This window comes from Bacillus aerius (assembly GCF_029894105.1).
Taxonomy (GTDB): Bacteria; Bacillota; Bacilli; order Bacillales; family Bacillaceae; genus Bacillus; species Bacillus altitudinis.
Genome location: NZ_JARYHO010000001.1, coordinates 859,283 through 916,953, shown reverse-complemented (window position 1 = coordinate 916,953; position 57,671 = coordinate 859,283). Strand labels below are relative to the sequence as shown.

Annotated in this window: 51 protein-coding genes, 17 tRNA genes and 3 rRNA genes (2 of these 71 running past the window's edge); 14 read left to right on the top strand and 57 right to left on the bottom strand. The window is 41.3% G+C overall.

The features are described from left to right. The 3 genes from M2353_RS04700 to M2353_RS04690 all read right to left on the bottom strand — a co-directional run. Window positions 1-287 carry the 5' portion of a class D sortase gene (locus tag M2353_RS04700; protein WP_284725039.1) on the bottom strand. The gene continues 280 nt to the left of window position 1, outside the view, so 287 of the gene's 567 nt are visible here — the first part of the coding sequence; the start codon lies at window positions 285-287; the stop codon falls past the left edge of the window. Window positions 288-319: 32 nt separating this feature from the next. Next, on the bottom strand, window positions 320-3,226 hold the full coding sequence (locus tag M2353_RS04695) for a 5'-nucleotidase C-terminal domain-containing protein (RefSeq protein WP_284725038.1): 2,907 nt from the start codon (window positions 3,224-3,226) through the stop codon (window positions 320-322). Between the two features lie 82 nt (window positions 3,227-3,308). Further along, a complete protein-coding gene (locus M2353_RS04690; protein WP_284725037.1) occupies window positions 3,309-6,671 on the bottom strand; it encodes a CheR family methyltransferase in 3,363 nt (1,120 codons plus the stop codon). A 144-nt stretch (window positions 6,672-6,815) separates the two neighbouring features. Between M2353_RS04690 and M2353_RS04685 the strand changes: the two genes are divergently transcribed. Next, entirely contained in the window at window positions 6,816-7,460 is a 645-nt protein-coding gene (locus tag M2353_RS04685; protein ID WP_160758334.1) for a spore coat protein, read from the top strand. A 29-nt stretch (window positions 7,461-7,489) separates the two neighbouring features. On the opposite strand, the gene M2353_RS04680 is transcribed toward M2353_RS04685, so the two are convergent. Together M2353_RS04680 and M2353_RS04675 are read right to left on the bottom strand one after the other, a co-directional pair. Continuing rightward, window positions 7,490-8,365, bottom strand: a complete 876-nt coding sequence (locus M2353_RS04680) for a hypothetical protein (RefSeq protein ID WP_284725036.1) — start codon at window positions 8,363-8,365, stop codon at window positions 7,490-7,492. 156 nt (window positions 8,366-8,521) lie between these two features. Beyond that, the gene (locus tag M2353_RS04675) at window positions 8,522-9,028 is read right to left on the bottom strand and encodes a YhcN/YlaJ family sporulation lipoprotein (protein ID WP_008349054.1); all 507 of its coding nucleotides are present in this window, start codon (window positions 9,026-9,028) and stop codon (window positions 8,522-8,524) included. Between the two features lie 152 nt (window positions 9,029-9,180). Here M2353_RS04675 and M2353_RS04670 point away from each other — a divergent pair, with 152 nt between their 5' ends. After that, on the top strand, window positions 9,181-9,597 hold the full coding sequence (locus M2353_RS04670; protein ID WP_284725035.1) for a spore coat protein: 417 nt from the start codon (window positions 9,181-9,183) through the stop codon (window positions 9,595-9,597). Between the two features lie 34 nt (window positions 9,598-9,631). Here M2353_RS04670 and M2353_RS04665 read toward each other — a convergent pair whose 3' ends face one another. After that, entirely contained in the window at window positions 9,632-10,012 is a 381-nt protein-coding gene (locus M2353_RS04665) for a hypothetical protein (protein WP_024719939.1), read from the bottom strand. Window positions 10,013-10,106: 94 nt separating this feature from the next. Between M2353_RS04665 and M2353_RS04660 the strand changes: the two genes are divergently transcribed. Beyond that, window positions 10,107-11,198 (top strand): GGDEF domain-containing protein, encoded by a 1,092-nt coding sequence (locus M2353_RS04660; RefSeq protein WP_284725034.1) that lies wholly within the window; start codon window positions 10,107-10,109, stop codon window positions 11,196-11,198. 211 nt (window positions 11,199-11,409) lie between these two features. Further along, a complete protein-coding gene (gene cspB, locus M2353_RS04655) occupies window positions 11,410-11,610 on the top strand; it encodes a cold shock-like protein CspB (protein ID WP_008349061.1) in 201 nt (66 codons plus the stop codon). 134 nt (window positions 11,611-11,744) lie between these two features. Here cspB and M2353_RS04650 read toward each other — a convergent pair. From M2353_RS04650 to queG, 10 genes are all read right to left on the bottom strand, one after another. Beyond that, a protein-coding gene (locus M2353_RS04650) for an IS3 family transposase (RefSeq protein WP_096881102.1) occupies window positions 11,745-13,096 on the bottom strand; the annotation gives its coding sequence in 2 pieces (ribosomal slippage) (window positions 11,745-12,652 and window positions 12,652-13,096; 1,353 coding nt in all). Between the two features lie 69 nt (window positions 13,097-13,165). Then, window positions 13,166-13,525: a hypothetical protein gene (locus M2353_RS04645; RefSeq protein ID WP_017360371.1), complete on the bottom strand. Its 360-nt coding sequence runs from the start codon at window positions 13,523-13,525 to the stop codon at window positions 13,166-13,168. A 13-nt stretch (window positions 13,526-13,538) separates the two neighbouring features. Next, entirely contained in the window at window positions 13,539-14,063 is a 525-nt protein-coding gene (locus tag M2353_RS04640; protein WP_041507547.1) for a flavodoxin family protein, read from the bottom strand. A gap of 17 nt (window positions 14,064-14,080) precedes the next feature. Next, window positions 14,081-15,700: a DHA2 family efflux MFS transporter permease subunit gene (locus M2353_RS04635; protein ID WP_284725033.1), complete on the bottom strand. Its 1,620-nt coding sequence runs from the start codon at window positions 15,698-15,700 to the stop codon at window positions 14,081-14,083. 39 nt (window positions 15,701-15,739) lie between these two features. After that, window positions 15,740-16,372 (bottom strand): biotin/lipoyl-containing protein, encoded by a 633-nt coding sequence (locus tag M2353_RS04630; RefSeq protein ID WP_007497037.1) that lies wholly within the window; start codon window positions 16,370-16,372, stop codon window positions 15,740-15,742. 362 nt (window positions 16,373-16,734) lie between these two features. Further along, complete coding sequence (yhbH, locus tag M2353_RS04625; protein ID WP_007497035.1) at window positions 16,735-17,898, bottom strand: sporulation protein YhbH; 1,164 nt, start codon at window positions 17,896-17,898, stop codon at window positions 16,735-16,737. Window positions 17,899-18,038: 140 nt separating this feature from the next. Continuing rightward, entirely contained in the window at window positions 18,039-19,934 is a 1,896-nt protein-coding gene (locus tag M2353_RS04620; RefSeq protein WP_284725032.1) for a PrkA family serine protein kinase, read from the bottom strand. Window positions 19,935-20,376: 442 nt separating this feature from the next. Next, window positions 20,377-20,850, bottom strand: coding sequence for a tRNA (uridine(34)/cytosine(34)/5-carboxymethylaminomethyluridine(34)-2'-O)-methyltransferase TrmL (gene trmL, locus M2353_RS04615; protein WP_003211950.1), 474 nt, complete (start codon window positions 20,848-20,850; stop codon window positions 20,377-20,379). A 43-nt stretch (window positions 20,851-20,893) separates the two neighbouring features. Beyond that, the gene (locus M2353_RS04610) at window positions 20,894-21,796 is read right to left on the bottom strand and encodes an amidase domain-containing protein (RefSeq protein WP_008349082.1); all 903 of its coding nucleotides are present in this window, start codon (window positions 21,794-21,796) and stop codon (window positions 20,894-20,896) included. A 61-nt stretch (window positions 21,797-21,857) separates the two neighbouring features. After that, entirely contained in the window at window positions 21,858-23,006 is a 1,149-nt protein-coding gene (gene queG, locus M2353_RS04605; RefSeq protein ID WP_026050065.1) for a tRNA epoxyqueuosine(34) reductase QueG, read from the bottom strand. 83 nt (window positions 23,007-23,089) lie between these two features. Between queG and M2353_RS04600 the strand changes: the two genes are divergently transcribed. Then, window positions 23,090-23,686: a hypothetical protein gene (locus tag M2353_RS04600; protein WP_008349086.1), complete on the top strand. Its 597-nt coding sequence runs from the start codon at window positions 23,090-23,092 to the stop codon at window positions 23,684-23,686. Between the two features lie 96 nt (window positions 23,687-23,782). Here M2353_RS04600 and M2353_RS04595 read toward each other — a convergent pair. From M2353_RS04595 to M2353_RS04540, 12 genes are all read right to left on the bottom strand, one after another. Then, window positions 23,783-23,856, bottom strand: a tRNA-Gly gene (locus tag M2353_RS04595). Between the two features lie 127 nt (window positions 23,857-23,983). Then, on the bottom strand, window positions 23,984-24,664 hold the full coding sequence (locus M2353_RS04590) for a hypothetical protein (RefSeq protein ID WP_284725031.1): 681 nt from the start codon (window positions 24,662-24,664) through the stop codon (window positions 23,984-23,986). Between the two features lie 79 nt (window positions 24,665-24,743). Beyond that, on the bottom strand, window positions 24,744-25,025 hold the full coding sequence (locus M2353_RS04585; protein WP_008349089.1) for a hypothetical protein: 282 nt from the start codon (window positions 25,023-25,025) through the stop codon (window positions 24,744-24,746). Then, window positions 25,022-25,927, bottom strand: coding sequence for a PqqD family protein (locus M2353_RS04580; protein WP_008349091.1), 906 nt, complete (start codon window positions 25,925-25,927; stop codon window positions 25,022-25,024). The genes M2353_RS04585 and M2353_RS04580 overlap by 4 nt, the downstream gene beginning before the upstream one ends. Beyond that, window positions 25,911-27,377, bottom strand: coding sequence for a hypothetical protein (locus M2353_RS04575; protein ID WP_024719931.1), 1,467 nt, complete (start codon window positions 27,375-27,377; stop codon window positions 25,911-25,913). Before M2353_RS04575 ends, M2353_RS04580 begins: the two co-directional genes overlap by 17 nt. Beyond that, a complete protein-coding gene (locus M2353_RS04570; protein ID WP_008349096.1) occupies window positions 27,355-28,101 on the bottom strand; it encodes an ABC transporter ATP-binding protein in 747 nt (248 codons plus the stop codon). The genes M2353_RS04575 and M2353_RS04570 overlap by 23 nt, the downstream gene beginning before the upstream one ends. A gap of 115 nt (window positions 28,102-28,216) precedes the next feature. Next, window positions 28,217-28,429 carry a hypothetical protein gene (locus tag M2353_RS04565; protein ID WP_003211695.1) on the bottom strand — a complete coding sequence of 71 codons (213 nt, stop codon included), beginning with the start codon at window positions 28,427-28,429 and terminating at the stop codon, window positions 28,217-28,219. 541 nt (window positions 28,430-28,970) lie between these two features. Then, window positions 28,971-30,113, bottom strand: coding sequence for an FMNH2-dependent alkanesulfonate monooxygenase (ssuD, locus tag M2353_RS04560; protein WP_284725030.1), 1,143 nt, complete (start codon window positions 30,111-30,113; stop codon window positions 28,971-28,973). Between the two features lie 14 nt (window positions 30,114-30,127). Beyond that, window positions 30,128-30,916, bottom strand: coding sequence for an ABC transporter permease (locus tag M2353_RS04555; RefSeq protein ID WP_284725987.1), 789 nt, complete (start codon window positions 30,914-30,916; stop codon window positions 30,128-30,130). Between the two features lie 44 nt (window positions 30,917-30,960). Then, window positions 30,961-31,950, bottom strand: coding sequence for an aliphatic sulfonate ABC transporter substrate-binding protein (locus M2353_RS04550; RefSeq protein WP_284725029.1), 990 nt, complete (start codon window positions 31,948-31,950; stop codon window positions 30,961-30,963). A gap of 14 nt (window positions 31,951-31,964) precedes the next feature. Then, a complete protein-coding gene (locus tag M2353_RS04545; protein ID WP_284725028.1) occupies window positions 31,965-32,732 on the bottom strand; it encodes an ABC transporter ATP-binding protein in 768 nt (255 codons plus the stop codon). A 162-nt stretch (window positions 32,733-32,894) separates the two neighbouring features. After that, on the bottom strand, window positions 32,895-33,050 hold the full coding sequence (locus M2353_RS04540) for an FbpB family small basic protein (RefSeq protein WP_034647783.1): 156 nt from the start codon (window positions 33,048-33,050) through the stop codon (window positions 32,895-32,897). A 265-nt stretch (window positions 33,051-33,315) separates the two neighbouring features. Between M2353_RS04540 and M2353_RS04535 the strand changes: the two genes are divergently transcribed. Further along, window positions 33,316-34,608, top strand: coding sequence for a homocysteine synthase (locus M2353_RS04535; RefSeq protein WP_019743963.1), 1,293 nt, complete (start codon window positions 33,316-33,318; stop codon window positions 34,606-34,608). A 124-nt stretch (window positions 34,609-34,732) separates the two neighbouring features. Here M2353_RS04535 and M2353_RS04530 read toward each other — a convergent pair whose 3' ends face one another. The 3 genes from M2353_RS04530 to ltaS form a co-directional block, all read right to left on the bottom strand. Continuing rightward, the gene (locus tag M2353_RS04530; RefSeq protein WP_096880954.1) at window positions 34,733-36,085 is read right to left on the bottom strand and encodes an IS1182 family transposase; all 1,353 of its coding nucleotides are present in this window, start codon (window positions 36,083-36,085) and stop codon (window positions 34,733-34,735) included. A gap of 132 nt (window positions 36,086-36,217) precedes the next feature. Further along, the gene (gene lepB, locus M2353_RS04525) at window positions 36,218-36,784 is read right to left on the bottom strand and encodes a signal peptidase I (protein WP_039170157.1); all 567 of its coding nucleotides are present in this window, start codon (window positions 36,782-36,784) and stop codon (window positions 36,218-36,220) included. A gap of 156 nt (window positions 36,785-36,940) precedes the next feature. Continuing rightward, complete coding sequence (gene ltaS / locus M2353_RS04520) at window positions 36,941-38,884, bottom strand: lipoteichoic acid synthase (RefSeq protein ID WP_007497007.1); 1,944 nt, start codon at window positions 38,882-38,884, stop codon at window positions 36,941-36,943. A 532-nt stretch (window positions 38,885-39,416) separates the two neighbouring features. Between ltaS and M2353_RS04515 the strand changes: the two genes are divergently transcribed. From M2353_RS04515 to M2353_RS04495, 5 genes are all read left to right on the top strand, one after another. Then, window positions 39,417-40,220, top strand: a complete 804-nt coding sequence (locus M2353_RS04515; protein ID WP_284725027.1) for a DUF2262 domain-containing protein — start codon at window positions 39,417-39,419, stop codon at window positions 40,218-40,220. Window positions 40,221-40,238: 18 nt separating this feature from the next. After that, window positions 40,239-40,928 (top strand): DUF1963 domain-containing protein, encoded by a 690-nt coding sequence (locus M2353_RS04510; protein WP_284725026.1) that lies wholly within the window; start codon window positions 40,239-40,241, stop codon window positions 40,926-40,928. 64 nt (window positions 40,929-40,992) lie between these two features. Next, window positions 40,993-41,286, top strand: coding sequence for a hypothetical protein (locus M2353_RS04505; RefSeq protein ID WP_047947339.1), 294 nt, complete (start codon window positions 40,993-40,995; stop codon window positions 41,284-41,286). 116 nt (window positions 41,287-41,402) lie between these two features. After that, entirely contained in the window at window positions 41,403-41,594 is a 192-nt protein-coding gene (locus M2353_RS04500; RefSeq protein ID WP_045035292.1) for a hypothetical protein, read from the top strand. Window positions 41,595-41,664: 70 nt separating this feature from the next. Then, a complete protein-coding gene (locus M2353_RS04495) occupies window positions 41,665-42,210 on the top strand; it encodes a histidine phosphatase family protein (protein ID WP_284725025.1) in 546 nt (181 codons plus the stop codon). A gap of 42 nt (window positions 42,211-42,252) precedes the next feature. Here the strand turns inward: M2353_RS04495 and M2353_RS04490 are convergent, their stop codons facing one another. From M2353_RS04490 to M2353_RS04380, 23 genes are all read right to left on the bottom strand, one after another. Beyond that, a complete protein-coding gene (locus M2353_RS04490) occupies window positions 42,253-42,957 on the bottom strand; it encodes a hypothetical protein (protein ID WP_284725024.1) in 705 nt (234 codons plus the stop codon). A 116-nt stretch (window positions 42,958-43,073) separates the two neighbouring features. Next, window positions 43,074-43,868: a phosphotransferase gene (locus tag M2353_RS04485; RefSeq protein WP_284725023.1), complete on the bottom strand. Its 795-nt coding sequence runs from the start codon at window positions 43,866-43,868 to the stop codon at window positions 43,074-43,076. 413 nt (window positions 43,869-44,281) lie between these two features. Next, complete coding sequence (locus M2353_RS04480; RefSeq protein ID WP_048001794.1) at window positions 44,282-44,707, bottom strand: hypothetical protein; 426 nt, start codon at window positions 44,705-44,707, stop codon at window positions 44,282-44,284. Window positions 44,708-44,985: 278 nt separating this feature from the next. Beyond that, window positions 44,986-45,067, bottom strand: a tRNA-Leu gene (locus M2353_RS04475). 37 nt (window positions 45,068-45,104) lie between these two features. Continuing rightward, a tRNA-Leu gene (locus M2353_RS04470) sits at window positions 45,105-45,193 on the bottom strand. Window positions 45,194-45,206: 13 nt separating this feature from the next. Continuing rightward, a tRNA-Cys gene (locus M2353_RS04465) sits at window positions 45,207-45,277 on the bottom strand. A 5-nt stretch (window positions 45,278-45,282) separates the two neighbouring features. Next, window positions 45,283-45,357 (bottom strand) — tRNA-Gly (locus M2353_RS04460). Window positions 45,358-45,364: 7 nt separating this feature from the next. Then, window positions 45,365-45,436: transfer RNA gene (locus M2353_RS04455), tRNA-Gln, on the bottom strand. Window positions 45,437-45,445: 9 nt separating this feature from the next. After that, window positions 45,446-45,521: transfer RNA gene (locus tag M2353_RS04450), tRNA-His, on the bottom strand. 24 nt (window positions 45,522-45,545) lie between these two features. Beyond that, window positions 45,546-45,619, bottom strand: a tRNA-Trp gene (locus M2353_RS04445). A gap of 13 nt (window positions 45,620-45,632) precedes the next feature. Next, window positions 45,633-45,717: transfer RNA gene (locus M2353_RS04440), tRNA-Tyr, on the bottom strand. 15 nt (window positions 45,718-45,732) lie between these two features. Then, window positions 45,733-45,805: transfer RNA gene (locus M2353_RS04435), tRNA-Thr, on the bottom strand. Window positions 45,806-45,811: 6 nt separating this feature from the next. Next, window positions 45,812-45,887: transfer RNA gene (locus M2353_RS04430), tRNA-Phe, on the bottom strand. Window positions 45,888-45,906: 19 nt separating this feature from the next. Then, window positions 45,907-45,983, bottom strand: a tRNA-Asp gene (locus tag M2353_RS04425). Window positions 45,984-45,997: 14 nt separating this feature from the next. After that, window positions 45,998-46,074 (bottom strand) — tRNA-Met (locus M2353_RS04420). A gap of 15 nt (window positions 46,075-46,089) precedes the next feature. Then, a tRNA-Val gene (locus tag M2353_RS04415) sits at window positions 46,090-46,165 on the bottom strand. 32 nt (window positions 46,166-46,197) lie between these two features. Beyond that, window positions 46,198-46,272: transfer RNA gene (locus tag M2353_RS04410), tRNA-Glu, on the bottom strand. A 17-nt stretch (window positions 46,273-46,289) separates the two neighbouring features. Next, a tRNA-Ser gene (locus tag M2353_RS04405) sits at window positions 46,290-46,380 on the bottom strand. 4 nt (window positions 46,381-46,384) lie between these two features. After that, window positions 46,385-46,459 (bottom strand) — tRNA-Asn (locus tag M2353_RS04400). A 9-nt stretch (window positions 46,460-46,468) separates the two neighbouring features. Next, window positions 46,469-46,584: ribosomal RNA gene (gene rrf, locus M2353_RS04395) — 5S ribosomal RNA — on the bottom strand. A 110-nt stretch (window positions 46,585-46,694) separates the two neighbouring features. Further along, window positions 46,695-49,625 (bottom strand): 23S ribosomal RNA (locus M2353_RS04390). A 182-nt stretch (window positions 49,626-49,807) separates the two neighbouring features. Continuing rightward, window positions 49,808-51,356, bottom strand: a 16S ribosomal RNA gene (locus M2353_RS04385). The 16S, 23S and 5S rRNA genes sit together here with 16 tRNA genes alongside, the layout of an rRNA operon. Window positions 51,357-51,629: 273 nt before the next feature. Next, window positions 51,630-52,508, bottom strand: a complete 879-nt coding sequence (locus M2353_RS04380; RefSeq protein ID WP_073416003.1) for a nucleotidyltransferase-like protein — start codon at window positions 52,506-52,508, stop codon at window positions 51,630-51,632. Between the two features lie 189 nt (window positions 52,509-52,697). Between M2353_RS04380 and M2353_RS04375 the strand changes: the two genes are divergently transcribed. After that, window positions 52,698-53,045 carry a YgzB family protein gene (locus M2353_RS04375; RefSeq protein WP_017366887.1) on the top strand — a complete coding sequence of 116 codons (348 nt, stop codon included), beginning with the start codon at window positions 52,698-52,700 and terminating at the stop codon, window positions 53,043-53,045. Window positions 53,046-53,080: 35 nt separating this feature from the next. Here M2353_RS04375 and perR read toward each other — a convergent pair whose 3' ends face one another. Both perR and bcp read right to left on the bottom strand, forming a co-directional pair. Further along, on the bottom strand, window positions 53,081-53,518 hold the full coding sequence (perR, locus tag M2353_RS04370; protein WP_003217782.1) for a peroxide-responsive transcriptional repressor PerR: 438 nt from the start codon (window positions 53,516-53,518) through the stop codon (window positions 53,081-53,083). 159 nt (window positions 53,519-53,677) lie between these two features. Next, window positions 53,678-54,145, bottom strand: a complete 468-nt coding sequence (gene bcp / locus M2353_RS04365; protein ID WP_007496746.1) for a thioredoxin-dependent thiol peroxidase — start codon at window positions 54,143-54,145, stop codon at window positions 53,678-53,680. Between the two features lie 129 nt (window positions 54,146-54,274). On the opposite strand from bcp, the gene M2353_RS04360 reads away from it, so the two are divergent. Further along, window positions 54,275-55,570: a glutamate-1-semialdehyde 2,1-aminomutase gene (locus M2353_RS04360; RefSeq protein WP_008341922.1), complete on the top strand. Its 1,296-nt coding sequence runs from the start codon at window positions 54,275-54,277 to the stop codon at window positions 55,568-55,570. Window positions 55,571-55,817: 247 nt separating this feature from the next. Further along, window positions 55,818-56,891, top strand: a complete 1,074-nt coding sequence (locus M2353_RS04355) for an FUSC family protein (RefSeq protein ID WP_025206980.1) — start codon at window positions 55,818-55,820, stop codon at window positions 56,889-56,891. Between the two features lie 226 nt (window positions 56,892-57,117). On the opposite strand, the gene M2353_RS04350 is transcribed toward M2353_RS04355, so the two are convergent. Beyond that, on the bottom strand, window positions 57,118-57,671 hold the 3' portion of the coding sequence (locus M2353_RS04350; protein WP_008341942.1) for an ABC transporter permease. Its footprint extends 343 nt past the window's final position; 554 of the gene's 897 nt are visible here — the last part of the coding sequence; its start codon lies beyond the right edge, outside the window; it ends in the stop codon at window positions 57,118-57,120.

Here is a 57,671-nt window from a genome sequence, read left to right as displayed (position 1 = left end):
TAATAACTGCCTTTGTAATGACCGACGCCTTTGGCAAGGTCGTCCGCATCTGTCCCTTCAACAATCGGCAAATCGGCTTTTAATTTCGGAATGGTCAGGATGCCAGAGGCTTTCCCCATTTCAGGTGAAAATTTTTCCTTTGTCATCCCTTGATCAGTTTCTACGACCTTCTTTGCTTCCTCTAACGAATGTGCTGTTTGTAAGTGAGTAGAAGCGATTTGCCAAATTCCCCAGCAAAGCAGCACAATTCCCGCTGACATGACAATCACTGCAAGCCACTTTTTCATGCTTTAACTCCTTCGCCCTTGGTGATGATTCTTTAGCTTGCTGTTGCCTTTTCTTCTTGTTTCGCTTGTTGAATTCGGCCCTCTTTTTGATACACAATAGAAGCTCCCTCGAAGCTCTTTACAAAAGCGACTGTTGCTTCTAAATCTTCTGGGCCTGTTTCCGGATTCTTCCCTAGCCGTCCAATCGGCGCATACTTACTTCCAGTGGCAGTCGCCATGAAATTATTCACTGTGAGTGTATACGTTTTGTCGAAAACAACGGAAGAACCATCAGGCAGTTTTAAGTCGACTACTTTATATGTTAACGGATCGTACGAATAAGAAAAGCCTGAAATACTATAATCTGGTCCAAATTGAGGAGATATTTGAGCTTCAATGATATCAACTAAATCTTTCCCCTTGATGTCCAGCTTCACTAACACATTTCCGAATGGCTGAATATTAAAGAGATCTCCCCAAGTAATCGGCCCTTTTTCGAGATTTTGTCTGATGCCGCCGCCATTCATCATGGCAAAGTCACTTTTCATTGAATATCTCATGCCATCCGCAATGAGGTTGCCAAGTGGTGTATCACCATCATTGGAATAGCCGCCCTCCATCTTGACCCCTGCTTCTCCAACCACCTCACTAATAATCGGCTCCACTTCTTTTCCGTAACGAGCTAAAATGTCCGCTGCCTCCTGATCCTTTTCAATACCAGCCTGGTCTACATACTGGATCTTTGCACTCTTTTTGACAATATCCTTTGTTTTCCGGTCAAGTGTGACATTGACTTCTCCAATTGCCTTTCCGTATTCAAAGGCTTGGACAATTAATTTTCCATTCACTTCTCCATTGACCACTTCGTGATTATGGCCAGCGAAAATGACATCAATTTCGTCATCGCCTTCTTTGGCAAGCCTTGCGCTTTCTCCAGTAATGGTATCACCATTTTGAGAGGCGGTCATATGAGCCAGAACTGCGATCGCTTTAATCCCTTTTTGCTTTAATTCCTTCGCTGCTTCATTGACAGCTTGGACTTCATCAGTAAATTGAATGTCTTTAATTCCTTCTGGCATGACCATACCTGCCGCTGATGTTGTCACAACCCCGATAAAAGCCACAGGAATTCCTTCGACATCCATAATTTCATAGGCCGGTAAAAGTGGTTTGCCAGTATCCTTGTATTCACAGTTTGCACAAACAAGCGGGAAGTTCTGCCCATCGTATCCTTTTGTGCCTTTCGGGTGATCTCCACCTTTTAAGATGCGCCATAATTCATCTACACCTTCATCAAACTCATGGTTTCCAACTGTCCCAACATCAAAGCCGATGTTCTCCATTAGTTCAACGGTTGGTTCATCTTGTAAAAGAGAAGAAACCGGCGAGCTTCCGCCTATCATATCTCCTGCATGAACTGTCAGTGTATTTTTTTGCGCAGCTTGCTTTTGTTTTATATAAGCCGCCACATAATCCATCCGTCCATATGTTCCTTTACTGCCATCACCTTTTACATCCAGCTCATATTGCTGATCAATTTTCCCATGCAGATCATTCATGCTTAAAATGGTTAATGGGACTTCACTGGATGATGCTGACGCCTGATATCCAGCCTGCTCTGCTTCTTCTTTAGAAGCAAAAAAGACACGTTTATCTACATCGATCTCATTCCAGCTGTCAGGTGATACGTAGGTTTTTGCAGATGAATCCCCCACATAACGTGTGAGCCCTTTTTTCTGCTCGCGTGCTCTAAATTCAAACGGCTGTTCTAACAGAGGATCTTCTTCATTCCAAATACCAAGCCCTTTTTCCTTGGCATCTTTCACTGCTTGCTGGAACATCTGATACTCTTTTTCATCTCCAACAGGCCAGATGAAATAAGTAGGGGCATATCCTTTTTTCACAAGCTCTAGGTTCGTATTCAGCCCTTTTTTGGTTTTGACTTGAGCTAAAAGACGTCCATATCCATCCTTTGCTTCCGGGCCAATCTTTAATGTGACTCGATCACCACTTGAAAGAAGCGTTTTTAAATAATCCGTTGCTTTTTGTCCAAAGCGCAGCTGGTTTTGATCTAATTCATTTTTTGGCTTGTGGTAGGTTTCTGGTGTGTCCATATTCACGAAGCGTACCTTTGTTGTGCCGAGCACAGGCTTCTTCAAATGAATGGTATCTCCATCCACAACACGATCTACCGTTGCCTCATATTCTTTTTTGATTTTTGGCGGCTTTGGCTGGTGCTTCATCAATTTGACATCGGTTTTGTGTCTTGGAAGTACTTGCAGCGTATCATATCTGCTTAAAACGCCAGTAAACTCATACCATTTTCCGGTCTTCACTTGATCAATGGCACCCGTATCAACCATGACTCTAAGGACTGTGCTATGATATTTTTTATCGATGATGACCACATTGTATCCACCGCCAGCTGGCTGATCTGGCGTCTGTTCTACATAGCCTTTTACCTTCACTAATCTTCCTTCATATTTGCTTGCCTGATCCGATTCCAATTGTTTAATGGAAACTTTCTTTGGCGAAGGCAATGGCTGATTCACAGACTCTATCTTCAGACGATCTTGATCTGGCACAATTTCAACGAGCCCTTTATAAGTCGTCACCTTGCCAGTCACCGTGACCTTCATGCCTGCTTTCAGTTCTGGAAAATTCTTAGGCTGCGCAGAATAAATATTGAGACCAGCTGTTTTGTCTTGAATATATGTTGATAGTTTCCCATTCCCTATAGCGGATTGATCTGCTGTTACGATTCCGCTCACCGTTACCGTTTCTCCTATCAGTTTTCGGGCTTTTTTTATGTTCATCGGCTTTATTTGTTTCCATAAAGTCTCCTTTTTCTCAGAAGAAGAAAACGCCTCAGCTGTCATGATACTAGGCAGTAAAGATTGCAGACTAAATATCACCAAAATCAAACAACAGACCATTCGAATAGATTGTATACGTTTCATTAGATTTCTCCCCTTTGAACTTCATCTCTTCTAGTGTACAAAGCAATTATTAAGACTGGATGGATTTCATGTAAAACTGATCTCAATTACTTGGAAACGTAATAATCACACGTGTCCCTTCAAAGCTCTTGCTCTCAAAACGAATGGTACCGCCATGGCTTTCAATAATCTTAATCGTCATCATTAATCCAAGACCCGTGCCTTTTTCTTTCGTTGTGTAAAAAGGTTCACCTAATTTCCCAATCTCCTCTTCTGGTATGCCCTTTCCTTGGTCTTCAAATATCAGCATCATTTGGTCGTTTTTCAATAATGAAGTCACTTGGATCACACCTGTTACTCCATCCATCGCTTCAATTCCATTTTTAAGAATGTTAAGGAACACTTGTTTCAATTCATTTGGAATGCCTTGAATATGTGGCAGTGAGGGCGCCAGATTCTTTTGAATCGACACTCCTTTTAAGACCGCCTGAGATTCAACGACCATAATGACTTCTTCGAGGAGAAGATTCACATTCACCGGTTCAAATTTAACAGATTTACTTCTAGAGAGCACAAGGAATTCGTTAATAATAGACTCAAGCCGATTAAACTCTGACATCATCACATCGGCATAATCTTTCTGATACTTTTTACTTTGAATCATTAGCTGTAAAAAGCCTTTTAACGACGTAAGTGGATTCCGTATCTCATGGGCAATACCAGCTGCAAGCTGTCCAACTGCTGACAGCATTTCAGACTTCATCAGCATTTTCTCAGACTGTTTTTGACTTGTAATATCCTCTGAAATTCGCATGACAGTAGACTGCATTTTGTCAGGGTCATCGATTCGGTGTAAAGAGACTCTTTCCCATCGCTCACGCCCTGATAAGTCCTGAAAATACAACTCTCCTGTCCAGCTGCCCTCTCTTAAACACACGTCCCATTGTTTCACTAGATCATCACATTGACACAACGCATAATAGACAGAAAAAATATCTTTTCCGATCAAGTCATATTCATGCTGCTGTACAAACTGACAAAAGCGCTGGTTGACACACTGAATAACGCCTTCTCCCGTTGCAACCACAATATGAATATGGCTGTTATCAAGTGCTGTCACCGCAAGATGAAGAGCCTGCTTCAATTTCGTCATTTCGGTCATTTTGATCCAGGTCATCACTGCTCCCTCGCGATCTTGATCATAGAAAGGCGTCATATGAACCGTGAATTGTTCTCCTTCGTTCGTTTCAATTTCACGTTCGATCACGCGCCTATCTGAAATGACAGATTGAATATCATGATAGAGCATTTCCTTCGATAACTTCTTCACCATCGACTGAAACGTTTGCTGGTGCCGGGTTTGAGCTGAAGTGAATAAAGAGGTAGCTGTAGGAGTGTGATAGCGAATATTCATTTCCCGGTCCACAAACAACGTGGCAAGTTCTGGCTTCACAGACGGCCGGTACAGTTCTTCCCTTGTCACCTTTAAATTGTTTATAATATTAATAAAATGCTCGTTTGTTTTCTCGCGCCCTTCTATTTGCTTGTTTTTTTCTTTTAATTGAGCCCTTGCTTCTTGCTCCTTTTGTTTGACCTCATTGAGCTCGTTTTCTAAATCGACAATTCGCTGTTGATAAACCGAATTCTGCTCTAACATCCCTTTGTCCCTGCCGTTCTTTTGATTTTTTCCTCTCTCACTCTTCCGAATGAGAATGACGTATACTCCTTTAAAACGGCGATCAAAATGTTTCACTGTAAAATCTGCATACTGCTTTCTTCCATTTTCCGAAATGAGGACATGTTGGAAAACAACCTCAGTCTCTTCAGTCCATACCTTTTGAAAGCTTTGACTTAGTATCTCTTTCATATAATCAGGGGTTACATATTCACATAATTCATCTGAGACTTCTGCATGCGCTAAGAAAGAATAGGCACCGTTTGATATCGCGAGGATTTTCTCGCAATCGTCTATGATGAAACATGCATCATACTCCTGCTCTACTTCTTTCATATATTGGACAGCTCGTTCTTTTAACTCCGTATGACCTGCATTGTATTTAGGAACGTTTGAGTGGGTGTAAATGTTCCACTTTTCATTTAACAAATGAAATAAACGAGGGATATTGGGTACCTTTTCATTCGGCCCTAATATCAACATCCCTTGATCCTTTAGTGCATATTGGAATCGAGATAAGACTCGTTTTTGTACTTCTGGCTGGAAGTACATCAGAACATTTCGGCAACTGATAAAATCGAGGTGGATAAAAAGTGAATCGATCAATAAATTGTGAGGAGCAAAGACTATATGTTTTCTAAGCGACTGCTTCACAATAAAAGCGTCACCTTTTTTTTCGAAATATCGCGCCCTCCATTTTTCTGGCATCCGTGCCATAGACTCAAGCGAATAAACACCTTTGCTTGCACTTTGGATGGCTCTCCGGTTGATGTCTGTTGCAAACACTTGAAGTTCAATGGACACTTGTCTTCGTTTCATTTCTTCTAAAAATAACATCGCAAAAGAATAGGCTTCTTCACCTGTAGAACATCCTGCAATCCAAATGCGGCATCGAGATTTCCCATTTTTCATTGTATTATCAATGATCGACGGAATGATGTGATGTTCACATACTCGAAAGGCTTCCATATCTCTAAAAAAGGAAGTCGTGCCGCTTAAAAGCTGTACATGCAGACGATCAAGCTCATCTGGTTCTCTCTCTAATAAACGATCGTACTCGGACAATAAGGAGATCGATTGGTTCGCACTCCTCATTCTTTTTTGAATGACAGAGAGCAGTCTGCGCTTCTCATAGGTTGAAAATGCAATTCCTTTATGCATTTCAAGACGTTCAATGATTCTGATCAAAACAGGGTCTGCAACATCTGTATGCGGAACGTTGATGATGTTGGCTATATATGACGCAAGTGCAGAAGGGTCTTGAAATGTTTGATGATACATACGATCAAACCCACTATTTGTCTCACTGCACGATATGGCTGTACCGCCTTGCTCAACGATTTGAAGCAAACCACTTCCTACACAATAGCCTTTTTGAAAAAAGATCGCATAGGCCTCTTCCTTTTGCACATTGGCAAGTGACTGAAACAATGAATTTACAGCACACGCCTTGTTCGTAGGATGCTGCTCTGTTATGTGTAGCCGTTTGTCTTCTGTCAATGTCACAGCTGCATGCTGCGGACAAACATAAATCGTATTTTTCATGACTTTCTCACCATGCTTAATCGGCTTTGCCCGGTAGCCAATCGGTAAAACAAGTGCTTCCAAATCAGTTACACAATCGCCTGTCACATGATTTTGCACAACAATAAAAGAGGCATTTAATTCATGCGGAAATGATTGAAAAAAAGCCTCAAGATGATGCTGTTCAAACGGCGAAACACCGATGCCAATCACTGGTGCCTGCACATGTTCGTCTTCTATCAAACGATTAATGATTTTGTCCTGCATCTGGTACCCCCATGTTCATTCGTCTGATACATTTTTTCGACAAAAAGGAAGAAAACCCTCTAATTGTAAATAATGTTTTTTGCATGAAAGGAGGAAAACTTCCTCACATTAAAACAGACTGTATAAACAGAAGGAGGATTCTTTATGCAAAACGATCAGCAACCAAACGTTCAAGGACATGTCCAGCAGCCCCAATTCAATCATGGCGGGCATGAGTTATTTGATTTACATGAGGTATTAGCAGGGACCATTAATATTTTGGATCAATACATGATCTTTCGGCAATTTATCCAAGATCCCGCATTATCCGACATGTTAGATCGACAATATCAATTTGTATTGTCCCAGTACAACGTCACGGTAGATTGCTTTTCTACTGGTCAAAAGCCTAGTGAAGAAACATCTACTTATATGATGAAAGAACAGACACAGGTGACATACGGAATAAAACCATCCCAGCCTAAGAAGCCAAATCAATCATTACAGGATGTAAAAGATGCGGGAATTACAGGGCATATGCTTGGTCTCATGAAATCTCATGCTGGATTACTCTCAATGACTGCATTAGAGGTCACAAACCCTGTGGTGCGACGTGTGCTTGCAGCGCAAATCCCGAACTTTATTGAAATGGCGTATGAAATTTTCTTATATCAAAACAAACATAGCTATTATCAAGTTCCGCAGCTTACAGCGCAAGATATGCAGGCGATGACATCTACATTTGCCCCTATGCAGGGACAAGTGCAGATGCCGCCAAGCAAAGCCAATCAGCAAAAACCGCTTCATTAACCAAAAACAACGGCCGACCTATTTACAGGTCAGCCGTTGTTTCTTTGATAATTCAGTTTAAATTGCTCTTCAAAATCTGTGAGACGTTGTCCTGTCGCTTGTTCAAATCCTCTATCAAAACGACTAGTTTTCGCCGTTTCCTCCATGATCTCATGTATGACATCTCGTCCATAAAGCTGCACAAGCTCATAGATCATATAGTAGCTTTGTAAATAAACATCTGTCTCATACGTCGTGCGAGATTCTTGCCAGTCTTGATCAGAATAAAGAGATTTAAAAGGAATGACGTCAAACCGTTCAGACGTGGCGTTCAGCACATCATAGGCCGTCCATTCTGCTGTTCCTTCATGGAACCAAAGGGGAAAGACGACTGGAGATACATTGTATGAATGCACCTTTTCATAGAAAACAAAATGGGCATACTCATGAATGAATAACGTGTTGAAAAAGTATAAAGGCAGTGTCTCTTTCTTCAACAATTCTTCCCGTTTATCTGGGTATAATCCAATCATATGATCAACATCAGAATAAAAACCTGTAATATGCTTGATACCGGCAAATTGCTCAATCGTCTCTTTATCATCAAAATAAATGATATCTAACGGTTTGTCAGCTTCATACTGAAACACTGACATCGTTCTCTTCTTTGCCTGTTCCAGCGCTTCTATGGTCAAATCGACAAAGGCGCCCTCATCCTTTGCATAGTAGATTCGAATATGTTCATAGACTTGCTTATTGAGTCCTTCCGTTAAGACCGTTTTAGGCGAAGAATGCTGCTCTAGATATTGCTCTGCCAGCTGGAACCCTACATAAATCAAGTACGCAGTGAACGCATAAAAAATCAAACCTGCTGCAATCATTCCGCTTACAAGTTTTTTATGAATTAATGACGGTTTTGCTTTCATTTACTCCCCACCTGAATTCATCCTGCAACCTCTTTCTCTTTCTATGAAAAAACAAAGATCAACAAGAGGTGATATATTTTTTACTTTATGCAGTCAGGTGCGCAAGGTGCGGTTCCAAACAAAAAAGCCGCATATGACATACGGCTTTTGTCGTAGCTATTTTGATTCAGGGAAGACACGTCGAACCGTTTCAGTAAACTCGTCGAAGAATCCTGAAATTGGCTCTCCACTTCTAATACGTTTTCCGTACCCTGCCATACGATCGACAAAGTCTGGATTAGCAGATACATACACATTATCAATTTGTTGATCCGTCGATTTGACTTTGTCAGAAATTTTCTTTTTCAAATCGTCTGTTACATCTCCGCTTTTATTGCCTTCAAGCACGACAGCAACAAATGCATTTTTCCCTGTGACAAGTACGTTCGCTGTTTTCACTTCAGACATGTTGGCAACAAGCTCTGATGCCTTATCTGCCACTTTCACCTTCTGAGGTGTTTGCACATTTGGTTGATCCTGTCTCATGTTGTCGTTCTTATATGTGACATTTTCGTACTGTCGTTTCATTGTTCCTCTTCGTTCATCGCCTTGGTTGTTCATTCCACACCCAGCAGTGATCAATGTTGGAACGAGTAATAAAGATAGCATCCATTTCTTATTCATCAATTTATTCCCTCCTTTTGCTCATAGGTTTTTCATCCAGCAGACTTTTTATGCACACATCCTCTATTTCACAATGAATTCATAAATCAGCCTTGATTGGTCATCCTAAACATGATGAAGAAGTATCATCACGATCAAATGGAGGGATTCGTTTGTTTAAAAAGAGAAAAGGTATGAGTACTGGTGCAATGATCGCAGCATCAACAGCCATCATTGCATTATTTTCACCACTATTACGGAGAAGACTAAGCAGCATGACTCAAATGAATTTGTCCTCAATGATGAAAGGCAAAGATCAACACCAACATGAGCCATCTCGTCATGAGTCCCATTCACATTCACGTAAAGACTCAAAAGGCACAGCTGAAGTAGGACAAATGATCAAGCAAGCATTCACCGCTGTCCAGCCTAATGAAACAAGTCAGCATCAAACATCATCAAAAACATACCAAACTCATCAGCCGCCGAGAGAGTCTTACGCCCAGTCTCTTCACATTGATGAAAGTGTCATGAATGTAATGGATGATGAATCTATTCAGCAAGTGCTCAATGACATCGAGCACAAATAACTAAAACAGGAGCCTTTTTTCAGAAGGCTCCTGTTTATTCACCTGAAAAATGCTCTTTCACCATGATGCAGAAGGAAGGCAAGAAGGTGATTTCGATCGTGATAACAAACCGTTCCACACCATCTAATAGTATCAACAGCTCTTTTTCATGCTGCCGATCCTTTTTTATTTCTACATGTCGCACAGTTTTAAAGGCATATACTCCTAAAACGGATGCGTCCTTTTTTCGAACAGCCTTCAAAGAAAATTCTTGTACTCCAAGAGACATCGTCACCACAAATCGCTCTACCTCATTCTCAAACCGAAACGTTAGATCTTGATATTCAATGGGCATATCTCGTTCAAATCCTTCATCAGGCCACGTCTCAAAAAAAGAAAGCCAGTCCGTTCGATCTGGAAATTGTTTTCTCCTCATTTTAAACCCCTCATAAGTGAAATTTTTATTAATTATCTTGTTTCCCCTTTTCTTTTGCAACAAATTTTAGTAATTTTAAAAAGGTGATTTTATTTTGCTAAGAGACCTCTTTATTAATTTAACAATTCTTGTCACTTTCCATTATTTATTGATGCTTGTGTTTAAAGAGAATTTTTTAAAAAAGGAAGACACCCTGCTCAGACAAATTTATAAAGGAATGATTTCTGGGTTACTCGGTGTCCTCTTAATGTTTTTCTCTATTAAAGCAGGACCAGCCATCATCGATTTAAGACATATCCCCCTTATTTTAACGGCATTTTATGGAGGCATTGCACAAACGTTCATTGCAGCCTGTGTGATCATTATTGGCCGATTATTAATCGAAGCCAATGTCGCTTCTTTCATTAATATTTTTTCCATGATATTTATCGCCACAGCTTCCTTTTTAATTGCTGAGCGTCATATCAATCACGTCGTAAAAATGCTGTTATCTATTACCATGAGCAACGTCATTGCGACTAGTTTATTTATCATCATCGTCAATGAAAGATCATTTGAACTGCATGCTGCCTATTGGATGTTCTCGTATATTGCCGGCTTATTTAATTTTTATGTCATTGAGCATCAAACAAAAGCGTATCAGATGTTAAATTTGTATAAATTCCAAGCTCATTATGACTTTTTAACTGGTGTTTTAAATAAACGGAAATTCGATGAGATATTAAGTGATGCTTTTTCTCTGAACTTAAAGCAACCTATCCATCAAATGTCCTTGATTTATCTAGACATCGATTATTTCAAAACCATCAATGATCAGTATGGGCATCATGAGGGAGATATCGTTTTAAAAGAAATCGGAACAAGGCTGATTAAAAACACAAGAAGCTCTGATTATATTGGGCGGATCGGCGGTGAAGAATTTGCTGTGCTTTTACCGAATTGTTCCGTTGAAAAAACATGGCAAATTGCGGAACGTTTACGAAAAAAAATGGCGGATCACCCAATTTATTTACAAAACGGAACATCGATTCACATTACGGTGTCAATTGGCTGTGCTTATGATGCAGGAACAAGTGAAAACATGAAACAATTACCGATTATTGCAGACCAGGAGCTCTATAAAGCGAAGCAGTCAGGCAGAAACCAAGTGAGCTTTTCTGGACGTAAAAGAGAACACTTAACATAGGCTTTTTCCTCAATTTGTTAGCGCTAATTATTTTTAAAAAAGTTTTCGTATAACAGTTGTTTTTTCCCGCAAACACTGGTAAAGTAAAGGTAATTATTTTTGTTCGTATCATCTTTAAGAAGAAAGTTTTGAAAGAGTTTTCGTCTTTGAAGTTTGTGTAAGAGCAAGAATAGTGAATTTAAGCGTTAAGATCGCTTTAGGAGGAAATTTCATGTTAGAAGGTAAAGTAAAATGGTTCAACTCTGAAAAAGGTTTCGGATTCATCGAAGTAGAAGGTCAAGACGATGTATTCGTTCACTTCTCTGCTATCCAAGGCGAAGGCTTCAAAACTTTAGAAGAAGGTCAATCAGTTTCTTTCGAAATCGTTGAAGGTAACCGTGGACCACAAGCTGCTAACGTTAACAAAGCGTAATTTAAGAGCATCTGCTCTTTTAGCACTTTATAGAGTGAAGGAAAACCGCTTGGCTTTTATGCCGGCGGTTTTTTTGTGCAATAAAAAAAGAGAACCTGACGATGAAGTGACCCCCTAAATTTAGACGCGTTTTTTTATGAGACAGCTTTCGAGGCATGAGTTCGATATTGTATCGGACTCATGCCTTTTAGTTTTGTCTTTATACGTGTGTGATTGTAGTAGTCAATATATTGTTCAAGTTCTTGCTTGAAGTGTTCGATGTTCTCAAATTTTTTTAGGTATAGAAATTCAGACTTTAAGATACCAAAAAAGTTCTCGATAACTGCGTTATCGTAACAGTTACCTTTTCGGGACATACTCTGTGTAATCCCACGCTTTTTTAAGGCGTGTCTATATTGCTTCATTTGGTAATGCCATCCTTGATCAGAATGTATCATTGGTTTCTCATCTTCATCTAAACGGTTGAACGCCTGATGAAGCATCGTTGAGACGAGTGAATAAACAGGTCTTGAACCGACTGTATAGGTAATGATTTCACCATTAAATAGATCTAATATGGGCGAAAGATAGAGCTTCTGACCAAATAACTTGAACTCCGTTATATCTGTGACCCATTTCTCATTTGGCCTATCAGCTTGAAAATGACGAGCCAATATATTAGGCGCTATTTTGTTCACTGTGCCTCTGTATGAACGATATTTCTTCACTCGGACCATGCATTTTAGCCCTAGAACTTTCATGATGCGCTGGACTTTTTTGTGATTCACCTTTTGTCCTCGGTTGATTAGTTCATCACGAATCCGGCGATATCCATAACGTCCTTGATGTTCCTGATAAATGGTTTGAATCATCTTTTTCAGTTCGACATCCTGATCAGGACGATCTAAATGCTTGATCAAATAATAGTAGGTACTGCGTGGAATACATGCGAGCTTAAGAAGTGATTTCACCGGATATTGATGCCTTAAATCATAGACTACTTGCGCTTTGTCTTGTTTGGTGATTGTTCCTTGTTTTGAACTAAGGCATTCAACTTTTTTAAATACTCATTTTCCATGCGCAAATGTTCTACTTCTGCCTGTAACGCTTCCATTGATCCTTTCGTTATTTCTTGTTTTCCAGTTTTCTTTTTCATAGACGGACGCCCCTTTTTATTAGATTGAAGGGCGTCTACTCCTTGTGTTTCCAAGATGCGCTTCCAGTTCCAAAGCGTGGTATCAGAAGGCAGGTTAAAGAGTGCAGCTGTTTCCAAGATAGACGTCCCATGTTCATTCATATAATCAAGTACGTCTAGTTTATATTGGACTGGATAATTTGTATATGACTTTGAAAAAGCTTTTTTGCCATGATATTGATACTTTCTGACCCAATATTGAAGTATACTTTTGTGCACGCCAATCTGTTTTGCAATTCCAAGCAGGGGTTCGCGGTCAATGAGGTATCGTTTTACCGCTTTGATTTTATCTTCAATTGTAAATTTAGCCAAAAGAAAAGCACCTCCAAATGTTAGACTGTGTCTAATATTTGGGGTGCACTTCAACGAGAGGTTCTCTTTTTATTTGTCCTTCTGCTTTAGTTTCTGTAAAGCAGAACGATACATATCATCATTCATTTTGGTCTCTGGTTCTTCTTCTTTGACAGGTGGTTCTGGCTGCTTAAACTTTTGAAGCGCCTGTCTATAGAAATCATCACCTGACGGAGCATCATCTGTCTGAGAAGGCTCTGACGCTTTTTCTTCCACTTCAGGCTCTACAGGTCTCGCCGCAACTTCTGGCTCGCTATGCGGCACGTCAGGATGATTCGATACATCTTCTTTGATCTCTTCCTTCTCGGCCGAAGCATGTCTGACATTGAACGCTACTAATCCGATAATGACTAGAACAGCAGCTACTAACGCTACAATAATCGTCGCCAAAAGAACCCTCTCCTTATCGCTTAAATGACGCAGTGACTGATGCTACACGTCTTCCTAATGCTTTCCCCAGCTCAATGCCTTCTGAAGAAATCACTTCATCAGAATCAATCGGGCACGTCACACCTGCTCCATAATAAGAGCCGTATAACGCATTTTCTGGAACATTTCCAGGAAGGCCGACCACAAGCATCCCTTGATGGAACATTGGCGTAATCAAATTATGCATCGTCATTTCTAATCCGCCGTGTGTTGTGGCAGTGGTACAGAAAACGGCACCGACTTTATCGATGAGTTTTCCTTCTGCCCATAAATACCCAAGACGGTCAATCCATGTCTTTAATCCAGAACTAATGGTACCAAAGTGACCAGGGCAGCCCCAAATGATTGCATCCATTTGATCAAGCTTGCGGATATCCGCATCTTTCACATGATCAATGAACACTTCAGCGTGCTCTGTTTCACCTGCGCCAGCTGCAATCGCTTCTGCAAGTGCTTTTGTATGGTCACCTTCACTATCGTATACGACATAAATTTTCATGTACGGTCCCTCCACACTTATCTTGCATCTTGGTTTGCTTCCTTAGGTGCTGGAAGCAATGTCATTTCTTGTTTCTTATCCTGCTTTTCTTTTCGCTTTTTATCCTTACGTACATCTCGCAGGAACAAGCTGAGAATCACACCAGCTGCACAGAATAATGTCACCCACATGTAAGCATCATTGATGCCCATCACATTGGAATCGACTTGTGCTTTCGTAAAGAGCTGGGTCGACACATATTTTTGAGCAGCTTCTGCTGTCATGCCCATATGGTGCATCACATTAGAGACAGCCGCCTGGAATGAATTCATAAAGAACGGGTCAGCTGTATTCGTTTGATCTGCCATATTGGAATAATGGAATGTCGTGCGATTTGTATAAATCGTCGTGATCAAACTCGTACCGATCGAACCACTGATTTGTCTCAGTGTGTTTGACATCGCTGTACCATGACTGTTTAAATGTTGCGGTAATTGGTTCATCCCAGCAGTCATGACTGGCATCATCAAGAGTGACATACCAAAGGCACGTACTGCATACATGAGCACAATGTGACTATAAGATGTATCAATCGTTAGCTGTGTAAACTCGTATGTGGTGACAACCGTAATCAGCATCCCCACAATGGCAAGCGGACGAGGTCCAAATTTATCAAACAAGATCCCTGAGATCGGAGACATAATCAGCATCGCAAGTGCCCCTGGAAGCATTAATAGCCCAGATTGCAATGCCGTAAACCCAACGAGGTTTTGCAGATAAATCGGAAGTAAGAACATCCCTGTATATAAAGCAACCGTAATAATAATGTTAATAACACTTGATAATGAGAAAATGCTGTATTTAAACACGCGGAAATCAAGCATCGGATTATCCGCTTTTAGCTGTTGGAAAATAAAGAGAATGATCGCAATCGCACCAATGATAATCGTAGATAAAACGATTGGATCTGTCCAACCATCACTTCCCGCTTCACTCACTCCGTATAGAAGCGAAGCAAAACCAACGATCGACAGAATCGCACCAAGAGTGTCGAGCTTGATTTTTTTAGGCTCTACAATATTTTTAAACATAAAGAAAGCCGCGATAATGACAATCGCACCGATTGGTACAAGTCCATAAAACATAATACGCCATGAATAGTGTTCAATAATATAACCAGATAACGTTGGTCCGACAGCTGGCGCAAACATCATCGCAAGACCAAAAATCCCCATTCCTTTCCCTCTGTTTTCTGGAGGGAAAATAAAAAGGATTGTTGTCATGACGAGCGGCTGTAAGATACCGCCACCGACTGCCTGAATCAAACGACCAATCAGCATCGTAGAAAAGTTTGGCGCAATACCGCAAATAAAAGTCCCTAGTGTAAATGAAATCATCGCCACGAGGAATAAGCTGCGCTGGCCAAAACGTGTGATTAAAAACGCAGATAACGGAATGAGCACACCGTTGACAAGCATGTAACCTGTTGTAAGCCACTGAATTGTCGTCGCACTCACATTAAATTCAGTCATTAAATGGGGCATGGCTACGTTCAAAAGCGTTTGGTTTAAAATCGCTACGAACAAACCGGCCATTAAAATGATCAGTAAAGACAAGGAGCCTGTTCCCTGTTTTGTCGCTGCAGGTTGATTTGCCATCTCAGACAACCTCCTTTCATTTTTTGATATCAGTCATCATTAAGAAGAAATTTTGACAGAAGCATTCATACCTGGAAGTACTTTGTCAGATGGATTTTTAATTGAAATTTTCACTGCTACTTTTTGTGTCACTTTCGTGTAGTTACCACTTGAGTTTGTTGCTGGCAGCATATTGAATGTTGAGTTTGTTGCATAACCAATTTGTTCAACAGTTCCTTCAAATGTTGTATCAGGATCGCCGTCTACAACGATGTCCACTTTGTCACCTTTTTCAATGTTCTTAATGTCTGTTTCTTTAATATTCGCTGTAATGTAAAGCTTGCTTAGGTCAATCGTTTCACCAAGAACTGTCCCAGGCTGCACTTGTTGGTTGTTTTGTACTTCTTTTTTGACTAATGTGCCATCAGCCACTGCTTTAATGTTTGTTTTTGCTTCTCCTTCAACTTTTGCAACTGTGCTGTCTTTTTGCACTTCGTCACCTTCATTGATGTCCCAGCCTTTGATTTGTCCAGCTGCTGGCGCTGTAATTTGGTACATGTCACCTGTCACTTTTGCTTCATCTGTTTTTACGAAGTTTGTGCTTTCGTAGTAGTAATAAGCACCTCCGGCAATAATGGCAAGAATCACAATAAGGCCAATAATATTCGTTAGCAATAAACGCCCTCTGTTCATGTTTTGTTTCTCCTTTCATGTATAAAAATATAGTGTCATCTGCTTTAGCAAACTTAGAATGCCCATCATCTGACAGATTATGAAACAAGCTCATAGAGCTGCCTGTTTCCCCTTTTTCTACTCCGCTGAAAATGGTGTGCAGCCCATTTATACTTATTGTTCACTTATGAGCAAAAAGCAGAAAAAGAAGAAAAGACAATCGGCATCTTTTTTGAAAAACTTATATTTAACAAGATTAAATATTAATAAATGAAAATTGAAATGTCAAAGAGAAAGTTTTACTTTTTTTCTGGTGATCCCTTCCTTCTCCACACAAAAAACCTTTCAGCCCTTATGCTGAAAGGTTTTTTTGAATGTTCTCTTTAAGAAAGAACTTCTTCCTGCTGAAAAAATTTTTTTAATGCGAGAAAAACGTCTGATTTTTGCTTCAAAATATAATGCTTAAATTTCTCATCCTGAATATGTTTATATGCTGACATTAACGTAGAATGCCGATTATATTGATTCACTTCACCATAACAAAATAAATTGGCTTTTTTCATAATTTCTGAAACGAGCTTCACGCACCGTGCATTATCAGAGGTCAAATTGTCACCATCAGAAAAATGGAAAGGATAAATATTATATCGTGACGGGGGATATCGTTCGTCTATGAGCTCTAGTGCCTTTCGATAGACAGAAGAACAAATGGTTCCCCCGCTCTCTCCCCGAGAAAAGAAGTGCTCCTCGTCTACGACCTTCGCCTCTGTGTGGTGGGCAATGAATTCGATCTCGACTGTCTCATACTTTGTCCGCAAGAAACGTGTCATCCAAAAGAAAAAGCTTCTCGCCATATATTTTTCCCAAAGCCCCATACTTCCGCTCGTATCCATCATCGCTAGGACAACCGCTTTTGATTCTGGTTTGGTGACTTCATTCCACGTCTTATACTTAATATCCTCTGGATAAATGGGATAAAAGGAAGGGCTTCCTGTCATGGCATTTCGTTTAAATGCTGACAGCATGGTTCGTTTTTTATGGATATTACCGGTTAACCCCGTTTTGCGAATATCATTAAACTCAATTTCCTCGACAACGATATCATCAAGTTCCTTTTGTTTAAGATTTGGTAGCTCCAGCTCACGAAATAGCGCTTCCTCTAAATCCATTAATGAGACTTCTGCTTCGTAATAATCATCACCGGCTTGATCTCCAGCACCTTGCCCCTTTCCCTGCCCTTGCTTACTGTCAGATCCATCCCGAGCGACCACATCGCCAACCTGGCTGTCTCCATCCCCCTGACCTACATGCTTATTCTTATCATAGTTGTACCGAATTTTATATTCATCTAAAGAACGGATCGGAATTTTGACCACATCTTTGCCATTAGACATAATGATGCTTTCCTCTGTGACAAGATCCGGCAAATTGTTTTTAATCGCCTCTTTGACTTTTTTCTGATGACGCTGCTGGTCATCAAAGCCTTTTCGATGGAGGGACCAGTCTTCCTGAGACACAATAAACTGACTTTTTTCTTGCCGGGACATCCATCCCCCTCCTCACCTTTTTGGACAATTCTTGTACCCATCGATTCCATTATCGTATGCTGGCCGTCGTCGAAATGACGATGATTTTTAAAAAAGACATTACCGGTGCTGGTTTGCGCCAATAATGCCTCCTTCATTTATTAACGATTCAGAAGACTGCCTACATATTTTAAGAGTTCATTTGCACTTGTAGAATTATAGCCATGCTCATCAATCAATCGCGCCACTACTTCATTGACCTTTTTCAACTGTTGCTCATCCGGCGTTTTCGTCGATGTCGTAATTTTCACGACATCTTTCAAATCGGCAAAGAGTTTTTTCTGAATAGCTTCTCGTAATCTCTCGTGAGAATTATAATCAAAGCGTTTTCCCTTTCTCGCATAAGCTGAAATCCGAATAAGGATTTCTTCTCTGAATGCCTTTTTGGCGTTTTCAGAAATGCCGATCTGTTCCTCAATTGAACGCATGAGCTTTTCATCAGGATTCATTTCTTCACCTGTTAACGGATCACGCAGTTTGTTTTTATTGCAGTACGCCTCGACATTATCTAAGTAATTATCCATGAGAGTTTTCGCAGACTCCTCATAGGAATACACAAATGCCTTTTGAACTTCCTTCTTCGCCATATCGTCATACTCTTTTCGTGCGACAGAAATAAAATTCAAATAACGTTCCCGATCTTCACTTGAGATCGATGGATGCTGATCGAGTCCTTCTTTTAAGGAACGGAGGACATCCAGTGCATTGATGGATTCCATGTTCTTTCGAATAATAGTGGATGAAATGCGGTTAATGACATATCTCGGGTCAATTCCGCTCATTCCTTCGTCATGAAATTCCTTTTTCATCTCATCAATATCAACAGATTGGAAACCTTCGACACTTTCCCCATCATACAGTCGCATTTTTTTCACCAAATCGATATCAGACCGCTTCGGCTCTTTCAGCCTTGTCAAAATAGAGAACATCGCAGCCACCTTTAGCGTGTGCGGTGCAATATGAACATCTGAGACATCACTTTCTGAAATCATCTTATGATAAATGCGTTCTTCCTCTGTCACCTTTAAATTATAAGGGATCGGCATCACAATAATTCTTGAGTGTAAAGCCTCGTTCTTTTTATTCGAAATAAATGACCGATACTCCGTTTCATTCGTATGTGCAACAATCAATTCATCCGCACTAATCAACGCAAAACGCCCTGCCTTAAAATTTCCCTCCTGCGTTAATGAAAGAAGATGCCATAGAAATTTCTCATCACACTTTAACATCTCCTGAAATTCCATCATTCCACGGTTCGCTTTATTGAGCTCTCCATCAAACCGGTACGCACGCGGGTCTGACTCTGAACCAAATTCAGCAATCGTTGAAAAATCAATACTTCCTGTTAAGTCAGCAATGTCCTGAGATTTCGGATCCGACGGGCTGAAGGTACCAATGCCGGTCCGTTTGTCCTCTGAGAAAAAAATTCGTTCCACTCTCACATCTTCAATGCGCCCACCATATTCCTCTTCGAGCCTCATCAAGTTCAAAGGTGATAAATTCCCCTGCACACGTATGCCGTATTCTCTATAGAAATCCTCCCGCAGATTTTGCGGAATGAGATGAAGCGGATCTTCATGCATTGGGCAGCCTTTAATCGCATAGACTGCGCCATGATCTGTTAGTGAATACTCTTCAAGCCCTCTTTTCAGCCTTGTGACAAGCGTCGATTTCCCGCCGCTGACTGGACCCATTAACAATAAAATACGCTTTCTGACATCTAAACGTTTAGCCGCAGGGTGAAAATACTCTTCCACTAGCCTTTCCAATGATTCCTCTAAACCAAAAAGCTCCTGATCAAAAAATTTGTAGGTTCTGACCCCATTCTCCTCTTCAATCCCGCTGTCCTTAATCATATGATAAACGCGAGAATGAGCAGATTGAGCGACAAGTGGACTTTCTTTAATAATATCTAGATATTCGCTGAATGTACCTTCCCATTTCAGTCGCTGCTCTTCTTCTCTGTGCTGTTCAATTTTCTTTAAAATATCCATATGAACCTCCTCTTTCAAGATTGAAGCTAGAAATCAGATACTGTTTTACAATCTATGCGGAGGCGTCCTATTACATGCTTTCGTTCTTCAAAATGACGAATTGGCAAACTGAATTGACAACCATCCGCAAGACCCTTCATAATAAAGGAAAAACAGGAGAAAAATGATCTTCATCTCCTGCTTTTCAAGGCGAACTTCGCAACATATGAAACCGGCAGCAAAGGAACAAAGGGATAAGGGGGAGCTTATATGAGAACGGTCATTATGATGGGCGTCATCATTACGTTTTTAGTATCCATTTTCACAGCTGGCTACGAAGGCAAGCCTGGCAAATGAAAAAAAGGATGTTCCATCAGCGGAACATCCTTTTTCATTTCGTTCATATTTTCAGCACTTACATATTCACTGAAAGCGAGATGGGATCTCGGCTTTTATCATGTTCTTATATCAAATCTCGGTATTGTTGCTGGCGAAGCGCCTCATACACAAGAATCGCTGCCGTATTCGATAGATTCAGTGAACGAACATGCTCTGTCATTGGTAAACGTAGACAGCGATCCATATTCCGTTCAATCAAATCTTTTGGCAATCCACTTGTCTCTCTGCCAAATACGAAGAAGTAGTCTTCATCTAGTTGCGAGTAATCGAACGTTGTATGCGGCTTTTGCCCAAACTTAGTGATATAGAAAAATTGCCCCTTCGGATGAGCCTCAAACAATTCATCTAATGAATCATGATAGACGACATTGGCATATTTCCAATAATCGAGTCCTGCACGCTTCAGCATTTTATCATCTGTCGAAAAACCAAGCGGACGAATCAGATGAAGTGTTGTATTTGTTGCTGCACATGTTCGCGCAATATTTCCAGTATTAGCTGGAATTTCTGGTTGATATAAAACGACATGAAGTCCCAAAAAAGTTCACCTCTAATTTTCTTTTCCGCTCAACATTATACCATTAACTATCCTTCGGAGCATCGTCCAAAATGTGAAAAAACGTATAACGTATACTAGGTGTATAAGCCGTTGAATCTTCATACGACCAGTAACGCATACGACTGTCATACGTTTGTGCATTCACAAGAGGCATTCCGCCTTTATCATGATCAACGACAATGGTTGTATGATTATACCTACCGTCACCCTCAAAATCGTAGCAAATAACATCACCTATTTGAAGCTCTTGCGGCTCCTTGAGCTTCTTCGCTCTCAACCCCGCTTTGGAATTCGCTAAATAATTTTTCATCGAATGTGCCACCGTCCAGCTGTAGCTCCATGTATGTGGACGAACCCACCAGCCAGATCCACGGTTCGGATATCCTCTCGTTGGCGCATTCCCTGCTTTTAGACATTGTGAAATAAAATTCGTACAGTTATCTTCGAAATTTTTATAGGCTGGATTCCGTTTATTCCAATACGTCTCAGCATATTGAACAGCTGCACGCCGGTCATAGTGAAAAGCTCTTCCAAATTGGTCTTCATTTTGGAAGCGCTCATCCACCTGATCTTCCTTTTGTCGTTCTTCTAACATCATCCGATCTTTCACAAGCATGTCGTTATAAAGAAACGCTTCTCTTTTCTCAACCTGTTCCTCTAAATAAAAAGAATCGTCTATATCCTTACAGACATAAGTGAGGTGAGCGAGATATTGGACTTGCTGAGCTCCATCATCTTGAATAGCTGAATCGAGAAGTTTTGCTTTTGCTTTCGCCTTGACAATCTCAACTTGTCTTCTTGCAAACAGCTCTTTCTTTCGCTCCACAGCGTCCACATCAGACATCAGCTGCGGCTGTTTGATCGTACTGCCATTTAATAAATATGCCAGTCTGTCTTCTAACGTTTGTTCTAATAATTGTTTCACACAGACACCACCAAACTTTTTTTAACATCTCTGTTTGGTTCATTCTATGTTCAATGGGAGGTTATTTAGTATTTAAAGGTGTTTGTAACAATTCAATCCCTTTGATGATCTCTTGTTTTGCTTCTTCATCACTTTCCCGTTCAAGGGCTTTTTCGAGTTCTGAAAGCTGCTGACCATCGCCAATTTTACCGATTGCCCAAGCAGCCGTGCCTCGAATGACCGGTCTTGGATCTTTATGCATCAGGTCAACCAAATCTGGCAAAGCAGATGTATCTTTAAAGTGAGCAAGTGCCAAAATGGCATTCCGCTGAATAGGCTTTTTCCCTCGCCATGATCCAGAAACATGACCATACTTCTCTTTAAACTCACGATTGCTGATTGTCAGCAGTGGCTTTAAGAGTGGCTTTGCAATTTCAGGGTCCGGCTCCATTTCAGGATGTAGATGAAAGTCTTTCCCTTTATTAATTGGGCAGACCGTTTGGCACGTATCACATCCATACAACCGATTCCCTATTTTCGAGCGAAATTCGTCAGGTAAAAACCCTTTTGTCTGTGTTAAAAACGAAATACACCTTTGAGAATTGAGCTGGCCTGGATTCACAAGAGCACCCGTTGGGCATGAATCCACACATTTATTACAAGTTCCGCACTGGTCTTCTATTTTCTCATCCGGTTCAAATGGAACATTTGTAATCATCTCAGCCAAATAGACATAAGATCCGAACTCTGGTGTGATAATCATACAGTTCTTTGCACTAAAGCCAATGCCAGCACGTTCGGCTACAGCACGGTCAGACAATTCACCTGTGTCCACCATTGATTTTGTCCGTATATCTTCGTGTTTACTGCGCAAAAATTCTTCAAGCATGTCGAGCTTTTTTTTCAGCACAACATGATAATCAGTTCCCCATGAAGCCCTGCAAAAAATCCCTCTTCTTGCATCCTTTGTACTTCGGGGAGCATCTTTCATTTTGGAAGGGTATGCGAGCGCAATGGCGACAATTGATTTTGCTTTTGGAAGCAGCAAAGCAGGATTTGTTCGTTTTTCGATATCAGGCTCTTCAAAACCGGACAAATACCCTAACGATTCATGTAAGATGAGGCGGTCCTTTAATGAATCAAATGTATCAGCACTTGCAAATCGAATTTTATCGACACCAATTTCGTTCGCATATTGAATTAACTCTTCTTTTAATTGTCCAACATGAATCACCTTGCAAACCTCCTTTCTTTGTTTCTTCAGTTGTTTTCAGTATAATACGAGTGTATCATGACCGATTGGAGTGAGTCACTGTGAAGATACAAATGGAAATCTCCCAACCTCAAAGCCCGTCTATCCATGTTGGACAGATTGAATATTCACATATTGAGATAGGGAAATCCCCTCAAATGTTAAAAGGCCGACTGCGCCTGTTTCAAGAATCTTTGTTTTTTGAATATGAAGATCAAACTTTGGAAGAAGTACCAGCGATCAAAGAATGGACGAATCTTCTAGAAGGTATCCCCTTTCTTCCGCTTCTTGCTGATATTCAAAAAGAACAATTTATTGACTCGACCAATTCCGTACAGGATTTGTCGATATTTTTTTCACTAAAATATTTCTTGCCTATCCTTACATTAGATGCCGATCAATTGAAAGGGCCTCTTTCATTATCCAAAAATGAAACTGGTCATATTGAATGGCAGGATGGCGCAGAGCTTAAAGGGTTATTTTCTCAAGCAAGTAAAGCTCAAATTTCTCAAGACACAAAAAGCATTCTTCAAATCATTCTCTTCCCACCATCTATTTCCCGGGAAAAGAGTGAGGCACTTATACAATCCTTGACGAAGATGTTTATACAAATACATGGTGGAGAAAGTAAATATGAACTCATTGAAAAAGCACTGTAGGTGACAGTGCTTTTTACATTATACTGACATAATAAAAAACGCAACACTTCGTTTATCTATGAAACGAAATACTGCGTTATAAACAAAATTATGTATTGGAGCGGGTGATGAGAATCGAACTCACGACATCAGCTTGGAAGGCTGAGGTTTTACCACTAAACTACACCCGCATCAATCTTTTAGAGACAACGTCATTGCGTTGACTTTTATTATGTTACAACTTTCTTAACAATTCGTCAAGAGAATATGAAGATTTTTCGTCAAAAAATTTCATATTCTCCATATATATTACGATAGTTATTTGTCTAGCTGCAAATACACCAAATAAGCCTGCTTTACATCTTTTAATTCCTCTTTCAGATTCTTTTCAGAACCTGTTAAACCAGAAAACTCATGGTTCATTCCAGTTGTGATGGTAGTAGAAATTAATTTTTTCTCTCCAGGAGACATGTGAAAAAGATCTGAAGCTGATATCGTTGTGTTTCCTCCCACGTCCTGTTTGAAATCCATGCTAGTCGAGAGTTTCGTTAGTTCGCTTTGCTCTTTATCTTTCCATAAGCTATACGTTACTTTTAACAGATCATCTTTTTCATCTTCTAGCTGATAGATAAAATTCACACTGTTATCGACGCCATTTTGATGAAGGTCAATGGTGATTTTTTTTGTATCTTCTTTTAATAATTGTCCATCTTTGTAATGCATACCGATCAAGGATACACTTTTATTACTGCCTTTTAGTCCTTTCACTGTCATCGCTTCAAACGGCTTATCTGATAATGCTTCCAAAAGACTTTTTTCATTTTTTGTTAGTTTCATAGGTTCGACAGTTACTTCATCGTGAGTTGCTGTTTCCTTATTTTTCTCTGTTGCAGGTTTTTCTGAGACCGTTTTCTCTGTCGTTGTTGTTTCTGCAGCCTTCTCGCCGCATCCTCCTAATAGAAAAACAGTCAATAAAAGAATGCTCCATTTCTTAATCATTGATATCCCCTTTTATACTTTTATTTTTTATTATACTAAAATTTGGTTGATTATACAAAAAAAGATTAGGAAAATTCTCCTAATCTTTCGCTTTTTTCTGTTTCATGGCTGATAGGAATGCCACAATGAGAAAACTGACAGCAAAAATGACAACCATATAAATAAAAAAGTTTGGTTTGATTTGGAACGTAAATGCAGACGAACCTTCCATCTCAAAAGCAAGACTGTTAAATAATAATTCATTATTTGTTTTTGATTGAAATAAGTGATAGAACAGAACACCAATGGTCAGCATCGGAAAACCTAAGAAACCTAAGAAACTACCAACAATTGCACCTTGTTTCATTGCCTGAACGTTCATGATCGTTGTCCTCCCATTCCACCAAGCAATAACTGCTTCATAATAGACTTACCATCCCCCATAAACGGAAGAAGGTAGAGTAATTGAATAAAATACGTGATTGAAAAAATGAAAAACCCTGTCGAAATTGGATTTTCTTTTAGAAATAAAACAGTCACAATGATTCCGGCTGCGCCAATGAGCCCCGGCAAAAGCGGACCAAGTAGTGTAATCCACACCTGTTTTTTCTGAAACGGATCTAAAACAGGCCTCACAAATTTCACAGACATCATATCGCTCGCAAAAAAGCCTTGAGGACCATCCCGGCCGGCGAACTTCCGATGTGCATACCCATGTGCCGCCTCATGCAAGGCAGTTCCAGTAATTAATCCGAAATAAATAATCGTAAAATAAATGGCAATGGCTGCAATCGATGGATCAGGAATAAATAAAAAGGCGATTCCCGCCATGATCATAAAGAGCACCCAGAAAAAGATGATTTTGCGCGTCACCATCAGCAGAGCCGTACCCAATATGTGAAGAAATGAATGACCCGTGCAGTCAAACCGCTCTTTCATCTTTACTTGATACTGCTTAAAAAATTGACAGAAGGCTGTGACAGTCCGATATGGCGATTGATAATGAATCGATAGCAAGTGATGCTGATTCAGCCCCATCATCAATTGATAAAAATCGCGGGCAATCACAGACTCATCGACCTGAAACAAATCGGCGAGTTCTGCCGTAATACTCGCCTCTGTCCTTTGACCATCCACTTTCGTTAACATATGATATGCACTTTCGTTAATTGGAAGTGAGCTTCCGTACTGCGTATCAGTCAAATGCCTTTTTTGTAAAGTCACATATGGCGCAAGTGCCGGCACCCGCTCAATCTTTAGCTTATTGTTAAGAAGTTGAATCATGTGAATACCTCCATGAAAAACCTTTATATATGGCAAAGATGAGCAGACATTCAAATCCTGCCACAAGCAGCCACTGAAGCATTTGACTCGATTCCCCTATCACATAGTTTCCAATAAATACAATCGGAATCATGATTAAAATAAGCGCTCCAAACGAGAAAATACCTGTGTATGGATTATTTCGATCAAGGGGTAATAAAATACCTACCACATAAAAGAGAGCCGTTGCATTACACAAGACAGCAGCGCCAATCAACACGATCCAGATCTGATCCGGGAGCGTCAGTGTTGTGATCATAAATAAAACAATTTGGATCACACCAACGAGCAAAAGTCCGAGAAACTTATAAAGAGCCACTTCCCACGGCCTTAGACCAAACGTTTTATACATCCCAAGCATTCGTTTATCATTGCCAAATGAATTAAAAGCTGTTAACCCAGCTAGCGCACATAAGACAAAAAAAGCTTCTCCTTCAAAGCGGAAGGCAAACTGATAACGGACAAATAAAATGACAATAAGGAGGATGAGAAAGTTTAAAATATTTTCTTCATTTCTCACTTGTGACTTTATTTCCTTTACAATGAGTGACCACTTTTTCGAAGATGAAAATGGTAGTTTGTGCAGAAAGGTTAACGCTTTTTTCTCAGCCATAATTGGCATTAAAGCAAGAGAAATAAATGCGCCTCCCGCAGATAATAAGATGAAGAGGATCAAAATCGCATAATTCACCCCGTCAGGAGACATCCCTTGTGCCGCTAAGAAAAACGGCGCTGTAAAATACATCAAATGATAATCAAACTGTACATATGATTGCTGTATTTGATTGATGTCGAAATGTGTCATTCCATACGCTACAACTAGCGCTAATAAAACAAATATCGCTGCAAATTTTTGCAACGGTAATTTTAATTTTAGTACGAGTAAATAAGTCACGTTGTAAATGAGCTGAAGCAGTGTTAAGACAAAGAGCGATTGCAAAAGCACCATCAAAAAGAATGTAAGAATAAAGAAAATACCGATCCCTTGTGCAATAAAATTAGGTAAAAGCAAGATCCCGATGAAAAATAAAACAAGCCCTATCACGACTGTCACCATCGGAATGAAGTAACCAAGACTTTTTTGAAAGGTAGACAGCGGAAACCAGCTGAGCTGCATAGAAAAACGATCTTGTTCAGGTGTTCTGACTTTGATCAGCACAAATAACAAGCTTGTAAAAATGGATGCATTGATTGCCATCGACACAACCAACAACCCAAGTGACCGTTCATCTCCATTTAAGAAAGCCTTCATAAAGACACCCGTAAAACTGTATCCGATGATGGCTCCCATTGTGACTGCAAACAAAAAGAATAAGACCACAATGATTCGCTTCGTTTGAGTATCAAAGAGCTTATACATCTCCTGCTGCCACATTTTAAGCATCATTTTAGAAATGATTAATGATTTCATCAAAATGTGCACCCCTATCACTTAACATTGAAGCTTTCAGAAACACCTGTTCCAATGTGCTTGATTGATACTTTTCTTTTAAGGCTGAAACCGTCCCTTCATCCATTTTATTTCCTTTAGAAATAATGGCGATCTTGTGGCACAGCTCTTCCGCTGAAAGCATATCATGCGTTGAAAGCAAGATTGCACCATGGTGCTCGGCATAACGTTTCATCAGTTTCTTTGTGTTTATAACCGCTTCAATATCAAGTCCTCTAAAGGGCTCATCCATGATCACTAATTGACTCTCAAGCATAAAGGCAGCAATCAGCTGTGTCTTTTTTTTCATTCCATGGGAATAGGTTTCAATCGGTCTTGATAAAGCTGATTCCATATCAAACAATTCAATTAGTTGATTTCTTCTTTGAATTGTTTTACATTCATACATAGAAGAAACAAAATCTAAATATTCAGCACCAGTCAATGCTTCAGGGAGCAGCAGATCATCTGGAACATAGGCGACTTGTTTTTTAAAGGAAGGATCATCATTTGTGACGTCCTTGATATGAATGGTTCCTTCTGTATGCTTAATGATGCCGAGTACACAGTTAATCATCGTTGTTTTACCGGATCCATTTGGTCCAGCCACAGCAACGATTTGATGAGGGGCAATTTTCAAATGAAAATCATTGACAGCAGTCACGTTATTTTTATACGTCTTGGTTAAATTCTCGATCGTAAACATATAACCTCCAAGTGTCTGCATATTCTTTAAAAACAGATCAGGCTAAACCGCCCGCCACAGACGGTTTAGCCCTGGTGTCTTATCTAAGAAGTAAAAAGATGAATCCTAAGTATAGCTACTTACATTCAATTTGGACTTTTAAGCCACTTTCCCACTGAACGGCTCCTGTAAAGCTACCCTTGCCGTTTGCTAAACACCAAACTGCTGCTCCTAGAACAACTGTTGCTCCCAATCCAAGAAGGACAGCAACAAATACTAAGAACCAAGCTTGGTCCATAATAGCAGGTTCCATAGTGGAATAGTCAACTTGCGGCGCTGCATAAGTCATACTTTTCACCTCCCAGCTTATGATGATCGTATCATAGGCGTCACACTCCAAACATCAACAGAAGATCCCTTTTTTGACCGAACATATTTTCGTGTAAATTGTGACTTTTTATTCAATTATTCATGTTCAACTGTATAAATTCTCCCTTTTTTACTATTTTTCACCACAACATAAGAACCACAAAACCCATATATTGGCAATAAATCCATCTTTTTTCTGCCTTTTTTCAAATAGTTCATTTTCATCATCTCTTCTATTTAATCTTTCATTTTTTTGAGATAGAAAGAATTCCCCCGATATATCAGATATAAAAGTCCTAATTATATGTCGTTAACACATCAAATACGACATATTAACTGATAATTCCGACAAAAGAGTGAGCATATTTTCCTTCTTCTCTTGTCTCTTAAAATATGTATATACAAGAAATCCTGTTGGGAAAAAAGCCCTTGCCTTCTTCCACAGCACATATCATTTTACTTGCTTCTCTTTCTATAAAAAAAGCAAAGCAGCCCGACAAGTATGACTGCTTTGCTTTCATTTATGAGGAACTTGCAGCAGAGGCTGTATCAGGAAAGTAATTGTTCCCAATAATTTCACCAGCAGGAACGTGTGGTCCTGCATCACCATTTCTTTTAAATGGGAGAAGCGGGAAAACAAGTTCTGCTAAATAATAAGATTCTTCTAAGTGCGGATAACCAGAAAAGATAAATGTATCAATACCTAGAGACTGATATTCTATTATACGTTCTGCTACTGTATGCGGGTCCCCGACGAGCGCTGTTCCTGCCCCGCCTCTAACTAAGCCAATGCCCGCCCAAAGATTAGGGCTAATTTCAAGTTTCTCTTTATTCCCTTGATGTAATTCAACCATTCGTTTTTGCCCTACTGAGTCCATCCCTTGTAAAGTCTTTTGCGCCTCATCAATAGTCTCATGATCTAAATGACGAATCAGATGTTCCGCTGCCTGCCAAGCTTCATCTTCCGTTTCCCTCACGATCACATGAAGTCGAATACCAAACCTCACCGTTCTTCCCTCCTTTTCAGCCTGCTTTTTCACTTGTGCGATTTTCTCTTTTACTTGTGCAGGCGGCTCGCCCCAAGTTAAATAAACATCTGTATGTTTTGCAGCGGCTTGAATGCCTGCTTCTGATGATCCTCCAAAAAAAACGGGTGGATGTGGTGTTTGAGCTGGTGGAAATAACAGCCGTCCATTTTGTGTTTGCAGATGCTTCCCTTGAAACTGAACATTCTCTCCTTTCAATAACCTCTTCCAGATGGTCAAAAATTCTTCTGCTGCCTCATAGCGTTCATCATGAGAAATGAATAGCCCGTCTCCTTCAAGTTCTTCTTTACTTCCTCCCGCTACAACATTGATCAGCAGTCTCCCGCCTGAAAGCCGATCAAATGTGGAGGTCATTCTAGCAGCAACAGATGGCTGCATCAACCCTGGCCGAAGAGCCACAAGAAACTTTAAATGGGTTGTTTCTGCAGCTAAAGCGGCCGCTGTCAGCCATGGATCTTCACAAGATCTACCAGTAGGCAGCAAGACCCCTGTGTACCCAAGCTGATCGGCAGCTTGAGCAATTTGTTTAAAATACGGATAGTCTGCCTGTCTTGCCCCTTTCGAAGATCCTAAATAACGCCCATCCCCATGCGTTGGAATAAACCATAGAATATTCATCATATCGCCTCCTATTATTTTTCACCTTGATAACTTGTGCGCCATTTGAGCAGTCGCTTTTCTAACAGCCGTACAAATGAATCAGTCATCTTACCAACTACCGCAAAGATGATAATCCCTACAAACACTTTATCCGTTTGCGAGAATTGTCTTGCATCCATAATCATGTAGCCGACTCCACTACTCGACCCCATCAATTCAGCCACCACTAAACCAAGCCAGGCAATGCCTAATGAAAGCCTCACGCCCAGAAGAATATGAGGAAGGGCAGCAGGTAAAATGAGCTTTGTGATATTTTGATACAGATTAAACTCTAAAGCGCGAGCCACATCGAAAAGCTTGTTATCTACACTGCGAATTCCTAGAAAAGTATTGATATAGATCGGAAAAAAAGCCCCAAGTGCAATCAATAAAATTTTCGCTGATTCATCAAAACCAAACCAAAGAATAAATAAAGGAGTCACCGCTAAATGAGGAACTGTTCTCAGCATTTGCAAGGTCGGATCTACATAATGCTCGGTTTTCCTAGAAAAACCGACACACAGACCCATCGCAAGTCCTAAACCTCCCCCAAGTAAAAATCCGCATATTGCTCTGTAGAGACTGATGTAAAGATGGCCAAACAGCTCACCGGAACGAATCAACTCACGAAAAGATTCCGCAATGACAGTGGGTGCAGGTAGTACAGTAGAAGAAACGATTTGGGAAGCAGCAGCTCCCTGCCAAATCGCAATGAGTAAAGCAGGTAATACAAATCCTTTTAACATGATGAAGGATGAAGCTTTTCTCCTTTTTTTCTTCATTCGCTCAGTTTTAGTCACAAGGGCTGGGTTAGATGCAGCTTTCATCAACTCTTCTCCTCTTTCAGCATTTTTTCAATAAACGAATTATCTACCACCCGATTGACATCAATCTTCCGCTGAATCGCCTTTGTTTGATATTGAAAATCAGCTGTATGCTGCTGAGCGTTTATGATCTTCTTAGAAATAGGCTCATTGAGCGGCTCTGTATTGTTTAATACTTGTGTCACCACCTTCTGATCTAATTGTTTCAAACGAGCATAAAGTGTAATGGCTTCCTGTTGATGGTCTTTCTGCCATTTCACCGCTTTGTCATATACTTTTAAAAATTGCACCACTAGTTCAGGGTACTCATCGGCAAACTTGGATCTGACAAGTGTGAATCCAGGTGAATATAAATCGGTCGCTTCTCCATTAACCAGTAGCTTTGCTCCCTTTTCTATCGTTTCAAGTGATAAGAACGGCTCCCAGATCGACCAAGCATCAACTGATCCATTTTCAAACGCAGATATTGCCTCATCCGGCTGAAGCTGAATGATCTGAACATCCTTTGCAGATAAACCAGCCTGATCTAATACTTTGTATAAAAAGTCAAAACCACTGCTTCCTTTGGCAACGGCGATTTTTTTTCCTTTTAAATCTTCTACTTTTTGAATCTCACTGTTCTTATTCACTAAAATTCCATTCGCCTTTAACCCATCCTGAGATAAACCAATTTCCTTAAAATCAATACCTGCTGCCTGACCAGCTATAACAGGTGAATTACCAACCTGTGAAAAATCTAATTGATTGGCGGCGAGTCCTTCGAATTGGGGAGGACCACTTTGGAACTCCACCCACTTGACTTTCACACCTTCTTTTTCAAATGATTGCTCAAACCACCCTTTTTCCTTTGCTAAAAGAAGTGGGCTTAGACTTTGCTGAATCCCAATCCGAATCTCTTTCGGCTTGTCTTCTGATCCATTCGCTGCTTGACCACACCCAGCTAATACAAGGAGGATACCCAGAAAGAGAACGATCCTTTTTTGCCTTTTCATTCAATTTGACCTCCTTAAATTCCTGAGCCATTCGTCAGTAACAGCTCATCTGTTTTCTCAAATTCTGAAAGCACCTTTTGTCTTAAGCTCTGAAAAGCTGTTGACGTTCTATTCCGCGGGAATGGTAAGTTCAAGGGAAGGATTTTATGAATTCGACCGGGTCTTGCTTGTAACAGCACAATTTCATTGGCTAAATAAATGGATTCGTCAATATCATGAGTGACAAGCACCATCGTTGTTCTTTTCTCCTGCCAAATATCCAGCAGTACATCCTGTAAGTGTTTCCGTGTAAATGCATCTAGCGCACCAAAAGGTTCATCAAGCAATAAAATCTCCGGATCACGCAGGAGTGCTCTTGCAATAGCAACACGTTGTGACATCCCGCCTGAAAGCTCATGTGGATAGGCGTGTTCAAAACCTTTTAACCGAACAATTTCAATTAATTCATCCACTTTGCGGCGAACAGACGCCTGTTTTAAATTGAAATTGGCAGCGATATTTTCTTCGACCGTCAGCCATGGAAACAAGCGATGCTCTTGAAAGATAAAGCCCTGTTTCATTCCTGGTTCTACCACACGCCTTTCTCCTATCACGATCTGCCCATCATAATCTGTATCAAGGCCTCCAATCATCTTCAGCAATGTACTTTTCCCGCATCCGCTCGGACCAATCACCGTCACGAATTCACCAGGAACGATGGTGAGCCTTACGTTTTCAAGCACTTGAATGGTTTGTTTGTCTTTCCAAAAAGACTTATCCACAATATCAATGGAAATAGTCATTGCAAGTTCACTCCTCTTGTCATCAGATAGATACACAGAAAGGCCCTTATCCCAAAAGAGAGATAAGAGCCTTCGTGTTGTCCGATCAGCTATTCATATTGAGTTGTTAGCACCATCCTAAATCATATTATTCCTATAAATCAACTATATTTTATAAAATGGTTATTTCGACCTTGTATGCTTTTCATCAATACGATCGTAAATTTCTTCTATTCGTTCTTGATTGCTGTAAATCTCATATTTGTTCCGCTCAATCAAAATGTCTAATGTGATATCCAAATGTTTTCTGTATTTTTTTCGTTTTTTCTTTTTCTCCATCTTCAGCTTCCCTCCTGATTAAAATAAAAAAAGGCCCTTCACTCATGCCTGAGTGAACGAGCCTTCGGTTGACCGATCAGCGATTCTTGTTGGTATTTTCAGTATGCTTATGTTAATACATACTATTCCGACATGTCAACTATATTTATTGTTTTTTCAGATTTATCTAAAAAATGATTGACCGGGCAGTAAACAAGATTTATAGTCTTATTAAATATTTCTTATTAAAGTAGTTGGTTTTATCTAACAAAAGGAGGATACACACATGTCAGAAGAACTTCAATTTCGTTTAGAAACAAAAGCAATTCACGCAGGTCAAGAACTGGACTCAGCCACCTATTCAAGAGCTGTACCTATTTACCAAACAAGCTCTTTCGGTTTTAGAGATAGTGAGCATGCGGCGAATTTATTTGGACTTCAGGAACCCGGTAATATTTATTCACGTATTATGAACCCTACAAATGATGTGTTTGAAAAACGGATCGCTGAGCTTGAAGGTGGAATTGGTGCACTTGCTGTCTCCTCAGGACAAGCAGCGACCACTTACTCCATTTTAAACATTGCAGGAGCTGGTGACGAAATCGTATCCTCCAGCAGTCTGTATGGCGGCACATATAATTTATTTGCGCATACCTTGAAAAAGCTTGGAATAACAGTAAAGTTTGTGGATTCCTCAAACCTTGAAGAACTTGAAGCAGCCATTACAGATAAAACAAAAGCAGTGTATGCAGAGAGCATCGGAAATCCAAAAGGCGACATTTTACATATTGAAGCCGTATCAGCCATTGCACACAAGCACCACATCCCTCTAATTGTGGATAATACACTTGCCAGCCCTTATTTGTTAAGACCGATTGAATTTGGCGCAGACATTGTCGTCCATTCAGCGACGAAATTCATCGGCGGCCACGGCACATCCATTGGCGGAGTCATCGTCGACAGCGGTAAGTTTCCTTGGGGTGATAGCGATAAGTTCAAAGGCCTGACTGAACCAGACCCAAGCTATCATGGCCTGACGTATACGGAAGCAATTGGCGAAGCGGCTTATATCACAAAAGCACGTGTACAGCTCTTACGTGATCTAGGGGCGGCTTTATCACCATTCAACTCATTTTTACTCTTGCAAGGCTTAGAAACATTGCACCTTCGCCTTGAACGCCACAGTGAAAATGCATTGAAGACAGCACAATTTTTACAAGATCATCCTCTTGTAGAATGGGTCAGTTATCCAGGTCTTGAAGGCCATGAATCCTTTGAGCTGGCTCAAACTTATTTACCAAAAGGACAAGGCGCCATCCTCACATTCGGCATTAAAGGTGGCAAAGACGCAGGAAAAAAACTCATTGATTCAGTTCAGCTTTTCTCACATCTTGCAAACGTAGGCGACTCTAAGTCACTCATCATCCATCCTGCCAGCACAACGCATCAGCAATTAAGTGAAGCAGAGCAAAAAGCCACAGGGGTGACACCAGAACTTATTCGTTTATCTGTTGGAACTGAAGCGATTGAAGATATTCTGGCAGATCTAGAACAGGCGATTTCAAAAAGTCAGTCTTAACCAAACAAAAAAAGCACACGCCTGTGTGCTCAGATTGTAGAGAAACTCATGTTTTTCTACAATCTTTTTTATTTTCATCGTAATGATGATGGATGAGATTGAATGAAAAAGGCCTCCCACACACCTAACCTAGCTTCGCTAGATGTGTGGCAATCTTCTTCATGTTCTGACAGGCAGCTGTGAGAAGAACTTGCTCACTCACATTTTGTTTTCCCCTCAACCGGCAGTAGCGAAGCCCGTGCAGTTGTTTTGAATCTGCAAAGCTTCGCTCTATTTTTTCTTTTCTTTTTTTATATAGCTCTTTTCCAGAGACAGATAGACGATTTTGTCTGATCTTTTCTTTATGTTCTTCCCATATGTGTCTTGAGATGACTTTTTGATGATTTTTCGACCTTGTGCATCTTTCAAGGAAAGAACACGATGCACATTTTTTAGGATCTGATTTGTAGAATCGATAACCCTTTCGATCAGTTGTTGTATATAATAGCTTCTCACCATTTGGGCATATGTAATGATCATGTTCAGAGTCATACTTGAATTTCCACTTCTCAAATAAACCTCTTGTTGGATGAAAGCGTCTATGTGCGATGACACCAAAAATACGGCGATCTGATAAACCTTTACAGATTGGGGTCGTCAAATAACCAGAATCAAGGGCAACAGCTTCTACTTGAAAACCAAATCGTGCGATTTGGTGATCCAACCGATCAAGATACGGAACAGAATCATGGACATTACCGGGCGTGATGTGGGCATCCGTGATGATATTGTACTTCATATCCGTTGTACGGTGGTCTAGGTAGAAAAAGCCTTCCGGTTTGTTTTCACGATAAAGATAGCCACTTTCAGGATCAGTCGTACTTTGACGAATGTCTTTTTCCGTTTTCACCTCCTCTTTTACCTTTAAGGGCTTTTTTCCGTGTGCCACCCGATCTTCTTGGATCGCTTCTTCTAAATCATTTATATAGTTCTGGGTATCTTGTTCAATCGTTTTTCTCATATATTTATGTTTATTGGCATTGGCTTTAAGATGAGTTGAATCAGTAAAAAGAACGCGGCCTCCTACCATATCATGATTGATAGCTTGAAGCACAATCTCGTCGAAAATGTCTTGAAAAATCGTTGTATCTTTGAATCGAGTACGACGATTCCAGCTAATGGTCGAGTGATGAGGAACGGGGTCATTGATGTTCAAACCTAAAAACCATCTATACGCCATGTTATAGTAAATTTCTTTTTCAAGTTGTCTTTCAGAACGGATACCGTACAGGTATCCGATAAACATCATTTTGAACAAAATAAGTGGATCAAGAGAAGGACGACCTTTATTCTCGCTATAATACGGTCTTACTTTATCTACGATAAATGAAAAATCAATGTACTGATCAATTTTACGAAGCAGGTGATCCTCTTCGACCAGTTGATCTAGTAATACAAATTCGGCTTCGTGCTGAGAAGAATTTCTAGTGTGGAACATGAGAAAAACACCTTCCTTTAGTGGGCTTTTCTCTATTATAAAATGAGGAGATGTAAATTTTAAGGAAAAAAATAAAGCTGTCGAGATTTTCTCGACAGCCTGAGCACACGCCTGTGTGCTTTTTCTTATTGATTAGTGATTGATTAAGCGAATATCTTGGAAGGGATAAAACACGAATGATGTTGTCCCTTGAATGTCACTCTTTGTAAAAAGACCTAAACCATTGCGACTGTCCATTGAGTTTTGGCGATTGTCACCCATGACAAAGTACTTTCCTTTAGGGACTGTAAGAGGACCAAAATCAGGTGTCAGCAAGGTGCCATCTGCGGCAGCTTTCTTTTTGTTTGATGCTAAATAAGGCTCCGCCACTTTTTGACCGTTCACATATAGCTGGTCATTTTTCATTTCGATTTTATCACCAGGTAAACCAATCAATCGTTTCACATAGTGAGTACTGCGGTCTTCCCCATCAAGAACAATGATCTGTCCGCGTTTATAATCGCCGAAGTAATCGACTGTTTTATTCACAAACACCCGCTCTGTATCATGCAGTGTCGGTTCCATAGAAGTCCCCTTCACAATATACGGTGCGAATAAAAAGTTACGAATAATAAAAACAGCAATAAATGCGATTAAGATGGCTTTGATCCAGCCCCATAATTCTGATTTCTTTTTTTGTGTTTTTGTATTTGTTGTCATAAGCTCCTCCTGAAATCCCCTAGGACAAAATGAGTTATCGCCAGCTGACCGCTGACGCCACGCTTGTTTCTCCCTAAATATAAACATATTTTGCCAACAAATCAAGCTGTAAGAGAGAAAAAGGCAAGCACCTTTCTGTGCTTGCCCAAAACTCAGTTAGTTAGCAGAAGAATCCGCTTCTGTCTCTTTGTTTGTTTTACCATAGAAATAATCAGATGGATTCACTGGTTTAAAATCAGATAGCTTATGGAATCGAAGAAGATCCCTGTACAGTACTTTATCTGACAGGCTTAACTGATTATCAACACGGGCTTTAATCGCTTCTGTCTTTTTGTTTTGTTTCACTACTTTACCCGTTTTTGTATCGTAGACCGTATTATCTACAAGGGTATATTTTGGTGTCACATAGTTTCCGTTACGGAATGCAACAGTTTGATCGTGCTTCTTAGAGAATAAATCTGTTCCAAAATTCACGTACTCATTTGAATCAATACCTTGTAAGTGAAGAAGCGTTGGCATCACGTCTACTTCACCGCCATACGTATGATTCACGCCGCCTTGTTTCCCAGGGATACGAATCATGAGCGGTACACGCTGATTTTGTGCATTTTGATATGGCGTAATTTCTTTCCCTTGAATCTCACTCATTGCACGGTTATGGTTCTCAGAAATACCGTTATGGTCACCATATAATAGAATCACTGAGTCTTTATACAGACCCGATTTTTTCAAGTCCTTAAAGAATTGTTCTAATGACTCATCCAAGTATCTCGCTGTTTGGAAATAATTATCCACTGTTTTATCGCCAGTTGTTGCCTTAGCGATTGTCGCATCTTTCTCATCTAAATTAAATGGATAATGGTTGGTCAATGTCATTAAGTGTGCATAAAATGGCTTTTTCATTGATTCTAACATTGGGATTGATTCTTTAAAGAATGGTTTATCCTTCAGACCCATGTTTACAAGGTTTTCTTCATCCATGTTGTAATAAGATGCATCGAAGAATTGATCAATTCCCATATGTTTATAAATCGTGTCACGGTTCCAGAAAGATTTATAATCCCCGTGAAGCACTGCACTCGTATAGCCTGCTTTTTGATCTAAGATGGCAGGAAGTGATTGGAAGGTATTTTCACCTTTTGTCACAAACGCAGCACCCTCTGGCAAGCCAAACATACTATTATCCATCATGAGCTCAGCATCAGAAGTCTTCCCTTGACCAGTCTGGTGGAAGAAGTTATCAAAATACGTAAAATCTTCTTTTCCATGAGCTAGTTTGTTTAAAAACGGCGTCACTTCTTCTCCATTTAACTTGTAGTCAATTAAAAATGACTGGAAGCTTTCTAAATGGATTTTGATGATGTTTTTTCCTTTTGCTTGACCAAAGTATTCTGCATTTGGTTTCGCATAGTGAGAGGTCGTATAGTTCACGACATCCGTTAAATCATCACTGCTCGCATTTGCTACCTGCGTTGCATTTTGTGCGGTTTGCACGCCGTCATAAATCGCATAGTTATAAACACCTAAATATTTCACAATATACTTATGATCAAATGTTCTCGTCAATAATTCTGGACGATCTTTTTCAGCTAAGTGTAGGTTAACGAAGAACAGTCCAACACCTGCAGCCACAATCAGCAGTGCGAAAGTTTTTTTCATTTGGAACTTCTTCACTTCTGGTCTCCAAATGACAATGGCAATTAAAATGATGATATCAAGGAAGTACAAAAGGTCATGCGGCTTAATACTTGCTAACACACCGCCGGTCATACCTCCCCCAAGATTACCGGCTTGTTTCATTGTCGGGAATGTTAAAAAATCATCAAAGAAACGATAGTACGCTACATTCGCATATAAAAGTGCGGTCATAATAAAATCAATGACAATTAAAACAATGGCCGATTTACGCCCCTTCAAAAAGAGAGCAAGTCCTAAAAACACGATGGCTGAACTGAATGGATTTAATAAGAGAAGACCCTCTTGAAAAGATCCCTTCACTCCTAAATTAAAGTCCATTTTGTAGGCTGTGTACGATTTTGCCCAAAATAGAAGAACAGCCAAAACAAAAAAGCTATATTTGTTCGCAAATATTTTTTTCATAAAACCTCTTCTTTCTTATTTTCGATCTGATATAAATGAAATCATAAAAAATTTACATTGATTTTGCAAATGTAAATCTTCTGCACCAAGCATTCCGATGCTCTTTTCTCCGCAGGTTACATGTGCTCCTTTAATATAACGAATAAGAAGCATCATAAGTTTCAAAAAAATACGAGTAAATAAAAGGAAAAATATCCATTTACATTAAATTTACTGCCGCTTCATGTTTCAGAGAATGATGAAGGTTTTGTAAATCACTCAGTACTACTTTACTTTTTCATCTAATCGTGTCAAAGTAATTATAAAGAAAAGGAAGAATCACCTAGGCTTTTCGACTCACTTAGCCAAATTTATACAAAATCCGAACCGATTTGCTTTTTTATTGTGACTCAACCTCCAGCAATCCATGTATCCTCTCTGCTGCCACAAACCTAAAAAACAGTTTTAAGTAAAAAAAGCTTGATTTCCCCTGCCAATGTACGGTGTGATAAAGGTATAGCTCCATCAAATAAATCAAGCTGGGGGACATCCTATGAAATCAAACAAACAAATCAACATATTTGAACAAAGATTCTCAGAAGAAGTGATAGACATCATGGCTGTTACAGGACCTTCTGGAGTCGGCGCAGGAAAAGCAGGAAAAGAGACTCTTTGGACTGCTTCAATCCCGCTCATTGCATGGAAGGAAAAAGACCGCATCATAACCGAAAAAGTGAGACTGTGCTGGTTAACAGATGAAAAGGGACTACGAGAAAAACAAGCGCAATTACATAAAGAATCTATCGTCACACTTCAAGTACGTAAAGGTGAAGATGAATTCATGCTCGTTTCACTTGTTGATACAGATACTGAAGATAAGGAACTTCAAGAAATATTAGAAGAAGCTCAACAACCTATCTTTTGCCACGATGACAAGCTGGGTACCTTTGAATTAGTGAAAGGACTAGACTTATTTGAAACAACCATGCAGTGGGGCAATGAGGAGTGCCTTCTTTACTTCAATCTTGAAGAAGAGGAAGAAATGAATGACTCTCTGAAAACGGCTAGACAACTCGTAGAAGAGCAGACAACATGGGATGCCTCCATGAAGTCATATGCAGCAAATCAGCTGATTGAACTAGCAAAAGATTGGCAGGAACAAGACGACTCCGCTGAACATTCAGAAGAGATCACACCGGATCAATTTATCAGCCGCATCTCTCTTGAAAGCCTCCATGCTTATCCAAATGGAGAATTCGAAGCCTACTATCATGACGGAGATTTATTTTGGGGACATGTCATCATTGTCTCTGGCAACATGAATGGAACATTTCAAGATGCACACATTGCTGGCTAAAGAATGGGGGATGGATAAATGAAGATCAAAGCTTTTGACGAATTAAATCAACTAGGAAAAACACCTATTGTAGCCAAAATAGGCGGGTTTCGCCCTGATCCATCTAAGTACAGCTGGTTTGCTGGTCATTTTTTCATCCAACGCGATAAAGGGTGGCCGGCAGATCAAGATGGAGCTATGATTCCCATTTTACAAATGTATTTACCCGAAGTACCAGGGGGAATGAACGGCTTTGATGAATGTAAGATGATTCAAATTTTCATCAACAAGAAAACCCTTCCGATCGATATCGCCAAAAACGGTGATGGCTGGAAACTCATTGAATATTCATCAATGGAAGGATTAGAAATCGCTGAGACCCCTGAAGAAGTGAAAGGAATTAAACCTTTCCAGATAGAGTGGCTCGAAGGGGAACAACCGGATTATCCATGCTGGGAGGAAGCTTGGTCATACGTTGACTTATCAGAGGTTAATGAAAGTGAAGAAGCGACAGATCATTTCTTCGAGCATTACTCAAACTACTCGTTCACAAAAATCGATGGATACGGAGCTTACATCCAATCTCCTCCCCACCAGATGTCAGGAGAATTCATGCTACAAATCGCCTCAGAAGAAAAACCTCGGTTCATGATTGGTGATAACGGCACGATGTATTTCTATTACGACAAAGACAATAAAGAATGGTTCATGCACTGGGATTGTTTTTAAAATCAACTGTATGGAACCATTCCCCTTTCTAATCGTAATAAACGATATGAAGGGGGCCGGTAATATGGGATTCATTTTAGACATCTTCAATCTTGCTCTGTATATCCCTTTTTTACAGGTAGATGAAGATGATATATCACGAAATGCAGCACAGCTAAAAAAATACAGCTGGTTTCAAGCGTTATTAAATGATCAAACGAGCAGAGAGCTGATCATTTATGATCAAGGAGTCCGCCGTGTAATTGGTCAATTTAAGACGAGTAAACTCCATAAGAAACCATACAACATCAGATGCGAACGAAAGGTACAACAAGCCATACACCGTGCCATGTCAAAACACGGAAAGATCCGCACTTAGCTGTGGCTCTTTCCGTACAAATGTAGTAAATCCTTTTGAAGAAAACAATTGACGCTCGGACAACTCTCCCCGTATATTATGTATAAATCCATCTTTTTTAGAAAAGGGGGCCTCACATGCGCTTGTTTAAGAACTGGAGAAAAAAGCAGCACAAACAGCCGATTACTTCAGATACGCAAGAAGACAGCATCCCAATTAATTTTTCTGCCCTTCCCTTTGGCACAGACACCGTAGATGATTTTTTGTTCAACTTAGACCTAACCTCCAAACTGATAGATCCATACAAAGAAGCAGACACGAACAAATAGAACCTAAACTTTCGTGAACCCTCATCCAATATTGGATGATTTTTTTATACTTAGAGGAAGGTGTCCCCCTATGAAGACATATTATTTCGTCAGACACTGTCAAGCAGATGGACAATCCGAGGATGCGTCTTTAACGCCTCAAGGCATCACACAATCGCATGAACTCACACAGTTTTTTTCCGGCATTCAGCTCAACCAGATCATCTCAAGTCCTTATAAACGAGCGATTCAAACCGCTGAGCTCCTTGCTCATGCCAAACAGATAAAGGTACAAATTGACAAACGTCTCTCTGAACGTAGGTTAAGCAGTCAACCAATGAAGGATTGGTATGAAAAACTAAAGCTCAGTTTTTCGGACTTGCATATGACCTGTGAAGGCGGAGAGTCGAGCCTAGAAGCGATGAATCGTATTGTAGAGGTACTCTATGAACAAATAAAATTAGGAAGAGATCATACTTTATTCGCCACTCATGGCAATATTATGAGCCTGCTTCTAAAACACGCCGATCCTGCAATTGGATTCAAGGAGTGGGAACAACTAAGCAATCCAGATGTCTACATCCTGAAATATTTTAAACCAGACCATGTAGAAATAGAAAGAATATGGCATAAATAAAAAAGGCAGGGTTGACCCCAGCCTTTTTCTTATGAAAAACAACTATTGGTGATAGTAAAATGTCTGTACCCACTCATAGGGCTTCTTACGATCCGCACACCATTTCACAAAGCCTCTTGTCTCCGTCTGCTGAAATTCCTTCCAGTCCGATAAAAGTTGGTTATAGTAGACTGCTAGTTTTTCAACATTGCTTTGATCATTTTTATCTTCGATCAGTTTCATGACATCTTGAATCCCTTGAATTCGCTCATGATCTTTCTCATAGGTGCTTAAATAAAGATCTTCATGTATATGATGAAACGAATACCACAAAGCCGAGAAATAGGTTTCGCAAATTTGAACAATCACTCGCTGCTCTTTGCTGCGACCCATCTCTAGTGCCTTCAATAAATAGGGCAGCCCTTCCCCCTGATGCACAAACAAGCCTTGCCAGCGATACGGTCTCACATCCGTTGGATCAATATTTTCCCACTCTCGAAGAACAGGGTGGATCACCCCATGTACCAATGGATACACAAGCAAATGATGACCATCCTCAAAACGTTCAATGTAATCAAACAGCCAAACAACAAATGAACGCCGTGCTGTAAATTCGTTCTTATTCATCTCTTCAACAAAAGACTGAAGAACCTTTAACGCATCTTTACGCAGACCCTGTTCTTTCCTTACACAGTACTGTCTAAAAAGCGGATAATCATGTGATCGCTCATCTTCAATCATAGTCTGTAATATCGTCTTCGTTTGCAAGATAACAACTCCGCCTCTTTACATTCATTCTATTGAACTATTATAACCAATTGTAACATCCACAAGAAACTAGTAAAAAGATAAGTTGTCCTTTTTTTATAAAACCCTTGGCATCCTCAAATCCATTCTTTTCTGTGTTCATGAATGAATTGTATGTCTATTTGATAATGCTCAAGGTGCCCCTCATGAATCATTTTTTGAAAGGCTCTATCCCCTTCATTCGCTTTTCGCTTCATGTATTGACATAAACCTTCTAAACGCAGCAACACCATGTCCACATAATCTTCTGGTATTTCCTCACCATAAGCTTCAAAAAACTGTTTGACTCTATACTTTATATGGGCTGCATGCTCTAATGAATGATAATTTACGACCTCCCCTGTTTCAGTACGAAAAAACCTACTGAGAGGGACACAAGTATAGAGAGTATATGCAATATCCCAAAGCTTTGGACCAGGGGCAGCTACATCAAAATCAATGATTCCCACTGGCTTTTTATTTTTGAAAATAATATTGTACATCGCAAAATCATTATGGCACACAACCTCTATGTTGTTAGGCGTATTGTCCATTCGTTCCCAATCGTCTGAAATGGGAAAATCACTAACAGCATCATGATACTGTCTAAGCATTCTCGCTATTTCTTTTAAAACATTGTGAGAGCACATGTATTCTTTTAAGGGATCATGACCGGCTACACCTTCAATGAAGGACAAGATCTCTCTACCTTTTTCATCAACCCCTAAAAACTTTGGAGCATAGGAGAAATTCTTTTTTTCTAAATGCTTTAGCAGCTTTTGTATATTCATATTGTCTGACTTTACCTCTCTGCGAACCGTATCTCCCGAACGATATACGTTGGAGACATTTCCACCTGTCAATAACTCTTCATGATCATTTTGTTTTTTCATAAATTCCCCCCCAAACTGGGTCACAATGATGATGCCAGCTAAAGATGCGTATGTACCCACAAATATTCATTTAGTTACACAAAGGTAGTTCACTGTTTTATGAATGCGCTACTCCATTTTGTTTCCTTATATGGTTAAATGTATCGTACCAAATGTTGCAAATCATCAAAAGTTTATTCTGTTAAAAGTAGTACATGCTCATTCTCTTCTAATAGGATTCTATTTTCATCTAAATAACTCATTTAAACCACAAAAAAACGTTTCACCACGAGGGTGAAACGTTGGGTTCACGGTAAAAACCAAACTTTTAATAGATACCGGTGGCCGGAGTCGAATCGACACTCCGTGATAAATGATTCCAAAAAGGCAAGGTATACCCTCTTAAAGTAAAGCAGCCGTTAATGAAATAAGAATTAAAGTTCTTCTTGATATATTGCTGATTTTATCGGCTTTAAAGTCAAAGGAATTTTAAACTCATGAATACTTTCAATATGATTAAAAAAATGATCTATATCGTCATAATCCATTGACCATTCTTCTACCACCTTTAACTTTTTTAACTCGCTTGTTGGTTTAAATAAAAATTCACAGTGCAGTTGTTCCATGTGAGAATAATCATCTTCTTCATAAATTGTAAACTGACGTACAAAATCAAGATGAAATAGTTCCTCTCCCGTAAAATCATAGACACCACACTGAAATAAAATTTCTTTATCTTCTTCGCCCTCAACAGTCTCCTTTGAAAAAGCCTTAAATGTTTCCCAAACCTTTTTTATCTCATCGGTCTCTTCACCGATGCTATCTTTAAGATAACTTTCAGCATTTTTAACCGTAATCATTACAACACCTCCTATGTACAATTGATCCAATCCATCTTCAATTGTCCTGCCCCTTTAGTTTAATCATAAGGTAACCATCAATAAAGTAAAAGTCAATCTCCTTAGAATGGCCCTCAGCAAAAACCGTTTTTTCACCATTTGAAGTAATTTTGTCATGTGAAAAACTAGCTAAAAACAAATAAAAAACGCCTCTCTACAATCTGTAGAAAGACGTTTTAAACGTTAATATTCTTTAATTCTTCTGTAATTGACGATAATAAAGAATATCTAAAACTAGATACCGGTGGCCGGGGTCGAACCGGCACTCCGTGAGGAACACGATTTTGAGTCGTGCGCGTCTGCCAATTCCGCCACACCGGCATGATCATTTAAGAGCGCAACTTATAATAATAAAAAATGGTGCCGAGGGCCGGACTTGAACCGGCACGGTAGTCACCTACCGCAGGATTTTAAGTCCTGTGTGTCTGCCAATTCCACCACCCCGACAGTCTTTTCAAAAAGGCGACACCCGGATTTGAACCGGGGATAAAGGTTTTGCAGACCTCTGCCTTACCACTTGGCTATGCCGCCATAATTGGAGCGGAAGACGGGATTCGAACCCGCGACCCCCACCTTGGCAAGGTGGTGTTCTACCACTGAACTACTTCCGCATATCAACTGGGCTAGCTGGATTCGAACCAACGCATGACGGAGTCAAAGTCCGTTGCCTTACCGCTTGGCTATAGCCCAATAATAAAATGGGGCGATTGATGGGAATCGAACCCACGAGTGCCAGAGCCACAATCTGGTGCGTTAACCACTTCGCCACAACCGCCATAGATGTAATGAATCATATAATTGGCAGGGGCAGTAGGAATCGAACCCACACCGGAGGTTTTGGAGACCTCTGTTCTACCGTTAAACTATGCCCCTATGAAAATAAAAATGGTGGAGGGGGGCGGATTCGAACCGCCGAACCCGGAGGGAGCGGATTTACAGTCCGCCGCGTTTAGCCACTTCGCTACCCCTCCACATTTGAAAAACAGTGCCGGCAAGAGGACTTGAACCCCCAACCTACTGATTACAAGTCAGTTGCTCTACCAATTGAGCTACACCGGCAAATAGTGGTGGCTCGGGACGGAATCGAACCGCCGACACACGGATTTTCAGTCCGTTGCTCTACCAACTGAGCTACCGAGCCAAGTATTCTTTTTAAAAAATGGCGGTCCGGACGGGACTCGAACCCGCGACCTCCTGCGTGACAGGCAGGCATTCTAACCAACTGAACTACCGGACCAATAAAGATAAATTTGGTTGCGGGGGCAGGATTTGAACCTGCGACCTTCGGGTTATGAGCCCGACGAGCTACCGAACTGCTCCACCCCGCGACGATATAAAAGATATGGTGGAGGATGACGGGCTCGAACCGCCGACCCTCTGCTTGTAAGGCAGATGCTCTCCCAGCTGAGCTAATCCTCCGAATAAAATGCTGGTATGTATTTCTATAAAAATGGTGACCCGTACGGGATTCGAACCCGTGTTACCGCCGTGAAAGGGCGGTGTCTTAACCGCTTGACCAACGGGCCCTTTATTATGTAAATTGTGGCGGAGAGCAAGGGATTCGAACCCTTGAGACGGGGTTACCGCCTACACGATTTCCAATCGTGCTCCTTCGGCCACTCGGACAGCTCTCCAAATTGGCTCCGCAGGTAGGATTCGAACCTACGACCGATCGGTTAACAGCCGATAGCTCTACCACTGAGCTACTGCGGAATGAAGAAAGCCTGGCGATGTCCTACTCTCACAGGGGGAAAACCCCAACTACCATCGGCGCTGAAGAGCTTAACTTCCGTGTTCGGTATGGGAACGGGTGTGACCTCTTCGCCATCATCACCAGACAATTTAGTGACAAAAGATATTATACTATGTATTACAAATAAATCAAGAGATATTTCAAAAAATGTTCTCTCAAAACTAGATAACAATGTTCATTTTTCACATTAGAATATAGGTTAAGTCCTCGATCTATTAGTATCTGTCAGCTCCACGTGTCACCACGCTTCCACCTCAGACCTATCAACCTGATCATCTTTCAGGGATCTTACTTCCTTGCGGAATGGGAAATCTCATCTTGAGGGGGGCTTCATGCTTAGATGCTTTCAGCACTTATCCCGTCCGCACATAGCTACCCAGCGATGCCCTTGGCAGAACAACTGGTACACCAGCGGTGCGTCCATCCCGGTCCTCTCGTACTAAGGACAGCTCCTCTCAAATTTCCTGCGCCCGCGACGGATAGGGACCGAACTGTCTCACGACGTTCTGAACCCAGCTCGCGTACCGCTTTAATGGGCGAACAGCCCAACCCTTGGGACCGACTACAGCCCCAGGATGCGATGAGCCGACATCGAGGTGCCAAACCTCCCCGTCGATGTGGACTCTTGGGGGAGATAAGCCTGTTATCCCCGGGGTAGCTTTTATCCGTTGAGCGATGGCCCTTCCATGCGGAACCACCGGATCACTAAGCCCGACTTTCGTCCCTGCTCGACTTGTAGGTCTCGCAGTCAAGCTCCCTTGTGCCTTTACACTCTGCGAATGATTTCCAACCATTCTGAGGGAACCTTTGGGCGCCTCCGTTACATTTTAGGAGGCGACCGCCCCAGTCAAACTGCCCACCTGACACTGTCTCCCTGCCCGATAAGGGCAGCGGGTTAGAAGGTCAATACAGCCAGGGTAGTATCCCACCGATGCCTCCACCGAAGCTAGCGCTCCGGTTTCCAAGGCTCCTACCTATCCTGTACAAGCTGTACCAACATTCAATATCAGGCTGCAGTAAAGCTCCACGGGGTCTTTCCGTCCTGTCGCGGGTAACCTGCATCTTCACAGGTACTATAATTTCACCGAGTCTCTCGTTGAGACAGTGCCCAGATCGTTGCGCCTTTCGTGCGGGTCGGAACTTACCCGACAAGGAATTTCGCTACCTTAGGACCGTTATAGTTACGGCCGCCGTTTACTGGGGCTTCAATTCGCACCTTCGCTTACGCTAAGCGCTCCTCTTAACCTTCCAGCACCGGGCAGGCGTCAGCCCCTATACTTCGCCTTACGGCTTCGCAGAGACCTGTGTTTTTGCTAAACAGTCGCCTGGGCCTATTCACTGCGGCTTCTCGGGGCTTTAACACCCTAAGAAGCACCCCTTCTCCCGAAGTTACGGGGTCATTTTGCCGAGTTCCTTAACGAGAGTTCTCTCGATCACCTTAGGATTCTCTCCTCGCCTACCTGTGTCGGTTTGCGGTACGGGCACCTCTCACCTCGCTAGAGGCTTTTCTTGGCAGTGTGGAATCAGGAACTTCGCTACTAAATTTCGCTCGCCATCACAGCTCAGCCTTCACGGGAAACGGATTTGCCTATTTCCCAGCCTAACTGCTTGGACGCGGATATCCAATACCGCGCTTACCCTATCCTCCTGCGTCCCCCCATTGCTCAAATGGTGAGGAGGTGGTACAGGAATATCAACCTGTTGTCCATCGCCTACGCCTTTCGGCCTCGGCTTAGGTCCCGACTAACCCTGAGCGGACGAGCCTTCCTCAGGAAACCTTAGGCATTCGGTGGACGGGATTCTCACCCGTCTTTCGCTACTCATACCGGCATTCTCACTTCTAAGCGCTCCACCAGTCCTTCCGGTCTGACTTCACTGCACTTAGAACGCTCTCCTACCACTGTTCGTAAGAACAGTCCGCAGCTTCGGTGATACGTTTAGCCCCGGTACATTTTCGGCGCAGAGTCACTCGACCAGTGAGCTATTACGCACTCTTTAAATGGTGGCTGCTTCTAAGCCAACATCCTGGTTGTCTAAGCAACTCCACATCCTTTTCCACTTAACGTATACTTTGGGACCTTAGCTGGCGGTCTGGGCTGTTTCCCTTTCGACTACGGATCTTATCACTCGCAGTCTGACTCCCAAGGATAAGTCATCGGCATTCGGAGTTTGACTGAATTCGGTAACCCGGTAGGGGCCCCTAGTCCAATCAGTGCTCTACCTCCGAGACTCTTACCTTGAGGCTAGCCCTAAAGCTATTTCGGAGAGAACCAGCTATCTCCAGGTTCGATTGGCATTTCACCCCTACCCACACCTCATCCCCGCACTTTTCAACGTGCGTGGGTTCGGGCCTCCATTCAGTGTTACCTGAACTTCACCCTGGACATGGGTAGATCACCTGGTTTCGGGTCTACGACCACGTACTCATGCGCCCTATTCAGACTCGCTTTCGCTGCGGCTCCGCATCTTCTGCTTAACCTTGCACGGGATCGTAACTCGCCGGTTCATTCTACAAAAGGCACGCCATCACCCGTTAACGGGCTCTGACTACTTGTAGGCACACGGTTTCAGGATCTATTTCACTCCCCTTCCGGGGTGCTTTTCACCTTTCCCTCACGGTACTGGTTCACTATCGGTCACTAGGGAGTATTTAGCCTTGGGAGATGGTCCTCCCGGATTCCGACGGAATTTCACGTGTTCCGCCGTACTCAGGATCCACTCTGGAGAGAACAACATTTCAGTTACAGGGCTGTTACCTTCTTTGGCGGGCCTTTCCAGACCTCTTCGCTTATATCGTTCCTTTGTAACTCCGTATAGAGTGTCCTACAACCCCAAGAGGCAAGCCTCTTGGTTTGGGCTGTTCCCGTTTCGCTCGCCGCTACTCAGGGAATCGCATTTGCTTTCTCTTCCTCCGGGTACTTAGATGTTTCAGTTCCCCGGGTATGCCTTCTCATACTCTATGTATTCAAGTATGGATACTACTCCATTACGAGCAGTGGGTTTCCCCATTCGGAAATCTCCGGATCAAAGCTTGCTTACAGCTCCCCGAAGCATATCGGTGTTCGTCCCGTCCTTCATCGGCTCCTAGTGCCAAGGCATCCACCGTGCGCCCTTTCTAACTTAACCATTTCTTACTTTAGAAAGAATCACTATGTGTGATGAACTTTGCATTGCATTCAATGTGAATGTATTACTTATTGTTATCTAGTTTTCAAAGAACAATCCTGTCTCGCTAGAGACATGTTTGAAGGAATGATCCTTCAAAACTAAACAAGACGAAAAACGTACGCTGCTCCATATATCCTTAGAAAGGAGGTGATCCAGCCGCACCTTCCGATACGGCTACCTTGTTACGACTTCACCCCAATCATCTGCCCCACCTTCGGCGGCTGGCTCCATAAAGGTTACCTCACCGACTTCGGGTGTTGCAAACTCTCGTGGTGTGACGGGCGGTGTGTACAAGGCCCGGGAACGTATTCACCGCGGCATGCTGATCCGCGATTACTAGCGATTCCAGCTTCACGCAGTCGAGTTGCAGACTGCGATCCGAACTGAGAACAGATTTGTGGGATTGGCTAAACCTTGCGGTCTCGCAGCCCTTTGTTCTGTCCATTGTAGCACGTGTGTAGCCCAGGTCATAAGGGGCATGATGATTTGACGTCATCCCCACCTTCCTCCGGTTTGTCACCGGCAGTCACCTTAGAGTGCCCAACTAAATGCTGGCAACTAAGATCAAGGGTTGCGCTCGTTGCGGGACTTAACCCAACATCTCACGACACGAGCTGACGACAACCATGCACCACCTGTCACTCTGTCCCCGAAGGGAAAGCCCTATCTCTAGGGTTGTCAGAGGATGTCAAGACCTGGTAAGGTTCTTCGCGTTGCTTCGAATTAAACCACATGCTCCACCGCTTGTGCGGGCCCCCGTCAATTCCTTTGAGTTTCAGTCTTGCGACCGTACTCCCCAGGCGGAGTGCTTAATGCGTTAGCTGCAGCACTAAGGGGCGGAAACCCCCTAACACTTAGCACTCATCGTTTACGGCGTGGACTACCAGGGTATCTAATCCTGTTCGCTCCCCACGCTTTCGCTCCTCAGCGTCAGTTACAGACCAGAGAGTCGCCTTCGCCACTGGTGTTCCTCCACATCTCTACGCATTTCACCGCTACACGTGGAATTCCACTCTCCTCTTCTGCACTCAAGTTTCCCAGTTTCCAATGACCCTCCCCGGTTGAGCCGGGGGCTTTCACATCAGACTTAAGAAACCGCCTGCGAGCCCTTTACGCCCAATAATTCCGGACAACGCTTGCCACCTACGTATTACCGCGGCTGCTGGCACGTAGTTAGCCGTGGCTTTCTGGTTAGGTACCGTCAAGGTGCAAGCAGTTACTCTTGCACTTGTTCTTCCCTAACAACAGAGCTTTACGATCCGAAAACCTTCATCACTCACGCGGCGTTGCTCCGTCAGACTTTCGTCCATTGCGGAAGATTCCCTACTGCTGCCTCCCGTAGGAGTCTGGGCCGTGTCTCAGTCCCAGTGTGGCCGATCACCCTCTCAGGTCGGCTACGCATCGTCGCCTTGGTGAGCCGTTACCTCACCAACCAGCTAATGCGCCGCGGGTCCATCTGTAAGTGACAGCCGAAACCGTCTTTCATCCTTGAACCATGCGGTTCAAGGAACTATCCGGTATTAGCTCCGGTTTCCCGGAGTTATCCCAGTCTTACAGGCAGGTTACCCACGTGTTACTCACCCGTCCGCCGCTAACATCCGGGAGCAAGCTCCCTTCTGTCCGCTCGACTTGCATGTATTAGGCACGCCGCCAGCGTTCGTCCTGAGCCAGGATCAAACTCTCCGAAAAAGTACAAAACCGAAGTTTTGTTTTTCGTCAGCGTTTGACTGACTACCTATGATGTATCATAGGATTTTTTTATAAAAACTCGAATTAACAGGTACGTTTTGTCTTGTTTAGTTTTCAAAGATCATCTTCATTGTCGCTCAGAGGCGACTTTCTTAATATAACATTTGAGCACCGTGTGCGTCAAGTGTTTTTTTGAATTTCTTTTTGTCCGCTTTTCTTTCAAAGCAACTCGGTTGCTCATTAGCGACGTTTAATAATATACCATCATAATATTCATGCGTCAATATCTTTTTTAACAAAATATCCTCGGTGATAGATTTTTTGCCCCTTCGTCTCAATTGGCTCTACTAGCACAATTCCTTTTTCCACAAAGAAATCAATCATCACACTAAGATCAGGTGTGAAATGCTTGAGATCAGGATGTGCAAGAAGCTCGCCAAACAGCCAAATTTCCTGCTGTTCCATGACTTGACGCAAATGAGCCGCACCAATTTCTGCTTTTGAATGGATCAAGAAATCATTCGCTAGGAATAAAAGTTCTAACCGCTTATGAAGACTTTCGTGGCTTTCAATCAGCTCTGAATAAAGTTTATATACTTCCGGCTCCATATGACGTACTTGGTTCCAAACGGTCACTTCTGGGTGGAAGCCTTTATCAATCACTTCAATACGCGCCAGATGATGCAGGGCATGCACAATGGAATTATATGCATCGAGGAATTGATTTGATTCAAAAAATGCTTTTCCTTCTATATATCTGCGAATGAGCTTGCCATATTCTAAACCAATTTTGAGCTTGCGGTTAGAAAACGGGAACGTACTCAGTTCATCAATCAAGTTGAAAATATATTCATTTCGATCAAACAGGACTTTTCCGTTTAAAATCCAATCAATAATCCGTCTGTTGGTACCTAAGGTAATCCATTCCTTCAACTGATCATCTGTGACAACATTTAAAGAAGCTGTTTGGTGACCGGATTCATAGTGCTTAATAAATAACGGTTCTTCCGCATCCTTTACGATGACTAGAAGCGCTGCATCAAAGTTATCCGTCTCAGAAGATACTTTATGTCTTCTTTCTACTATAATCACAGCTAATGTATCTGGATGACTTGCTCTCTCTTGATAAATAGGACGGAGAAGATTTTCCATAGTGATTCCTCCAATACTCGGGTGTAAGGTTCTTCTCTAATGCTATGTATTTCTCCTCATAGAATCAAAATTCCTTCAATACATGAAAAAAGATCATTGAATCATTATAAGCAATTTATTCACAAAACTCTATAACTAATTCAAACAGAAAGGTAAAATGTGCTATATTGGAGATAAGGGGGACTAGGGATGGCGAAATACTCCAGTAAGATTAATAAAATCAGAACATTTGCACTTAGTTTGGTTTTTGTTGGTTTTTTGATCATGTATATCGGTGTGTTCTTCAAGGAATCGGTCTGGCTGTCGACCTTCTTTATGCTACTCGGCGTGTTATCGATTGGATTGAGTACAGCCGTTTACTTTTGGATCGGTATGCTTTCTACAAAGGCTGTACGAGTAATTTGTCCAGGCTGTGAGAAGGAAACAAAGGTGCTCGGACGAGTGGATATGTGCATGCATTGCCGAGAACCGCTTACACTTGATCCAGCATTAGAGGGTAAAGAGTTTGATGAATCCTACAATCGAAAAAAGTCATAAAAATAAGCTGACCATTCAACTGGTCAGCTTTTTCATTAATGATTTTCTTTTTTTGCACATTCTTGACAAGTGCCATAGATCTCCAAGCGATGATGACTTACTGTAAAACCTGTCACATGGGATGCAAGCTGTTCTACTTCATCAAGGCCAGGATAGTGAAAGTCAACGATCTTTCCGCAATTTTCACAAATCGCATGGTAATGGTCAGATGTCGCAAAATCAAATCGGCTTGAGGAATCCCCATACGTTAATTCTTTTACTAATCCAGATTCCCGGAAGACTCGTAAATTGTTGTAAACCGTTGCTACACTCATATTAGGAAATTTTCCTTCAAGTGCCTTATATATATCGTCCGCGGTTGGGTGTGTCATAGAATTTACGAGAAACTCCAAGATGGCATGGCGCTGCGGAGTAATTCGAACACCGGTTTCTTTTAGAGCGTCTAAAGCATCTTTTAGTTCGTGAGCAGCCATTTCATCATGCACCTCTCTTTTCAAAAATATTCTTATATTATAATCTTTATAAATAGTGTACCCCCAGAGCCGAAACTTTGTCAATTACAATCCTCTTTTTTACCTATTCTTCTATACAAAAAAGACCGGCACGACTGCCGATCTCATCTCGTCAACATATTAAGCGTGAGCTTTCAGTTCCTCAAGCGCTTCTTCCACATGATCTTTCACCTTTACTTTACGCCACTCTTTCACAAGCTTTCCTTCTTTATTAATAAGAAACGTTGAGCGTTCAATTCCCATGTATTCCTTACCAAAGTTCTTTTTCAGCTTCCATACACCGAAAGCTTCAGACAATTTTTGTTCGTCATCTACAAGAAGCAGGAAAGGTAAGTCATGTTTTTCTTTAAACTTTTGGTGCTTGTCTTGACCGTCTGGGCTTACGCCGATGATGACAGCATCTAATTCGGCAAAGCTTTGATGGCGGTCACGGAAATCACAAGCTTCCGTTGTACACCCTGGCGTCATATCTTTTGGATAAAAATAAAGGACAATGTGTTTCCCTTTAAAATCAGAGAGCTTTACTTTCTCTCCATTATCACCAAGTAATTCAATATCAGGTACTTGCTGCCCCACTTCGATTGTCATGATACAATCCCTCCAACCTATTTTTTCATTAGCCTATCCAATTTCGAGAAGATATTCAACTAAGGACGCTTGCATCGGCATGTTAAAATAATGATAGACGACGTGATACGTTGAGATAGGAGGCTATTTATGAAATTCACCGAATCAGAAAAATTACATCAAGAGGCGCTGGAGCATATTGTTGGAGGGGTTAACAGCCCATCTCGTTCATATAAAGCAGTGGGCGGCGGGTCACCTGTTGCAATGGAAAAAGGCGAAGGCGCTTATTTTTGGGATGTTGACGGAAACCGTTATATCGACTATTTAGCAGCATACGGTCCAATTATTACGGGACATGCTCATCCTCATATTACAAAAGCCATCACGAAAGCAGCCGAGACGGGTGTCCTTTACGGAACACCAACGAAGCATGAAGTCACTTTTGCTAAGATGCTGAAGGAAGCGATGCCTGCTTTGGACAAAGTTCGTTTTGTCAATTCAGGTACAGAAGCTGTGATGACGACAATCCGTGTCGCTCGCGCTTATACAGGCAGAACAAAGATCATTAAGTTTGCCGGATGTTACCACGGCCATTCTGATCTTGTGCTAGTTGCGGCCGGCTCTGGACCTTCCACTTTAGGAACACCAGATTCAGCGGGCGTGCCTAAAAGTATTGCCAATGAAGTCATTACCGTTCCATTCAACGATATAGACAGCTACAAAGAAGCATTAGACCGCTGGGGTGATGAAGTAGCAGCTGTTCTTGTCGAGCCAATTGTCGGGAACTTTGGCATCGTAGAGCCTAAAGACGGTTTCCTGCAGCAGGTTAATGACCTGACTCATGAAAAAGGGGCTCTAGTCATCTATGATGAAGTCATTACAGCTTTCCGCTTTATGTATGGTGGTGCACAGGACTTGCTTCAAGTAAAACCTGACCTCACTGCATTAGGTAAAATTATCGGCGGCGGTCTTCCAATCGGCGCTTACGGCGGCAAAAAAGAAATTATGGAGCAAGTCGCCCCGCTTGGACCAGCCTACCAAGCTGGTACGATGGCAGGTAATCCCGCCTCCATCCTTTCTGGTATTGCATGCTTGGAAGTGTTAAAAGAAGACGGGGTCTACGAACGTCTTGATCAGCTCGGGGCCATGCTAGAAGAGGGAATTTTAGCCCACGCAAAAAAACATCAAGTAGATATTACAGTGAATCGCTTAAAAGGTGCTCTCACCATTTATTTTACAAAGGAAACGATTGTGAACTACGAGCAGGCTGAAAATACGGATGGTGAAATGTTCGCCCGTTTCTTTAAATTCATGCTCGCACAAGGTATTAACCTCGCCCCTTCTAAATATGAAGCTTGGTTCTTAACCATTGCACATACTGAAAATGATATTTCTGAAACGCTCAAAGCAGTAGATCATGCGTTTGAACAGCTGAAACAATCATAATGAAGAGAAAAACAGACGTAAATTCATGCGTCTGTTTTTTTATTTACCAGCTCTTGATTGTCAAAAGCAAGTGAATCTGTTACATTTTTTCTCAATACCTTCTTTTGATGTTTTCATGAACTTTCAAAAATCACTTGAATATTTCGGAAGACCGCTGTATATTACTTAGTTGTTTCATCAAAATATTTATGATATATGACAAGTGGTCATCTATTATCGAAAAGAAAGGAATGCAGGGACAAAACCAATGAAACTTGGAGCCCGTATTTTAAAAACTGGTATTGCCATTGTACTCGCGCTTTACCTGGCAACATGGCTTGGGTTGCCGACACCCGTCTTCGCGGGAATTGCAGCTGTATTTGCTATCCAGCCATCTATTTATCGATCATTTTTAACGATTGTTGATCAAGTGCAAGCCAATATTATTGGAGCAGCACTTGCCATTACGTTCGGTCTGCTTTTTGGCACAGGACCAGTCATCATCGGCTTAACTGCCGTCATGGTCATTGCGATTAATTTAAAGCTGAAGATTGAACACACGATTCCGATTGCACTCGTAACCGTCATCGCGATTTTAGAAAGTGCAGGGGATCATTTCCTTTCCTTTGCCTTAATTCGAACAGCAACTGTGGTGTTAGGCGTACTTTCTTCATTTTTAGTGAATTTGATTTTCCTGCCGCCAAAGTATGAAACAAAGCTTGTTCATCACATTATGGAAAATACGGAGGAGATTTTAAAATGGATCCGTCTGAGCTCCAGACAGTCTACTGATCATTCCACTTTAAAGGATGACATCGATCAAATAAAAGAACGTATGATCAAATTAGATCACATTTACTTGTTATACAAAGAAGAACGAAGCTATTTAAAGAAAACAACTTATGTCAAATCTAGAAAGCTTGTTTTATTCAGACAGGCAATCATGACGTCTAATCGAGCGCTGTACTTGCTGAAAAAGCTTCATAAGTTAGAAAATGAAATTCATTTGATGCCAGAGCATTTCAGAGAGAGCTTAACAGATGAGATTGATTATTTGCTTTATTGGCATGAACGTACCTTAATGAAATTTGTTGGAAAAATGAAACCGCAGGACGATGATTTTCAGAATGAATGCTCTCTTCGTCTTGAAGCATTAACGAAATCATTTATTCAGCATCAACAAAATCAAGAAAACGACTTGCTGGATTACAATATGCTGAATGTGATGTCGAGTATTATTGAATACCGTGATGAATTGGAGCATCTAGATACTTTGATTACAAGCTTCCAAACGTATCACCCAAAAGATAGTGAGATTGAGACAGAAGAAAAAGAAGCTTAAATACAAAAGCCCGATTCTAAGAATCGGGCTTACATTTTTGACAAAGGGCTAAAATGATCTTTATTTTAGCCCTTTGTCTTCTTTTCAGCGTAGTTGAAAACCCTTGAAATCAAGGAAGGGCGAGTACTGGAACGGAGCGAATGCCATATTCGTGAGCACCAGCACGCAGGACTGACAAAGAATGCGGGGTTTGTCTACACGCTGTGACCGATTCTTGGAATCGGTCTTATTTTATTTTCTTCATTTTAGGATCAAGGGTGTCTCTTAATCCATCTCCCATCAAGTTAAAGCCAAGAACCGTCAGCATGATCGCAATCCCCGGGAAAAATAAAGTCCATGGCGCTTGTACGAGATAAGGTCTCGCATCTGCAAGCATTTTCCCCCACTCTGGACTTGGCGCTTGTGCACCTAATCCTAAAAATCCTAAAGCCGCCGCTTCAATAATGGCAGTACCAATCGCAAGCGTCGCCTGAACGATCACCGGCACCATACTATTTGGTAGAATGTGTCGAAGAACAATACGGCGGTGTGACATCCCAACTGCTTTTGCTGCTAAGACGTATTCTTCTTGCTTAATGCTCAGCACCTTTGAACGAACGAGCCGGCCAAATGTGGGGACGTTAATAATCGCTATGGCAATAAGGGCATTTTGTAAGGAAGGGCCTAAGATGGAAACGATCGCAATCGCTAATAGAATGCTAGGAAAAGCGAGTAAAATATCAAATAGTCTTGAGATGACAGCATCCAGCAATCTGCCGCCGTAACCTGCCATCAATCCAA

Coding starts and splice junctions, on each gene's coding strand:
- perR (WP_003217782.1), bottom strand. CDS start 53,518: ATGGCTGCTCACGAACTAAAAGATGCTTTAGACGCTCTAAAAGAAACC.
- M2353_RS04355 (WP_025206980.1), top strand. CDS start 55,818: ATGAAACTTGGAGCCCGTATTTTAAAAACTGGTATTGCCATTGTACTC.
- M2353_RS04515 (WP_284725027.1), top strand. CDS start 39,417: ATGAAATCAAACAAACAAATCAACATATTTGAACAAAGATTCTCAGAA.
- M2353_RS04565 (WP_003211695.1), bottom strand. CDS start 28,429: ATGACTTATGCAGCGCCGCAAGTTGACTATTCCACTATGGAACCTGCT.
- bcp (WP_007496746.1), bottom strand. CDS start 54,145: ATGACAATCGAAGTGGGGCAGCAAGTACCTGATATTGAATTACTTGGT.
- M2353_RS04540 (WP_034647783.1), bottom strand. CDS start 33,050: ATGGAGAAAAAGAAAAAACGAAAAAAATACAGAAAACATTTGGATATC.
- M2353_RS04620 (WP_284725032.1), bottom strand. CDS start 19,934: ATGGATATTTTAAAGAAAATTGAACAGCACAGAGAAGAAGAGCAGCGA.
- M2353_RS04690 (WP_284725037.1), bottom strand. CDS start 6,671: ATGCAGGACAAAATCATTAATCGTTTGATAGAAGACGAACATGTGCAG.
- M2353_RS04510 (WP_284725026.1), top strand. CDS start 40,239: ATGAAGATCAAAGCTTTTGACGAATTAAATCAACTAGGAAAAACACCT.
- M2353_RS04495 (WP_284725025.1), top strand. CDS start 41,665: ATGAAGACATATTATTTCGTCAGACACTGTCAAGCAGATGGACAATCC.
- M2353_RS04580 (WP_008349091.1), bottom strand. CDS start 25,927: ATGATTCAACTTCTTAACAATAAGCTAAAGATTGAGCGGGTGCCGGCA.
- M2353_RS04680 (WP_284725036.1), bottom strand. CDS start 8,365: ATGAAAGCAAAACCGTCATTAATTCATAAAAAACTTGTAAGCGGAATG.
- M2353_RS04380 (WP_073416003.1), bottom strand. CDS start 52,508: ATGGAAAATCTTCTCCGTCCTATTTATCAAGAGAGAGCAAGTCATCCA.
- cspB (WP_008349061.1), top strand. CDS start 11,410: ATGTTAGAAGGTAAAGTAAAATGGTTCAACTCTGAAAAAGGTTTCGGA.
- M2353_RS04555 (WP_284725987.1), bottom strand. CDS start 30,916: ATGAAGAAAAAAAGGAGAAAAGCTTCATCCTTCATCATGTTAAAAGGA.
- M2353_RS04630 (WP_007497037.1), bottom strand. CDS start 16,372: ATGAACAGAGGGCGTTTATTGCTAACGAATATTATTGGCCTTATTGTG.
- M2353_RS04500 (WP_045035292.1), top strand. CDS start 41,403: ATGCGCTTGTTTAAGAACTGGAGAAAAAAGCAGCACAAACAGCCGATT.
- M2353_RS04530 (WP_096880954.1), bottom strand. CDS start 36,085: ATGTTCCACACTAGAAATTCTTCTCAGCACGAAGCCGAATTTGTATTA.
- M2353_RS04550 (WP_284725029.1), bottom strand. CDS start 31,950: ATGAAAAGGCAAAAAAGGATCGTTCTCTTTCTGGGTATCCTCCTTGTA.
- M2353_RS04695 (WP_284725038.1), bottom strand. CDS start 3,226: ATGAAACGTATACAATCTATTCGAATGGTCTGTTGTTTGATTTTGGTG.
- ltaS (WP_007497007.1), bottom strand. CDS start 38,884: ATGAAAAAAATATTTGCGAACAAATATAGCTTTTTTGTTTTGGCTGTT.
- M2353_RS04570 (WP_008349096.1), bottom strand. CDS start 28,101: ATGTTTACGATCGAGAATTTAACCAAGACGTATAAAAATAACGTGACT.
- M2353_RS04480 (WP_048001794.1), bottom strand. CDS start 44,707: ATGATTACGGTTAAAAATGCTGAAAGTTATCTTAAAGATAGCATCGGT.
- M2353_RS04640 (WP_041507547.1), bottom strand. CDS start 14,063: ATGAAAATTTATGTCGTATACGATAGTGAAGGTGACCATACAAAAGCA.
- M2353_RS04535 (WP_019743963.1), top strand. CDS start 33,316: ATGTCAGAAGAACTTCAATTTCGTTTAGAAACAAAAGCAATTCACGCA.
- M2353_RS04635 (WP_284725033.1), bottom strand. CDS start 15,700: ATGGCAAATCAACCTGCAGCGACAAAACAGGGAACAGGCTCCTTGTCT.
- M2353_RS04360 (WP_008341922.1), top strand. CDS start 54,275: ATGAAATTCACCGAATCAGAAAAATTACATCAAGAGGCGCTGGAGCAT.
- M2353_RS04575 (WP_024719931.1), bottom strand. CDS start 27,377: ATGAAATCATTAATCATTTCTAAAATGATGCTTAAAATGTGGCAGCAG.
- M2353_RS04665 (WP_024719939.1), bottom strand. CDS start 10,012: ATGAGGAGAAAACAATTTCCAGATCGAACGGACTGGCTTTCTTTTTTT.
- M2353_RS04590 (WP_284725031.1), bottom strand. CDS start 24,664: ATGATTAAGAAATGGAGCATTCTTTTATTGACTGTTTTTCTATTAGGA.
- lepB (WP_039170157.1), bottom strand. CDS start 36,784: ATGACAACAAATACAAAAACACAAAAAAAGAAATCAGAATTATGGGGC.
- M2353_RS04485 (WP_284725023.1), bottom strand. CDS start 43,868: ATGAAAAAACAAAATGATCATGAAGAGTTATTGACAGGTGGAAATGTC.
- M2353_RS04585 (WP_008349089.1), bottom strand. CDS start 25,025: ATGAACGTTCAGGCAATGAAACAAGGTGCAATTGTTGGTAGTTTCTTA.
- M2353_RS04375 (WP_017366887.1), top strand. CDS start 52,698: ATGGCGAAATACTCCAGTAAGATTAATAAAATCAGAACATTTGCACTT.
- M2353_RS04675 (WP_008349054.1), bottom strand. CDS start 9,028: ATGAATAAGAAATGGATGCTATCTTTATTACTCGTTCCAACATTGATC.
- M2353_RS04505 (WP_047947339.1), top strand. CDS start 40,993: ATGGGATTCATTTTAGACATCTTCAATCTTGCTCTGTATATCCCTTTT.
- ssuD (WP_284725030.1), bottom strand. CDS start 30,113: ATGAATATTCTATGGTTTATTCCAACGCATGGGGATGGGCGTTATTTA.
- M2353_RS04685 (WP_160758334.1), top strand. CDS start 6,816: ATGCAAAACGATCAGCAACCAAACGTTCAAGGACATGTCCAGCAGCCC.
- M2353_RS04545 (WP_284725028.1), bottom strand. CDS start 32,732: ATGACTATTTCCATTGATATTGTGGATAAGTCTTTTTGGAAAGACAAA.
- yhbH (WP_007497035.1), bottom strand. CDS start 17,898: ATGTCCCGGCAAGAAAAAAGTCAGTTTATTGTGTCTCAGGAAGACTGG.